Source organism: Nocardia sp. NPDC004582, assembly GCF_053602115.1.
Genome location: NZ_JBSGCY010000039.1, coordinates 1 through 47131 on the forward strand (window position 1 = coordinate 1; position 47131 = coordinate 47131).

36 protein-coding genes, 1 tRNA gene and 2 pseudogenes are annotated in these 47131 nt (G+C 70.8%); 26 read left to right on the top strand and 13 right to left on the bottom strand.

What is annotated here, in order from left to right; translation table 11 throughout:
• The first annotated feature begins 8 nt into the window (after nt 1–8).
• The 9 genes from ACWELJ_RS13910 (at nt 9) to ACWELJ_RS13950 (ending at nt 10875) form a co-directional block, all read left to right on the top strand.
• Entirely contained in the window at nt 9–1913 is a 1905-nt protein-coding gene (locus ACWELJ_RS13910) for a proton-conducting transporter transmembrane domain-containing protein (RefSeq protein ID WP_452366549.1), read from the top strand.
• A 5-nt stretch (nt 1914–1918) separates the two neighbouring features.
• Nucleotides 1919–2875: a respiratory chain complex I subunit 1 family protein gene (locus ACWELJ_RS13915; RefSeq protein ID WP_452366550.1), complete on the top strand. Its 957-nt coding sequence runs from the start codon at nt 1919–1921 to the stop codon at nt 2873–2875.
• A gap of 44 nt (nt 2876–2919) precedes the next feature.
• The gene (locus ACWELJ_RS13920) at nt 2920–3534 is read left to right on the top strand and encodes a hypothetical protein (RefSeq protein ID WP_452366551.1); all 615 of its coding nucleotides are present in this window, start codon (nt 2920–2922) and stop codon (nt 3532–3534) included.
• Nucleotides 3534–5000 carry a proton-conducting transporter transmembrane domain-containing protein gene (locus tag ACWELJ_RS13925; protein ID WP_452366524.1) on the top strand — a complete coding sequence of 489 codons (1467 nt, stop codon included), beginning with the start codon at nt 3534–3536 and terminating at the stop codon, nt 4998–5000. The genes ACWELJ_RS13920 and ACWELJ_RS13925 overlap by 1 nt, the downstream gene beginning before the upstream one ends.
• The gene (locus tag ACWELJ_RS13930) at nt 4997–6475 is read left to right on the top strand and encodes a hydrogenase large subunit (protein ID WP_452366525.1); all 1479 of its coding nucleotides are present in this window, start codon (nt 4997–4999) and stop codon (nt 6473–6475) included. Before ACWELJ_RS13925 ends, ACWELJ_RS13930 begins: the two co-directional genes overlap by 4 nt.
• A 119-nt stretch (nt 6476–6594) precedes the next feature.
• Nucleotides 6595–6924, top strand: coding sequence for an ArsR/SmtB family transcription factor (locus tag ACWELJ_RS13935; RefSeq protein WP_452366526.1), 330 nt, complete (start codon nt 6595–6597; stop codon nt 6922–6924).
• A 95-nt stretch (nt 6925–7019) separates the two neighbouring features.
• Nucleotides 7020–8852, top strand: coding sequence for a phosphoenolpyruvate carboxykinase (GTP) (locus ACWELJ_RS13940; protein WP_452366527.1), 1833 nt, complete (start codon nt 7020–7022; stop codon nt 8850–8852).
• The gene (locus ACWELJ_RS13945; RefSeq protein ID WP_452366552.1) at nt 8849–10495 is read left to right on the top strand and encodes a SulP family inorganic anion transporter; all 1647 of its coding nucleotides are present in this window, start codon (nt 8849–8851) and stop codon (nt 10493–10495) included. The genes ACWELJ_RS13940 and ACWELJ_RS13945 overlap by 4 nt, the downstream gene beginning before the upstream one ends.
• Entirely contained in the window at nt 10495–10875 is a 381-nt protein-coding gene (locus tag ACWELJ_RS13950; RefSeq protein WP_452366528.1) for a DUF5313 family protein, read from the top strand. Before ACWELJ_RS13945 ends, ACWELJ_RS13950 begins: the two co-directional genes overlap by 1 nt.
• Before the next feature lie 9 nt (nt 10876–10884).
• Here ACWELJ_RS13950 and ACWELJ_RS13955 read toward each other — a convergent pair whose 3' ends face one another.
• Nucleotides 10885–11934 (bottom strand): extracellular solute-binding protein, encoded by a 1050-nt coding sequence (locus tag ACWELJ_RS13955; RefSeq protein WP_452366529.1) that lies wholly within the window; start codon nt 11932–11934, stop codon nt 10885–10887.
• Between the two features lie 329 nt (nt 11935–12263).
• On the opposite strand from ACWELJ_RS13955, the gene ACWELJ_RS13960 reads away from it, so the two are divergent.
• The 10 genes from ACWELJ_RS13960 to ACWELJ_RS14005 all read left to right on the top strand — a co-directional run bounded on the left by ACWELJ_RS13960 (nt 12264) and on the right by ACWELJ_RS14005 (nt 25876).
• Nucleotides 12264–14507 carry a SulP family inorganic anion transporter gene (locus tag ACWELJ_RS13960; RefSeq protein ID WP_452366530.1) on the top strand — a complete coding sequence of 748 codons (2244 nt, stop codon included), beginning with the start codon at nt 12264–12266 and terminating at the stop codon, nt 14505–14507.
• Nucleotides 14508–14731: 224 nt separating this feature from the next.
• Nucleotides 14732–16939: a SulP family inorganic anion transporter gene (locus ACWELJ_RS13965; RefSeq protein ID WP_452366531.1), complete on the top strand. Its 2208-nt coding sequence runs from the start codon at nt 14732–14734 to the stop codon at nt 16937–16939.
• A 408-nt stretch (nt 16940–17347) separates the two neighbouring features.
• Nucleotides 17348–18154, top strand: coding sequence for a (2Fe-2S)-binding protein (locus ACWELJ_RS13970; protein WP_452366532.1), 807 nt, complete (start codon nt 17348–17350; stop codon nt 18152–18154).
• Between the two features lie 406 nt (nt 18155–18560).
• On the top strand, nt 18561–20618 hold the full coding sequence (gene thrS / locus ACWELJ_RS13975) for a threonine--tRNA ligase (RefSeq protein ID WP_452366533.1): 2058 nt from the start codon (nt 18561–18563) through the stop codon (nt 20616–20618).
• Nucleotides 20615–21214 (top strand): HIT family protein, encoded by a 600-nt coding sequence (locus ACWELJ_RS13980; RefSeq protein WP_452366534.1) that lies wholly within the window; start codon nt 20615–20617, stop codon nt 21212–21214. Before thrS ends, ACWELJ_RS13980 begins: the two co-directional genes overlap by 4 nt.
• Nucleotides 21215–21239: 25 nt before the next feature.
• The gene (pgsA, locus tag ACWELJ_RS13985) at nt 21240–21911 is read left to right on the top strand and encodes a phosphatidylinositol phosphate synthase (RefSeq protein WP_452366535.1); all 672 of its coding nucleotides are present in this window, start codon (nt 21240–21242) and stop codon (nt 21909–21911) included.
• 20 nt (nt 21912–21931) lie between these two features.
• A complete protein-coding gene (locus ACWELJ_RS13990; RefSeq protein ID WP_452366553.1) occupies nt 21932–22936 on the top strand; it encodes a phosphatidylinositol mannoside acyltransferase in 1005 nt (334 codons plus the stop codon).
• Nucleotides 22933–24057, top strand: coding sequence for a glycosyltransferase family 4 protein (locus ACWELJ_RS13995; RefSeq protein ID WP_452366536.1), 1125 nt, complete (start codon nt 22933–22935; stop codon nt 24055–24057). The genes ACWELJ_RS13990 and ACWELJ_RS13995 overlap by 4 nt, the downstream gene beginning before the upstream one ends.
• Nucleotides 24057–25097, top strand: a complete 1041-nt coding sequence (locus ACWELJ_RS14000; protein ID WP_452366554.1) for an NUDIX hydrolase — start codon at nt 24057–24059, stop codon at nt 25095–25097. Before ACWELJ_RS13995 ends, ACWELJ_RS14000 begins: the two co-directional genes overlap by 1 nt.
• A 110-nt stretch (nt 25098–25207) precedes the next feature.
• A complete protein-coding gene (locus ACWELJ_RS14005) occupies nt 25208–25876 on the top strand; it encodes a hypothetical protein (protein WP_452366537.1) in 669 nt (222 codons plus the stop codon).
• A gap of 69 nt (nt 25877–25945) precedes the next feature.
• Here ACWELJ_RS14005 and ACWELJ_RS14010 read toward each other — a convergent pair whose 3' ends face one another.
• Nucleotides 25946–27223, bottom strand: a complete 1278-nt coding sequence (locus ACWELJ_RS14010) for a hypothetical protein (RefSeq protein WP_452366538.1) — start codon at nt 27221–27223, stop codon at nt 25946–25948.
• A 225-nt stretch (nt 27224–27448) separates the two neighbouring features.
• Here ACWELJ_RS14010 and pdxS point away from each other — a divergent pair, with 225 nt between their 5' ends.
• Both pdxS and ACWELJ_RS14020 read left to right on the top strand, forming a co-directional pair.
• The gene (gene pdxS / locus ACWELJ_RS14015) at nt 27449–28351 is read left to right on the top strand and encodes a pyridoxal 5'-phosphate synthase lyase subunit PdxS (RefSeq protein WP_452366539.1); all 903 of its coding nucleotides are present in this window, start codon (nt 27449–27451) and stop codon (nt 28349–28351) included.
• Nucleotides 28352–28690: 339 nt separating this feature from the next.
• Nucleotides 28691–29533: an MHYT domain-containing protein gene (locus ACWELJ_RS14020; protein WP_452366540.1), complete on the top strand. Its 843-nt coding sequence runs from the start codon at nt 28691–28693 to the stop codon at nt 29531–29533.
• A gap of 50 nt (nt 29534–29583) precedes the next feature.
• Here the strand turns inward: ACWELJ_RS14020 and ACWELJ_RS14025 are convergent, their stop codons facing one another.
• A complete protein-coding gene (locus ACWELJ_RS14025; RefSeq protein WP_452366555.1) occupies nt 29584–30522 on the bottom strand; it encodes a GlxA family transcriptional regulator in 939 nt (312 codons plus the stop codon).
• 117 nt (nt 30523–30639) lie between these two features.
• Here ACWELJ_RS14025 and ACWELJ_RS14030 point away from each other — a divergent pair, with 117 nt between their 5' ends.
• Complete coding sequence (locus ACWELJ_RS14030) at nt 30640–31275, top strand: HD domain-containing protein (protein ID WP_452366541.1); 636 nt, start codon at nt 30640–30642, stop codon at nt 31273–31275.
• A gap of 10 nt (nt 31276–31285) precedes the next feature.
• On the opposite strand, the gene ACWELJ_RS14035 is transcribed toward ACWELJ_RS14030, so the two are convergent.
• The 7 genes and pseudogenes from ACWELJ_RS14035 to ACWELJ_RS14065 form a co-directional block, all read right to left on the bottom strand.
• Entirely contained in the window at nt 31286–31897 is a 612-nt protein-coding gene (locus tag ACWELJ_RS14035) for a hypothetical protein (protein WP_452366542.1), read from the bottom strand.
• A 374-nt stretch (nt 31898–32271) separates the two neighbouring features.
• Nucleotides 32272–33084 (bottom strand): PaaX family transcriptional regulator C-terminal domain-containing protein, encoded by an 813-nt coding sequence (locus ACWELJ_RS14040; RefSeq protein WP_452366556.1) that lies wholly within the window; start codon nt 33082–33084, stop codon nt 32272–32274.
• A 64-nt stretch (nt 33085–33148) separates the two neighbouring features.
• Nucleotides 33149–34171 (bottom strand): annotated as a pseudogene (locus ACWELJ_RS14045) (saccharopine dehydrogenase family protein); the annotation flags it as partial.
• Nucleotides 34172–34224: 53 nt separating this feature from the next.
• Nucleotides 34225–38034, bottom strand: a pseudogene (locus ACWELJ_RS14050) (alpha-(1->3)-arabinofuranosyltransferase); the annotation flags it as partial.
• A gap of 85 nt (nt 38035–38119) precedes the next feature.
• Entirely contained in the window at nt 38120–38290 is a 171-nt protein-coding gene (locus tag ACWELJ_RS14055; protein WP_071812209.1) for a DUF2613 domain-containing protein, read from the bottom strand.
• Nucleotides 38291–38437: 147 nt separating this feature from the next.
• The gene (locus tag ACWELJ_RS14060) at nt 38438–39529 is read right to left on the bottom strand and encodes an isochorismate synthase (protein WP_452366543.1); all 1092 of its coding nucleotides are present in this window, start codon (nt 39527–39529) and stop codon (nt 38438–38440) included.
• Between the two features lie 163 nt (nt 39530–39692).
• The gene (locus tag ACWELJ_RS14065; protein ID WP_452366544.1) at nt 39693–40187 is read right to left on the bottom strand and encodes a universal stress protein; all 495 of its coding nucleotides are present in this window, start codon (nt 40185–40187) and stop codon (nt 39693–39695) included.
• Nucleotides 40188–40421: 234 nt separating this feature from the next.
• Here ACWELJ_RS14065 and ACWELJ_RS14070 point away from each other — a divergent pair, with 234 nt between their 5' ends.
• Together ACWELJ_RS14070 and ACWELJ_RS14075 are read left to right on the top strand one after the other, a co-directional pair.
• Nucleotides 40422–40862 (top strand): hypothetical protein, encoded by a 441-nt coding sequence (locus ACWELJ_RS14070; protein WP_452366545.1) that lies wholly within the window; start codon nt 40422–40424, stop codon nt 40860–40862.
• 19 nt (nt 40863–40881) lie between these two features.
• Nucleotides 40882–42048, top strand: a complete 1167-nt coding sequence (locus ACWELJ_RS14075; protein WP_452366557.1) for an ADP-ribosylglycohydrolase family protein — start codon at nt 40882–40884, stop codon at nt 42046–42048.
• Here ACWELJ_RS14075 and ACWELJ_RS14080 read toward each other — a convergent pair.
• Nucleotides 42015–42086: transfer RNA gene (locus ACWELJ_RS14080), tRNA-Arg, on the bottom strand. The two genes, ACWELJ_RS14075 and ACWELJ_RS14080, sit on opposite strands and share 34 nt — an antisense overlap.
• A 170-nt stretch (nt 42087–42256) precedes the next feature.
• A complete protein-coding gene (locus tag ACWELJ_RS14085) occupies nt 42257–43579 on the bottom strand; it encodes an acetyl-CoA C-acetyltransferase (RefSeq protein WP_452366546.1) in 1323 nt (440 codons plus the stop codon).
• Between the two features lie 93 nt (nt 43580–43672).
• On the opposite strand from ACWELJ_RS14085, the gene ACWELJ_RS14090 reads away from it, so the two are divergent.
• Both ACWELJ_RS14090 and ACWELJ_RS14095 read left to right on the top strand, forming a co-directional pair.
• The gene (locus ACWELJ_RS14090) at nt 43673–45073 is read left to right on the top strand and encodes a 3-oxoacyl-ACP reductase (RefSeq protein WP_452366547.1); all 1401 of its coding nucleotides are present in this window, start codon (nt 43673–43675) and stop codon (nt 45071–45073) included.
• Nucleotides 45073–45939 (top strand): MaoC family dehydratase, encoded by an 867-nt coding sequence (locus ACWELJ_RS14095; RefSeq protein WP_452366558.1) that lies wholly within the window; start codon nt 45073–45075, stop codon nt 45937–45939. Before ACWELJ_RS14090 ends, ACWELJ_RS14095 begins: the two co-directional genes overlap by 1 nt.
• A gap of 174 nt (nt 45940–46113) precedes the next feature.
• Here the strand turns inward: ACWELJ_RS14095 and ACWELJ_RS14100 are convergent.
• Nucleotides 46114–47131, bottom strand: a 1018-nt coding sequence (locus ACWELJ_RS14100; protein WP_452366548.1) for a DUF5685 family protein, incomplete at its 5' end; no start/stop codon positions are given.

The following is a 47131-nucleotide window of genomic DNA, read 5'->3' on the forward strand; positions in this document are numbered from 1 at the left end:
TGTCGTGGATGACCGAGAGCATCCGCCTCAACACCTCCACCCGGGTCGCGGCCGGGCTGGGCGGGGTGCTCGGGCCCGCGCGCTCGCTGACGCTGGCGTGGCTGCTGCCCTTGTCCGGGGTGTATCTGCGGGTGGACAGGTTGGGAGGCTTCTTCCTCGCCCTCACCGGGGCGGTCGCGATTCCGGTGGGCGCCTACGTGATCGGCTACGCGCGCCGCGAACATCTGGGCCCGGTGCCGTTGATCGTGCTCCCGATCTTCGCCGCCGCCCTGCTCGCGGTGCCCGCTGCCGGATCGGTGACGACCTTCCTGCTGGCCTGGGAATCGATGGCCATCGCCTCGCTGGTGCTCGTGTTCGCCGAACATCGCCGTCGCTCGGCCCGCACCGCCGGGGTGTTCTACGCGGTCATGACCCAGCTCGGTTTCGCGGCGATCCTGGCCGGGCTGCTGATCGCCGTCGCCGCGGCGGGTGGCGCGGATCGTTTCGACGCCCTGACCGCGATGCCCGAGAGCGCGCGCACGGCCGTATTCGTGCTCACCGTGGCCGGTTTCGGCTCCAAGGCCGGCCTGGTGCCGGTGCACGCCTGGCTGCCGCACGCCCACCCCGAGGCCCCCAGCCCGGTGTCGGCGTTGATGAGCGCGGCGATGGTGAACCTCGGGATCTACGGCATCGTCCGCTTCGACCTGCAACTGTTCGGGCCGGGGCCGCGCTGGTGGGGGCCCACGCTGTTGGTCGTGGGCGCGGTCACCGCCGTCTACGGTGTGCTGCAGGCGTCGGTCGCCTCGGATCTGAAACGGCTGCTGGCGTTTTCGACCACGGAGAACATGGGCCTGATCACCCTGGCCCTGGGCGCGGCGACGATGCTGGGCGATGTCGGCTCCACTGCCGCCGCCGCGGTGGCCGCCGCGGCCGCCCTGTTGCATCTGATGGCGCACGCGGCGTTCAAGAGCCTCGGATTCCTGTGCGCCGGTGCGGTGCTGGCCGAGACCGGGCTGCGCGACCTGGATCGCCTCGGCGGTCTCGCGCGCCGAATGCCGGCCACCACGACACTGTTCGGCCTCGCCGCGGTGGGCGCCTCGGGGCTGCCGCTGGGCGCGGGGTTCGTCAGCGAATGGCTGCTGGTGCAATCGCTGATTCACACCGGTGGGCAACCGGATCCGGTGGTGACGCTGGCCGCGCCCTTGGCGGTGGGTGCCGTCGCCCTGACCGCCGGGCTGGGGGTGGCGGCCATCGTGAAGGCCTTCGGTATCGGCTTCCTGGCCCGCCCGCGCTCGGCGGAGGCCGCCGGCGCGCGTGAGGTCGGGCCCTCGATGATCACGGGTATGGCGTTGTGCGCGAGCGCGTGTGCGGCGCTGGCGGTGGTTCCGACGGTGGCCGGGCCGGTCGTGCGGCGCACCGTCGCGGAGCTGCCGGTCACACGCGGGCAGGAGTTCACCGGGCTCGGCTGGACGGTCCGGCTGCCGGGGATGTCCGGGTCGGTCGCGCCGGGTGTCCTCGCGATCGTGGTGGCGGTGGCGGTGGCCGCCGTCGCGGTGGCCGTCGCCGTGCGCGCCGGGCGCAATCCCGCCCCGGCGACGCTGCCGCTGTGGGCCTGCGGCGCTGACCAGCCGAGCGACCGGATGCAGTACACCGCGACCTCCTTCGCCGAGCCCCTGCAGCGGGTGTTCGACGACGTGCTGCGCCCCGACACCGACATCGAGGTCACGCCGCTGGCCGAATCTCGGTACCTGGTCGAGAAGGTCGCCTATCGGGCGCGCCTCGCCGACACCATCGAGCTGCGCCTCTACCGGCCGGTGGTGCGCGCGGTCCGGCTGGCCGCGGTGGCGGCGGCGCGCGCCCACAACGGCAGCGTCCACCTGTATCTCGCGTACGGCGCGGTCGGTGTGCTGATCGTGCTGGTGGTGTCGCGATGACGGTCATGTCCTATCTCGCCGGCGCCACCCAGCTCGGCGGGGTGGTGGCCGGGGCGCCGCTGGTGGTGGGGGTGATGCGGCAGGTGCGCGCCCGGGCCGAGGGCCGGGCCGGTGCGGGTGTGGTCCAGCCGTGGCGGGATCTGCGCAAGCAGTTCGGCAAGCAGTCCATCACCCCGGCGGGCACCTCGGCCGTCTTCGCCACGGCCCCACTGGTTCTCGCGGGCACCACGCTGGTGATCGCCGCCATCGCGCCGCTGGTCGCGACCGGATCCCCGCTCGACGGGGCGGCCGACCTGTTCGCGGTGGTGGGCCTGCTGTTCCTCGGCACGGTCGCGCTGACGCTGGCCGGGATCGACACCGGTACGGCGTTCGGTGGCATGGGGGCCAGCCGGGAGACCGTCATCGCCGCCCTGGTCGAGCCGACCATCCTGCTGTCGGTGTTCGCGCTCTCGATACCCGGCGGATCGTCGAATCTCGGTGCGCTGGTGCGCAATACCATCGACCATCCGGGCCGGGTGGCGACCTTGAGCGCGGTGCTGGCCGCGGCCGCGCTGGTGATCGTGATCATCGCCGAGACCGGCCGGCTGCCGGTGGACAATCCGTCCACGCACCTGGAGCTGACCATGGTGCACGAGGCGATGATCCTCGAATACGCCGGTCCACGACTGGCGCTGATCGAATGGGCCGCCGCGGTCCGGTTGACCCTGCTGCTGGCCCTGCTCGCGAATCTGTTCCTGCCGTGGGGGATCGCGGGCGCCGCGCCCGGTGTCGCCGCGGTCGTCCTGGGCGTGGCCGCCATCGCGGCCAAGGTCGTCGTGCTGGCCGCGGCCCTGGCCTTCGCCGAGGTGTTCATCGCCAAGCTGCGGCTGTTCCGCGTCCCCGAACTGCTGGCCGGGTCGTTCCTGCTGGCCCTGCTCGCGGTGACCGCCGCCAATTTCTTCACCGCCCGAGGAGGAGCGTGACCGCGAACGGCTATGCGAGCCTGCTCGATTTCGCGGCCGGCGCCATGGTGCTGGCCGCGGTGTTCATCGTGTGGCGGCGGGATCTGCGCGCCATCGCCTGGCTGCTGGGCGCGCAGGGGGTGGCGCTGGCGCTGATCCCGATCGTCGAGAGTATCGAGCACCACGACCTGCCGCTGCTGGTGGTCGGCGGCATCGTGCTCGGCCTGCGGGCGGGGGTGCTGCCGCGACTGCTGGGCCGGGCGATCAGCGCCGAACGGGGCGAATACCGTGAGGCCACACCGATAGTGAACACCGCCGCCTCGCTGCTGATCGCGGCCGGGCTGACCGTCGTGGCCTTCGCGGTGACCCGGCCGCTGGTCACGCTCGAACCCGGCGCGGAGACGGCCGCCGTGCCCGCGGCCTTCGCGGTCATCCTGATCGCCCTGTTCGTCATGGCCACTCGCCGTCACGCCGTCTCCCAGGCGGCCGGATTCCTGATGCTGGACAACGGCATCGCGGCCACCGCGTTCCTGCTCACCGCCGGCGTCCCGCTGATCGTCGAGCTCGGGGCCTCGCTCGACGTGTTCTTCGCGGTGATGGTGATCGGCATCCTCACCGGCCGGTTGCGCCGCACCTTCGGCGGGGCCGACCTCGACCGACTGCGGGAGTTGCACGAGTGATGACCTCGATCGTGGTGTGCGCCATGCTCGTACCCGTTGCCGCCGCTATCGCCGGAGCGGTGGCCGGATGGCGGTGTGCCACCGCATTGTTCACCGTCGCCGGCGGGCTGGTGATCCTCGGGTGCGCGGTGGCCCTCGGCATCCGCCTGGACGGGCGCGAGCATGTCCTGGCCGGCGGGCTGCTGCGGGTGGACGCGCTGTCGGTGACCATGCTGACCGTCATCGGTATCGTCGGCACCCTCGCCACCTGGGCCGGGATCGGGTACATCGACGCGGAACTGGCCCACGGGCACACCGACGCCCGCGGTGCGCGCGCCTACGCCGGACTGGTGCCCGCGTTCCTGGCCGCCATGGTGATCGCGGTGTGCGCCAACAATATCGGCGTCACCTGGACGGCCGTGGAGGCCACCACCGTCGCGACGGCGTTCCTGGTCGGGCACCGCCGCACCCGCGCGGCGCTGGAGGCGACCTGGAAATATGTGGTGATCTGCTCGGTCGGCATCGTGGTCGCGTTCCTGGGGACGGTGCTGCTGTACTTCGCCGCCCGGCACGCGGGCGCGGTCACCGAGCACGCGCTGGATCTGGACGTATTGCTCACTCGCGCACCGCGATTGGATCCCGGCGTCACCCGGCTGGCGGCGGGGCTGCTGCTCATCGGCTACTGCGCCAAGGCCGGGCTGGTCCCGTTCCACACCTGGCTCGCCGACGCGCACAGCCAAGCCCCCGCCCCGGTGTCGGCGCTCATGAGCGGGGTGCTGCTGGCGGTGGCACTGTCGGTGGTGCTGCGGATCAAGGCGGTGGTGGATCCGGCGATCGGAACCACCTATCTGCGTACGGGATTGCTGATCCTGGGCCTGCTGACCCTGGCCGTCGCGGCCCTGCTGCTCACGGTCACCCGCGATGTCAAACGCATGCTGGCCTATTCCTCGATGGAGAACATGGGCCTGGTCGCGATCGCCGCCGCCGTCGGCACCCGGCTCGCGATCGCCGCGCTGCTGTTGCACGTGCTCGCGCACGGCGTCGGCAAAACCGTGCTGTTTTTGGCTACCGGGCCGCTGCAGGCCGCGCACGACTCCACCGCCATCGCCTCGATCACCGCCGTGGCGGCCCGATCCCGGGTGCTGGGAACGGCTTTCGCCCTCGGCATGGTGGCCCTGCTCGGTCTGCCGCCGTTCGCCGTGTTCGCCAGTGAACTGGCCATCGCCCGGTCGCTGGCCGACGCCCGGCTGGCCTGGGTGCTGGGTGTGGCCCTGCTGCTGATCGCCATCGCCTTCGCCGCGCTGGTCCGCAACAGCAGCCGAATTCTGTTGGGGCCCGTGCCCGCCCACGCGCCCGTCATCGCCGTGCCCGCGACAGTGACCGCCGCGCTGGTCGTCGGTGTCGTCGCCGCCCTCGCGCTGGGCATCACCGCCGGGCCCCTGACGGACCTGTTCACCACCGCGGCCGAGCAGGTGACCGCCCGATGAACCGCACCCGCCGCCGGGTCTCGACCGATCAGCTCACCGATGTCGCCGAGGAACTGCTCGGCGCCGGCTACCGGCTCGCGCTGGTCGCCGCTCACGACGACGGGCAGCCGCCCCTCCGGGTGGTGTACCTGTTCCTCGCCGGACGACCGGATCGGCGCGTCGAACTGGAGTGCCTACTGCCCGGACCTGATCCGGTGCTGCCGTCGCTGGCCTACGTGTCCTTCGCGGCCGGCCGGTTCGAACGCGAGATGCTCGATCTCTACGGGGTCGGGTTGCGCGGCCATCCTCGGCCGCGACGGCTGGTGCGGCACGCACACTGGCCCGACGACTGGCATCCGATGCGCGCGGACGCCCCACAGGACCTGCCCGAATTCGGGGGTTCGGGCGAACTGCGGTTCCTGACCGTCGGCGGCGAGGGCGTGTACGAGATCCCGGTCGGCCCGGTTCACGCCGGACTCATCGAACCGGGCCACTTCCGATTCTCGGTGGTGGGGGAGACGGTGGTGCGGCTCAAGGCGCGCCTCTGGTACGTCCATCGCGGCCTCGAACGGCTCTTCCATGGTCGCGCCGCCACCGGCGCCACCGAATTGGCCGAGCGGGTCAGCGGCGACAGTTCCGCCGCGCACGCGCTGGCCCACTGCCTGGCCGTCGAAGAGGCCTGTGGCGTCACCGTTTCCGAGCCCGCACGACGGTTGCGCGCCCTGGTGGTCGAGCTGGAACGGCTCTACAACCACGCCGGTGACCTGGGCGCGCTGGCCAACGACGTCGGTTTCGGGCTGGCCAGCGCGCACGCCCTGCGCCTGCGGGAACAGCTGCTCCGCCTCAATGCGGAGGTCACCGGGAACCGGTTGCTGCGCGGCGCGATTCGGCCCGGCGGCGTGGCGCTGCACCGGCTGCCCGATCCCGCGCGGCTGGCGGGTATCGCGGCGGAGGTGGCCGAGCTGACCGCGCAGACACTGGGCAATGGGGTCGTCTACGACCGGTTCGCCGGAACGGGCGTCCTGGCCGCCGACGATGCCCGCGCCCTCGGCTGCCTCGGCTACCCGGCGCGCGCGAGCGGCCTGATCACCGATGCCCGCGTGGATCATCCGACGGTGGACCTGCCGGTCGAGGAGATCCGCGCCGAGAGCGGCGACGTGCTCGCCCGCTATACGGTGCGCCGCGACGAATTCGCCGCCTCGGTCGCGCTGATCACCGACATCGTGATGAATCACCGTGGCGCCGCGCGATGCACGGCCGAGTCCGGCGGCGGGGTCAGCGTCGGCAGCGGGGTCGGCATCGTCGAGGGCTGGCGTGGCACCCTCGTGCACCGCGTGGAAGTCGATGACGCCGACCGGCTGACCCGCGCCAAGATCGTCGACCCGTCCTGGTTCAACTGGCCTGCCCTCCCGGTGGCCATGAGCGACACGATCGTTCCGGACTTTCCCCTGGTCAACAAGAGTTTCAACCTCTCGTACGCGGGGAACGATCTGTAACCCGCGGCGGTGATCACCCGGACCGCTCCGGCAACGATTGTCCTGTTTGCTAAACTCTGCAATCACCGGGTCGGGCGCTAGCCTGTCGCCTACTCGCCCTCGGAAGGAGTGGCTCGCACATGCCAGGATTGCAACGGCCGCTCTATCAGATGAAGGCGGATTTCTTCAAGACGCTCGGGCATCCCGTGCGGATCCGTGTGCTGGAACTGCTGAGCGCGCGCGAGTACGCGGTGTCGGAGATGCTCACCGAGATCGGCGTCGAGGCCGCGAATCTGTCGCAGCAACTGTCGATCCTGCGCCGCGCGGGGCTGGTCGCCGCTCGCCGCGAGGGGCTCTCGGTCACCTACGAACTCACCTCCCCGCAGGTCGCGGAATTGCTCGCGGCCGCCCGCGCCATCCTCACCGGCGTCGTCACCGGCCAGGCGGAGGCACTCGAGCACTCCGCCTAGTCGTCGCGGACCTTCCCAACCGGGGGTCCGTCCGTTCCACTGATTGCATGTTTTCTAAAATGAAAACCTAGTTGTTTCGTGAAGAGAGGTTCGCTGTGTCCGAACGTCCTACCGCCACCCTCGCCTCCACCGAGGCCCCGACCGCGCACCCGGACATCGCGGCCTGGGTCGCCGAGGTCGCGGAGCTGACCGCGCCCGAGCGGATCGTCTACTGCGACGGGTCCCGCGAGGAGTGGGACCGGCTCACCGCCGACCTGGTGGCCAAGGGCACGTTCGTCCCGCTGCCGGCCAAGCCCAACTCCTTCTGGTGCGTCTCCGATCCGGACGACGTGGCCCGCGTGGAGGACCGGACCTTCATCTGCTCGGAGCGCGAGAGCGACGCCGGGCCCACCAACAACTGGGTGGACCCGGTCGACATGCGCACGGTGCTGACCGAGCACTACCGCGGCGCGATGGCCGGGCGCACCATGTACGTGATCGCGTTCTGCATGGGCCCGCTCGACGCCGGGGAGCCGAAATACGGTGTGCAGATCACCGATTCGGCGTACGTGGCGGTGTCCATGCAGATCATGACCCGCTCCGGCGCGCAGGTCTGGGAGCAGCTCACCCCGGGCACCGAATTCGTGAAATGCCTGCACTCGGTGGGCGCGCCGCTGTCGGAGGGCCAGGCCGACGTGCCGTGGCCGTGCGACAAGACCAAGTACATCGCGCACTTCCCCGAGACCCGCACCATCTGGAGCTACGGCTCCGGCTACGGCGGCAACGCGCTGCTGGGCAAGAAGTGCTTCGCGCTGCGCATCGCCTCGGTGATCGGCCGCGACGAGGGCTGGCTGGCCGAGCACATGCTCATCCTGAAACTGACCTCGCCGCAAGGCAAGACGCACTACATCGCCGCGGCGTTCCCGTCCTCGTGCGGTAAGACCAACCTGGCCATGCTCGAACCCACTCTGCCCGGCTGGAAGGCCGAGACCGTGGGCGACGACATCGCCTGGATGCGCTTCGGCGCCGACGGCCGGCTCTACGCGGTCAACCCGGAGGCCGGATTCTTCGGCGTCGCACCGGGAACCGGCGCCAAGACCAATCCCAATGCCATCGCCACCATCGAGGCGGGCAACTCCATCTTCACCAACACCGCCCGCACCGACAGCGGCGACGCCTGGTGGGAGGGCCTGACCGAGCAGCCCCCGGCGCACCTGATCGACTGGCGCGGCAACGACTGGACCCCCGAATCGGGAACCCCGGCCGCGCACCCGAACTCGCGCTACTGCACCCCGATCGAGCAGTGCCCGTCGGTCGCCCCGGAATGGAACGACCCGCGCGGCGTGCCGATCTCGGCCATCTTCTTCGGCGGCCGCCGCGCCACCACCATCCCGCTGGTCGCCGAGTCCTTCGACTGGGCGCACGGCGTGTTCACCGCCTCGGTGCTGTCCTCGGAGACCACCGCGGCCGCCGCGGGCGCGGTCGGCGTGGTGCGCCGCGACCCCATGGCCATGCTGCCGTTCCTGGGCTATCACGTGGGCGACTACTTCGCGCACTGGCTGGCCATGGGCGCCCGTGAGGGCGCGCAGCTGCCGAAGATCTTCCAGGTCAACTGGTTCCGGCGCAGCGCCGACGGCAAATTCCTGTGGCCCGGCTTCGGCGACAATGTGCGCGTGCTGAAGTGGGCGCTCGAACGCCTCGACGGCACCGCCGAGGCCGTGCGCACCCCGATCGGCTATGTGCCCACCGCCGACGCGCTCGACCTCGAGGGCCTGGGCGCGGGCTATCGCGGACTGGCCGACGCGGCCCTGGCCGTGGACGTCGACGAGTGGGTGCGCGAGCTGGAATCCATTGACGAGTGGTACGCCGGCATCGGCGGCAACCGCCTGCCCGACGCCCTGCGCGCCGAGCTCGCCGCGCTGAAACTACGTCTGGCCGAGGCGCTCTGACCGTGGCCCAGCTGCTGCCGAACCGCGCGGACTGGCTGCCCGCCGTCCGCGCCCCGGGCGCGGACCTGCTGGCCGGGCTCGTCGTCGCACTGGTCGCGCTGCCGCTCGCGCTGGGCTTCGGCATCAGCTCCGGGCTCGGCGCGGCCGCCGGACTGGCGACCGCGGTGGTGGCGGGCGCGCTCGCCGCGGTCTTCGGCGGCTCCCGGTTCCAGGTCACCGGGCCCACCGGCGCCATGACCGTGGTGCTGGTTCCGATCTTCCATCAGCACGGAGCGAGCGGGGTGCTGGCCGTGGGGCTGCTGGCCGGGCTCGTGCTGGTGGTGCTCGCGATCGCCGGGGTCGGGCGCGCCGTGCGCTATATGCCCGCCCCGGTGATCGAGGGATTCACCGCGGGAATCGCGGTGGTCATCGCGCTACAACAGTTCCCGTCGGCGCTGGGGGTGGCGCACGCGCACGGCGACAAGGTGTGGCAGTCGGCGTGGGACGCGGTGCGGCAGTTCGTCTCCGGGCCGAGCTGGGTGTCGCCGGCCACCGCACTCATCGTCGCGGCGGTCGTGCTGATCGGCGGTCGCTACCTGCCGCGGCTGCCGTTCGCGCTGCTCACCGTGGTGCTGGCGACGGTGGCGGCCAAGCTCTTCCACCTCGACCTGACCCTGATCGGGACCATCCCCTCCGGATTGCAGGCTCCCACACTGGATTTCGTGCACCTGGATCAACTGGGCGCACTGATTGCACCCGCCATGGCGGTGGCCGCGCTGGCGGCGCTGGAATCGCTGCTGTCGGCGACCGCGGCCGACTCCATGGCAGTGGGCACCCGCCACAATCCCGACCGCGAGCTGTTCGGGCAGGGGCTGGCCAATATCGCCGCGCCCCTGTTCGGCGGAGTGCCCGCGACCGGGGCCATCGCGCGCACCGCGGTGAATGTGCGCTCGGGCGCGCGCACCCGGCTCGCCGCCCTCGTCCACGCGGTCGTGCTGGCCGCCATCGTGTTCCTCGCCTCCGGGCTCGTCGCCGTGATTCCGCTCGCGGCCCTGGCCGGGGTGCTGCTGGCCACCACTGTCCGCATGGTCGAGACCGCCTCGCTGGCCGCCATCGCCCGCGCCTCCCGCGGCGACGCGGCCATCATGGCGATCACCTTCGGCGTCACTGTCGCGATGGACCTGGTCAGCGCGGTCGCGGTGGGCGTCGCCATCGCGGTGCTGCTGGCGCTGCGCTCGGTCGCCAAAGAGGCCCGGCTGCACCAGATTCCACTCGACGACGCCGACCACCTGGCCGAGGAGCACGAGCTGCTGCACGACCACATCGTCGCCTACCGCCTCGACGGGCCGTTGTTCTTCGCCGCCGCGCACCGCTTCCTGCTGGAACTGGCCGAGGTGTCGGATGTTCGGGTGGTCATCCTGCGCATGTCCCATCTCACCGCGCTCGACACCACCGGCGCGCTCACCCTGCGCGACGCCATCGGCAAGCTCGAGCACCGCGGCATCACCGTGCTCATGTCCGGTCTGCGCGAGGACCACCGGCACACGCTCGAGGCCGTCGGCGCGCTGCCCGGGGCCGGCCCGGGCCACCTGTTCGACCAGACCCCCGACGCCATCGCGGTCGCCCGCGAACTCGTCTCCCGTCCCGCCGAAAGCAGTCACTGATGAGCACGAACGTCACCCCGAATCTCTGGCAGCGCCTGCGGTATATCGCGGGCGGCACCCTGCCCGCGTCGATGCACCCGTGGGTGATCGAGGATCTGACCGGGCCCGGCGCGGCCCGGCGCTACATGCTGCGCATCCTGATCCCGATCATTCCGCCGCTGTGCCTGTTCCTGCTGATTCCCGGGCCGCTGTGGATGGGGGCGTCGATGATGGCGCTGCTGTACCTGCCGCTCATCTACTTCACGGCCGCGCTGATGTACGTGTTCCGCCGGGCCCGCCTGGCCAAGCACGGTCTGGACCCGAATCTGGCCGATCAGCGCGAACGGGCCCGGGCGGCCGACGAGCGTGCGGCCTACGAGCGGGCGCACGGCCGCGGCTGAGGTCGATGCTCAGCGCAGGTAGCGCTGGGTGAACTCGGCGAGGATCGCCGCGCCGTTGCCCTTGATCTGATCCCACGAGAACGGCAGCTGCTTGACCTCGGCGTAGGTGCGGGTGCCCGGCGCCACGGGAACGTCGGTGCGGGCGGGAATCATCTTGTGGGCCGCGGAGATCTGCTGGGCCTCGGGAGTGAACATGTAGTCCACCAGGGCCTTCGCGGCCGCCGGGTGCTTGGTGGTGTTCAGGATGAAGACCGGGCGCGGCGTCACGATGGTGCCCGAGGCGGGTGAGATGACCCGCAGCGGAACGCCTTTGGCGGCCGCGTCGTAGGCCGCGTAGTCGACGCCGCCGAGGATGACCGCGCAGCCGGCGCCCGAGCCGACCTCGTCGAGGGCGGGACCGTTGCCGCCGCGGACCACCATGCCGTTGGCGAACAGCGCGTCGAAGACGGCCCAGGTGTCGTCCTTGCCCCACGCGCTGACCATGGCCGTCAGCAGATCGCGCGCGGTACCCGATTCGCGCGGATCGGGCATGATCACCTTGCCGCGGAACTCCGGCGCGGCCAGATCGGCCCAGTCGTTGGGCAGACGCGGAGACACCTTGGTGTTGACCACCATGGTCAGCGCGGACCCGTCCCGGCCGAGGAAGCCGTGGTCCTTGCCGATCCACCCGTCGTGCACGCGGTCCGCGCCGCGCGGGGTGTAGGGCAGGGTCCGGCCGTCGAGGTCGTATTGCGCGGCGGGCGTCCAGGACGCCAGATACACCACGTCCGCGGCCGGGTTCGGGCCCTCCTTGTCGAGCTTGGCGGTGATCTTGCCGGTCTCGGCGCTGAACACGGTGACCTTCACCCCGGACGCCTTGGTGAAGGCGGCCACCAGCTCGTCGGTGAGGTCCTGAGGATTGGCCGAGTACAGGGTCAGCTCGCCGCGCAGCCCGGGCGGCGGGGTCCACGAACTGGTCGCCGCCGGAACCGTTTTCGGCTCCGCGGGCTTGCCGCAGGCGGCGGTGGCCAGGGTCGCCAGGACGACGGCCGCGACGACGACGCGGCGGGGGTGCGACATTCCGCGGGACCCTTTCCGAAGGACCCCGTCTCAGTCCGGGTTCCACAGCAATCTCGCGCGCACAGTAGGCATCGTGGGCGAACCCGCAGGGTGTATCGGGTGAACAATCGGTGATATCGGGTTCGCGCCGGCGCGTGAGCTGTGTCACAGTTTGGTAGCGGTTCGCACCAATCGGCGCAAACGCTTTTCGTTTCCTTTGCCTTGTCTTTACGCTTACCCGCGTTCCGCCAAGCGTCGTGGTTCTCCAGCCTCGCCCGCCGCTGCCTCTCGATGCCAGTACATGTTGACCGATGAACCGGGCGGCTGCGCCGTGCCGGCGAAGGAGAGATATGTCCACCGACACCGATCAGCCTCCACGGACGTCGCTTCCCGGCCCCGCGCGCCGGGACTCGTGGGCCACGCTGGTGCGCCACGATCTTCCGGCTTCGCTCGTCGTCTTTCTCGTCTCCCTGCCGCTGTCGATCGGCATCGCGGTGGCGGCGGGCGCCCCCGTCGCCGCCGGACTCATCGCCGCGGTGGTGGGCGGGGTGGTCGCGGCGCTGTGCGGCGGCTCGGTCCTACAGGTCAGCGGGCCGACCGCCTCGCTGACCGTGGTGGTCGCCGAATCCATCAACCAGTTCGGCTGGGCCGCTACCTGTTTCATCACCATGATGGCGGGCGGACTGCAGATCCTGTTCGGGCTCAGCCGGATCGCGCGCGGCGTGCTCGCCATCGCGCCGGTGGTGGTGCACGCCATGCTCGCCGGGATCGGCATCGTCATCGCCCTGCAGCAGGTGCACGTGCTGCTGGGCGGCGACACCCTGACCTCGTCCTGGGCCGCCATCGTCGGGCTGCCGCACCAGATGGCCTCGGTGAAGGCGGGTGATCTGTGCATCGGGCTGGTGGTGATCGCCATCCTGGTCGGCTGGCGGCACGTGCCCGAACCCGTGCGCCAGGTGCCCGCGCCGCTGGTCGCGGTGCTGGTCGCCACCGTGCTGGCCCGCATGCTGCCGGTGCGCGTCGAGCACATCACCATCGACGGCTCGCTGCTGGACGAACTGCGCCTGCCGCAATTGCCGCACGGCAGCTGGGCCGCCATCGCCCTGATGGCGGTGACCATCGCGCTCATCGCCAGCGTGGAGACCCTACTATCGGCCGTCGCGGTCGACCGGATGCGTCAAAACGCCACTCGCCGAACCGATCTGGATCGCGAGCTGATCGGGCAGGGCGCGGCCAACATGGTCTCCGGCCTGATCGGCGGCCTGCCCGTGGCCGCGGTCATCGTGCGCAGCATCACCAATGTCAAAGCGGGAGCGCGCACTCGGGCCTCGACCATGCTGCACGGACTGTGGATCCTGCTGTTCTCGGTGGCGCTGGTCGGGGTGGCGCGCTCGATACCCAAGGCGGCGCTGGCCGGACTGCTCATCGTGGTCGGCATCCAGCTGATCAAGCTGGCCCACATCCGGCGCGCCCAGCGCACCGGCGACCTGGTGGTGTACGCGGCCACCGTGTTCGTGGTGGTGTTCTGGAATCTGTTGCTGGGCATGCTGGTCGGGCTCGTGCTGGCCTTCGCGCTGCTGCTGTGGCGGGTGGTGCGGGTGACCGTGACCGCCGAGGAAGTCGGGCTCGGCGGCACGGACGCCGTGCGCTGGCGGGTCGCCGTGGACGGCAGCTTCACCTTCCTGGCGTTACCCGAGCTGACCAGTGAACTCGCGAAGGTGCCCGCGCACGCCGATGTGGTGCTGGAGATGACGGTCGACTTCCTGGACCACGCCGCCTACGACGCCCTGCAGGAATGGGTGGACCACCATCGCGCGGCGGGCGGCACGGTGGAGTTCATCGAGGTCGGCGCGGTGCGCATGGCCGATGCCGCGGCCGGTCCGTCCGCGCGCGGCCATTCGCGGCACCTGCTCAACGAGGTGCTCGGGCCCTGGCGGCGCACCGCCACCGATGTGGACCCGATCGTCGCGGGCGTGGCCGCCTATCACCGCAGTCACGCGCATGTGATGCGGCCGCACCTGGGTGTGCTGCGCGACGGGCAGGAACCGGACTCGCTTTTCGTCACGTGCGCCGACTCGCGCATCGTGCCGAACGTGATCACCAACAGCGGTCCGGGGGACCTGTTCACGGTGCGCAACGTGGGCAACCTGATTCCGCGCGACGCCCAGGACTCGTCCATGGAGGCGGCGCTGATCTACGCCCTCGACAAGCTGGATGTGCGTTCGGTGGTGGTGTGCGGGCACTCCGGCTGCGGCGCGATGGGGGCGCTGCACAGTGAACTGGTCACCGGGTCCCAGCTCGACGACTGGCTCGCGCACGCCCGGCCCAGCCTGGACCGGTTCCGGCTCGGGCATCCGGTCGGAATGGCCGCCGCCGCAGCCGGATTCGGTCCGGTCGACCAGCTCGGCATGGTGAATGTGGCGGTGCAGCTGGAGACGCTGTACGCGCATCCGGTGGTGCGGCGCGGGGTCGAGGAGCGCGGGGTGGTGCTGTCGGGGCTGTTCTTCGATATCGCCACCGCGCGGGTGGTGGAGGTCACCGTCGACGGGATCGCGGAGATCGACGGCGTGGGCCGGGTGGCCCAGCCCGCGTGAGGTGATCGATCGCCCGCGTGCGATATGGGGTGTTCGCGAGGATTTTCGGGCAAGAAGGGCGTGAATCCGGCAGGATTCACGCCCTTGTTACGTTGGGCGGCATATTTCTCAGACTTTGCTAAGACTTTACCTTTAGCCTGGCCTTTGCTCGTCCGGTGAGTGCGCGGCCAATGCCGTCCGCGGTCTTTATTCGATGCCCCTGTACATGCTCGCTGAGGAGCGATATGTCTCGCGACACCGATTCACCGCCAGGTAGATCCGAACGCCGGCTCGACAGCCTGCTGCGACACGATCTGCCTGCATCCCTTGTTGTCTTTCTCGTCGCCTTGCCGCTTTCGCTCGGCATCGCGGTCGCCTCCGGTGCGCCCATCGCGGCCGGACTCATCGCCGCCGTGGTCGGCGGTATCGCGGTCGGCCTGCTCGGCGGTTCTCCGATGCAGGTCAGCGGCCCCGCGGCCGGTCTGACGGTCGTCGTCGCCGAAACCATCAACCAATTCGGTTGGAAGACGGCCTGTTTCATCACAGTCCTGGCCGGTCTGCTCCAGATTCTGTTCGGGCTCAGCCGAATCGCCCGCGCCGCCCTGGCCATCGCACCCGTCGTGGTGCACGCCATGCTGGCGGGAATCGGCATCACCATCGCGCTACAGCAGCTGCATGTGCTGCTCGGCGGCGCGTCCCATAGTTCGGCCTGGCAGAACGTGATTCAGCTGCCCGGCGAGCTGTCCAGCATCCACGGCGACGACTTCCTGATCGGCGCGGTCGTGATGGCCATCATGTTCGGCTGGAAGTACGTGCCCGGCAAGGTGAAGGTGCTGCCCGGCCCGCTGGTCGCGGTCGTGGTCGGCACCGTGCTGTCGCTGGTGCTGCCCGGCGATCCGGAGCGAATCGTGTTGAGCGGCTCGCTCTTCGACGCCATCGGCCTGCCCGGCCTGCCGTCCGGCGACTGGGGCGCGGTGGCGCTCGCCGCCCTGACCATCGCCCTGATCGCCAGCGTGGAGAGCCTGCTGTCGGCGGTCGCGGTGGACAAGATGCACACCGGCCCGCGCACCAACTTCGACCGCGAACTGATCGGTCAGGGCGCGGCCAACATGATCTCCGGCACCCTGGGCGGCCTGCCCGTCACCGGCGTGATCGTGCGCAGCGCCACCAATGTGCAGGCCGGGGCCCGCACCCGCGCCTCGGCGCTGCTGCACGGCGTGTGGGTGCTGGTGTTCTCGGTCGCGCTGGTCGGGCTGGTGCAGCAGATTCCGAAATCGGCGCTGGCCGGTCTGCTCATCGTGGTCGGCGTGCAGTTGGTGAAGCTCGCGCACATCAAGCTGGCCCAGCGCACCGGCGACCTGCTGGTGTACCTGGTGACCGTGCTCGGCGTGGTGTTCCTGAACCTGCTCGAGGGCGTCATCATCGGCCTGGCCCTGGCCTTCGCGCTGCTGCTGTGGCGAGTCGTGCGCGTGTCGGTGACCGCGGGCGAGGTCGCCGGCACCGATCGCTGGCTGGTCAGCATCGACGGCACCTGCACCTTCCTGGCGCTGCCGAAACTGTCCGCGGAACTGGGCAAGGTGCCCGCCGGCGCCGACGTGCTGGTCGAGCTGACCGTCGACTTCCTCGACCACGCCGCCTACGAGGCCATCCACGACTGGGCGAGTCAGCACGAGAACACCGGTGGCACAGTCGAATACGTGGAACTCGGCACCGCGCGCATGGAGCATGCCCTGGCCGGCCCGCCGGTCCGCGGCCGCGCCCGCACCCTGCTCGACGACGTGCTGCGCCCCTGGCGCGAGGACGACGGCAACCCGATCACCCACGGGGTGGCCGCCTTCCACCGCCGCAACGCCCACCTGGTGCGCCCGCACCTCGACGAGCTGCGCGATGTCCAGAACCCGCACTCGCTCTTCCTGACCTGTGCGGATTCCCGGATCGTGCCCAACGTGATCACCAATACCGGACCCGGTGACCTGTTCACCATCCGCAATGTCGGCAACTTCGTGGTCCCCGGCGGCCGCGACACCTCGATCGAGGCGGCGCTGTCGTTCGCCGTCGAGGAACTGCGCGTCGACAATGTCGTGGTGTGCGGCCACTCCGCCTGCGGTGCGATGAAAGCCCTGGTCGCGGGTGGGCCCACCGGGCCGGGCCTGGGCAACTGGCTGGTCCACGGCCGCGCCAGCCTGGACCGCTTCCAACCCGGCGACCCGGTCGCCGCCGCGGCCGCCCGCGCCGGATACGGCGTGGACGATCAGCTCTCCATCGTGAACGTCGCCGTCCAGCTGGACACCCTCCGGGCCCACCCCGTGGTCCGGCGCGCCATGCTCGAACACGGCCTGCAGATCAAGGGCCTGTTCTTCGACATCGGCACCGCCCGCGTGCTGGAGGTGACCTCGGCGGGCATCCGGGAGATCGACGCCCCCGAGCTATCGGCCTTGGCGCACACCCACTGATCGACCCACACAGATCGTGCGGGCGCGAGCTTCCCACCGGGAATGCCGCGCCCGCACGGCTTTCCGGGCGGTTCCCGCTGTCGTGTGCACGGCGGCCCGGGTGCGGGCGTCGCACTCGGTCGCGTGGCTGCTGAAGTTGGTGGCCCGCATTGGCTGGGTTGGGGCCGAGCACGATGAGGTCAGGGCCGCCGATCTCGGCGGTGGCGGGCGGGACGGTCCGCCGCTGATCGCGGCTGGGCGCGTCGTCCGGGCGCGGGTGTACTCGCGCCGTACGCTGAGCGCGCCTCGCGGTGATCGCGAGGTGATCGGATGCGCCGGAGGTCGTGGGGGAGGCGTCCACTTCGGCGCGCGAACGTGACATCGTGGGTAGTAATCACCGTGGATCGGCCGGATCGGAGTCGAATGGAAATGGTTGCGCAGCCCCCCGTTTCACAGTCCCTCGCGCCGGGCACCGAGCTGCTACGCCCGGAGTGGCTGGCCGAACGGATCGCCGACATGGGAATCTCGTGGGGGACTGCCGACTCGCGGGTCTCGGGCACCCTGTGGTGGTGCATGGCCGCGTCGTCCCTGGTGGACCCGATCGTCGCGGCGATCGCCGGCGACGCGCCCGTCTTCGACCCCGCGCTCGAACACATCCTCCTCGAGATGCGGCCGGACGGCGGCGTCGAGCGGGTGCTGGGCGAACCGCACGGCTACCGGATCGCCGCCCACCTGCTCGCGCTCGGATCGGACACGGCGACCCAGCCGGCGGCGGCCACCGCGTCGATCGTGGATCCGGTGACGCCCGCGCCGCCCGGTGTCGCCGAGTCCGAAGTCCGCGAGAGCGACGTCGAAGGCGGCGCCGCGGACCCCGGAAGCGGTTGTGCCACAGCATTTGTCGGGCACGCGCTGCGCCACACCCTGTCCCGGGTGATCCCCGTGGTCGCGGAGGTGTCCGGTGCGGGCGTGGCCTCGCTGTGGGCGATCGTGGCCGACGCCATCGGCAACCGCGCCCTCGACATCGGGGCCGAGGAAGCCGGGGCGCGGCTGGCCCGGGACGTGGCCGGGCGCCTGCCGGTCCCGCGATTCCAGGACGTCGGCGGCCGCACCTTCGTCCGCCGCATCTCCTGCTGCCTGGTGTTCGAGGTCCCCGGTTGCACCATGTGCACCAGCTGCCCCAAACGCCCCGCCGCCGAACGTGAGGTACTACTGGCCGAGGTCGCCGCGCGAGGCTGAGGACCGCGACCGTGGGCTGAACTCCCTGTCGCGCAGCCGAACAGCCGACGCACCCGCGCCGCCGCGGCGAATTCGGTTGCCATGGCGGGCCGGTCGCTCGGAGAATCGTCCGGGCGACCTGCGGAGGTGTGCGCTGTCCCGCGGCCCGGGCCGATCTCGGTCCGCCAGCCGAATGAGCGGGCTGACCGAGTGTTTCACCTGGTCACCGTCGTGCGGTCCGACCGGGCCCCGAATTCCCGGGTGCGGGGCGGCGCGGCGGGGCTGGTCCATCGGCGCGCGGTGACAACGGTGCCGATAGAGTGGTGGCCGCCGGGGCTCTGCCCTACACCAGGGGGGTGCCCGGTCGCCATGTCCAACCTGTACGGCGGATGGATCGCCGCCGTGAAACGCCTAGGAGTGTCCAGCCGTGACCACCTCACCCCAGCAGACCCCAGCCGCCCGCGTCCGGGTCACGGCTGGGACTACCGCCGGGGCCGCGGTGCGGGAGGCGGACCTGCCGAGCAAGGGCCCGGGCGCGGTGCTCGTGGTGCGCGACGCGGACGGCGCGTTGAAGGATCTGACCTGGGTGCCGGAGCTGGACACCGAGGTGGAGGTCGTCACCGCCGATTCGCCGGACGGCCGCAATGTGATCCGGCATTCGGCCGCGCACGTGCTGGCCCAGGCCGTACAGCAGGAGTTCCCCGAGGCCAAGCTCGGCATCGGCCCCTACATCAAGGACGGCTTCTACTACGACTTCCAGGTCGACCGTCCCTTCACCCCCGAGGATCTGGCCAAGCTGGAGTCCCGGATGAAGAAGATCATCAAAGGCGCGCAGCGGTTTTCGCGCCGGGTGGTCGAGATCGACGAGGCCCGGGTCGAACTGGCCAAGGAGCCGTTCAAGCTCGAGCTCATCTCCGATAAGTCGGGCATCGACGATCCGGAGGTCATGGAGGTCGGCGGCAAAGAGCTGACCATCTACGACAACCTGGACCCGCGCAGCGGCGAGAAGATCTGGGGCGACCTGTGCCGCGGCCCGCACCTGCCGACCACCAAGTACATTCCGGCGTTCAAGCTGACGCGCTCCTCGGCCGCCTACTGGCGCGGTGACCAGTCCCGCGAGGACCTGCAGCGCATCTACGGCACCGCCTGGGAATCGACCGAGGCCCAGGACGAGCACCTGCGCCTGCTGGAAGAGGCCGAGAAGCGTGACCACCGCAAGCTCGGCCTGGAACTGGACCTGTTCTCCTTCCCCGACGAGCTGGGCTCGGGCCTGCCGGTGTTCCACCCCAAGGGCGGCATCATCCGCAAGGAGCTCGAGGACTACTCGCGCCGCCGCCACACCGCCGCCGGCTACGAGTTCGTCAACACCCCGCACATCACCAAGGGCCACCTGTTCGAGGTCTCCGGCCACCTGGACTGGTACCGCGAGGGCATGTTCCCGGCCATGCACCTGGACGCCGAACTCAATGAGGACGGCACCGTGCGCAAGCCCGGTCAGGACTACTACGTCAAGCCGATGAACTGCCCGATGCACAACCTGATCTTCCGGTCGCGCGGGCGCTCCTACCGGGAACTGCCGCTGCGCATGTTCGAGTTCGGCTCGGTCTACCGCTACGAGAAGTCCGGCGTCGTGCACGGCCTGACCCGGGTGCGCGGCATGACGCAGGACGACGCGCACATCTACTGCACCAAGGAGCAGATGCACGCGGAGCTCACCTCCACGCTGCAGTTCGTGCTCTCGCTGCTGCGCGACTACGGCCTCGACGACTTCTACCTGGAGCTCTCGACCAAGGACCCGAAGAAGTTCGTGGGTTCGGACGAGCTGTGGGAGGAGGCCACCGAGACCCTGCGCAAGGTGGCCACCGACTCCGGTCTGGAGCTGGTCCCGGATCCGGGCGGCGCCGCGTTCTACGGCCCGAAGATCTCCGTGCAGGCCAAGGACGCCCTGGGCCGCACCTGGCAGATGTCGACCATCCAGCTCGACTTCAACCTGCCCGAGCGCTTCGAGCTCGAGTACACCGGCTCCGACGGCGCCAAGCACCGCCCGGTCATGATCCACCGGGCGCTGTTCGGTTCCATCGAGCGCTTCTTCGGCGTGCTCACCGAGCACTACGCGGGCGCGTTCCCGGCCTGGCTGTCGCCGGTGCAGGTGGTCGGCATCCCGGTCGCCGAGGCCTTCGCCGAGCACCTGGACAGCGTCATCGAGCGGTTGCAGGACAACGGGATTCGCGCCGAGGTCGACCGCAGCGACGACCGCATGCAGAAGAAGATCTTCAATCAGACCGCGCAGAAGGTGCCGTTCATGCTGCTGGCCGGCGCACGCGACGTGGAGGGTGACGCGGTCAGCTTCCGCTTCCGCGACGGCACCCAGGTCAACGGCGTGCCGGTGGCCGACGCCATCGCCACCATCGTGGACTGGGTGCAGCGGCGTGAGAACACCTCGCCCACCGCGGAGGGCTTCGAGATCCGCAAGGCGGATCGATGAGCGAACCCACCGCGCCCGTCCAGATCGTGGACACCGGCGCGGGGGACCCCGACCGCCTGCAGCGGCTGTGGACCCCCTACCGGATGTCCTACATCACCGGTGAGGCCGAGGAACGCGATGCCGAATCGTCGGCGGAGCCGAAGGTCGACGCGCCCAAGAAGACCGGGCACCCCTTCACCGACATCCCCGAGATGTCGGACGAGGACGGCCTGATCGTCGCGCGCGGTGAGAGCGTGTACGCGGTGCTGAACCTGTACCCGTACAACCCCGGCCACATGATGATCGTGCCCTACCGCCGCGTCGCCAACCTGGAGGACCTGACGCCCGCGGAGAGCGCCGAGCTGATGGCGTTCACCCAGCAGGCGATCCGGGTGATGAAGCAGGTGTCGCGGCCCGAGGGCTTCAATGTCGGGCTGAATCTCGGTGGCGTCGCCGGGGGTTCACTCGCCGATCATCTGCATCAACATATCGTGCCGCGCTGGAGTGGGGACGCGAACTTCATTACCGTCGTCGGCGGAGTGAAGGTGATGCCGCAGCTGCTCCGGGAGACCCGGGCGCTGCTGGCGCAGGCGTGGAAGGAAGCGGACCAGGGATGACCAGCTGTGGCCGGGAGTTTGTAGCGTGCTGAGCTTCTTCGGTCGCGAGACGTTCGCCAAAGCGACCGCGCCGCTGGGCAAAGCGCTGGTGCGCACCGGGCTGACCCCCGACGCGATGACGCTCATCGGCACCACCGCCTCGATCGCCGCGGCGGTGACGCTGTTCCCGACCGATCACCTGTTCTGGGGAACCATGGTGATCTGGCTGTTCGTCATGTTCGACATGCTCGACGGCGCCATGGCCCGCGCCCGCGGCGGCGGCACGAAATACGGTGCGGTGCTGGACGCCACCTGTGACCGGGTGGCCGACGGCGCCATCTTCGCGGCGCTGGCCTGGTGGTCGGTGTACCACGAGAACTCCAAGCACCTGTTCGTGGCGACGCTGGTGGTGCTGGTGACCTCGCAGGTCATCTCCTACGCCAAGGCGCGCGCCGAGGCCAGCGGGCTGTCGGCCGACGGTGGCCTGATCGAGCGGCCCGACCGGCTGGTCATCGTGCTGGTCGGTGCCGGATTCACCGGTATCGGCGGCTATTTCGGCATCGAGTGGCTGTCGTACGCGGTCTATGTCGCCATGTACGTCCTCGCCGTGCTCAGCATCATCACCGTCTTCCAGCGGGTGCTGGCGGTGCGCAACTCGCCCGGCGCCCGCGACATCATCGCCCCCGCGGCGCCGGCTCCGGAGGAACCGCAGCGGTGACAACCGATTTCACCTCCGCGATGACCGACAAGGCATACGCGGCCGGCTGGCGACTGGTCCGCGCCCTGCCCGAGCGCACCGCGCGCCGCCTGTTCGACCGGGGCGCCGACCTCGCCGCCCGCCGGGCGAACAAGGCCGCGCGCCGGGGCAAGCCGAACCAGTTGCGCAAGAATCTGGCGCGGGTGCTGGGCACCACGCCGGACCTGGTGCCCGACAGCCTGATCCGCGACAGCATGCGCTCCTACGCCCGCTACTGGCGGGAGGCGTTCCGGCTGCCGTCGATGGACCACGCCGCGTTGGGCGAACTGCGCGTGGACGGCATCGAGCACCTCGACGCGGCGCTGGCCCGCGGCAAGGGCGTGCTGCTGGTGCTGCCGCATTCGGGCAACTGGGATATGGCGGGGGTGTGGCTGGTCCAGAACCACGGCCAGTTCTCCACGGTCGCCGAGCGTTTGAAGCCGGAGTCGCTGTTCGAGCGGTTCGTCGAATACCGGGAGAGCCTGGGCTTCGAGGTGTTCCCGCTGACCGGTGGGGAGCAGCCGCCGTTCCCGCAGCTGGCGGATCGGTTGCGGGACAACAAGATCGTGTGCCTGATGGGCGAGCGCGACCTCACCGGTAAGGGCGTCCCGGTCACCTTCCTCGGCGAGGACAGCTGGCTGCCCGCGGGCGCGGCCAGACTCGCCCGCGACACCGGCGCGGCGCTGCTGCCGGTGCACTGCTGGTTCACCGCCGACGCCGACGGGCGCGAGGGCTGGGGCATGCGGGTGTTCGAGGCGCTGGATCTCTCCGGCGGTATCGCGCCGGCCACCCAGGCGCTGACCGACGTGTTCGCGGCCAATATCGCCGCGCATCCCGCGGACTGGCACATGCTGCAGCCATTGTGGAAGAGTGATCTGTCACAGGCCAGGCTGGATCGCATCGCGGCCGCGCAGCGGGCGCTGGGGTATTCGCGGGATGTGCAGGGTAATCGGGAACCGGTGGCCGACACCGGCACCGAGGGGTCACCGGGAGCAGGGGCACTATGAGGATCGGCATGGTCTGCCCGTACTCGTTCGACGTTCCGGGCGGGGTGCAGGCGCATGTCGTGGAGCTGGCGCAGGTGCTCATCGAGCGCGGCCACAAGGTGAGCGTGCTCGCGCCCGCCGCCGACGACACGCCGCTGCCCGACTTCGTGGTCTCCGCGGGTAAAGCGGTCGCGATCCCGTACAACGGGTCGGTCGCGCGACTGTCCTTCGGGCCCACCGCCTACACCCGCATCCGCCGCTGGATCGCCGACAGCGACTTCGACGTCCTGCACATCCACGAACCCAACGCGCCCAGTCTGTCCATGCTGGCGTTGAAGATCGCGGAGGGGCCGATCGTGGCCACCTTCCACACCTCGACCACGAAATCGCTGGTGCTCAGTACTTTTCAGGGCGTGCTGCGGCCGTACCACGAGAAGATCAGCGGCCGGATCGCGGTGAGCGAGCTGGCCCGGCGCTGGCAGGTGGAGGCGCTGGGCGGCGACGCGGTCGAGATCCCCAACGGGGTCGACGTGCCCGCGTTCGCGCACGCGCCGCTGCTGGACGGCTATCCGCGACCCGGCAAGTCGGTGCTGTTCCTGGGCCGGTTCGACGAACCGCGCAAGGGCATGGAGGTGCTGCTGGGGGCGCTCCCCGAACTGGTCCGCAAGCATCCCGAGGTCGAGATCCTGATCGTCGGGCGCGGTGACGAGGACCGGTTGCGCCGCGAGGCCGGGGAGCACGCGGGACACCTGCGGTTCCTGGGTCAGGTCACCGACGCGGAGAAGGCTTCCGCGATGCGCAGCGCCGACGTCTATGTCGCGCCCAACCTGGGCGGGGAGAGCTTCGGCATCGTGCTCGTGGAGGCCATGGCCGCCGGGACCGCCGTGGTCGCCAGTGATCTGGACGCCTTCCGCCGGGTGCTGCGCGACGGCACCGCGGGTGCGCTGGTGCCGGTCGGCGACTCCGGGCGGCTGGCGGCGGCGATCAGCGCCATGCTCACCGACGACGACCGGCGCGAGGAGTACATCCGCACCGCCAATCAGGTTGTCGGCGAATACGATTGGCCGGTCGTGGCCGAGCAGATCCTGCGGGTGTACGAAACCGTGACGGTCGGCGACGTGCGCGTCAGGACCGCCGGATGATCACTTTCTCCGCGACGACCATCCTGGTCCTCGCGCTCGTCGCGGCCGCCGTCATCGCCGCCGCGGTCTGGGCCTACACCACGGCCAACCGCCTCGACCGCCTGCACGTGCGCACCGACCAGGCCCGGCACGCGCTGGACGCGGCGCTGGCCCGTCGCGCGGTCGTCGCGCGGTCGGTGGCGACCACGCTGGCCGGTCTCTACGATCCGGCGCTGGTCGAGCAGGCACGCCGGCTGACCGCGCTGGCCGACCGCGCCGAACGGTCCAACTGGCGCGACCGCGAGACCGTCGAGAACCAGCTCGCCGCGGCCCTGTCCGGCGTGGATATCGCGCTGCTGCCGCCGCAGCTGGTGGCCGAGCTGGCCGACGCGGAGGCCCGGGTTCTCATCGCGCGCCGCTTCCACAACGACGCCGTCCGCGACACCCTGGCGCTGCGCACCCGCCGTCTGGTCCGGTGGGTGCACCTCGCCGGTACCGCGCCGCTGCCGGTGTACTTCGAGATCGCCGAGCGCGTCACCGCGGCCGCCTCGACCGGCCTCGAGGTCGACACCGTCCGCACCTCGGCCCGCGTGGTGCTGATCGATGAGAACGATCGCGTCCTGCTGCTGCAGGGCGTCGACCCGAAGGTTCCGGACGTGCCGTTCTGGTTCACCATCGGCGGCGGCGTCGACCCGGGGGAGACCCTGCGCGAGGCCGCGATTCGCGAACTCTACGAGGAGACCGGTCACGCGGCCGACTCGTCGGCGTTGCGCGGTCCGCTGTGGCGGCGGGTCGCGGTGTTCCCGTTCAACGGTGAGCTGATCCGCTCCGAGGAACTCTTCTTCGCCCTGCGCGCCAAGAGTTTCGACCCGGTCCCCACCAACCTGAACTTCGTCGAACGCCGCTCCATCACCGGCAACAAGTGGTGCACCCCCACCGATATCGCCCACCTCGACCACTCGGGCGAGACCGTGTACCCGTACCACCTCGATCACCTGCTCGCCGAGGCGATCGCCGCCGCCGACTCCGACATCGACCCCGAAGTCCGCTCCATCCGCTGACACCCGCGCGCGTCCGCTGGATGGGACCGCGGGCGCGAACCCCCTCCGCCGGGGCCGCCGCGCGGTTACGGTGGGCCGATCAATGGTGATCTGTGGCAAGGACTTACGGCATGAAGTTGATGTACGCGTTGTGGGGTGCGGAGCTGGGGGAGCGGCTGCGGGGCGAGCAGTTGCGCAAAGAGCTGTCCGGGCTGGGGGTCAGCGCCCTGCAGGTGAACGTCCGGGACGCCGACGTGGAGGCCGCGCAGGTCCGGCACACCACCTATGACGCGCCGATCGACGCCATCGTCAGCGTGTGGACCGAGGGCGAGCACGAGGCCGTGACCGCCGCGCTGCGGGCGGTGGCCGACGAGGTCAACGGGTGGGTCGTGCACGAGCGCCGCCCGATCGAACCGCCCGAGGTCGCCAACGGCGAACGCACCGACGCGCTGGCCAATATCGCCATCCTGCGCATCCCCGAGCACCTCACCCGCGAGGAGTGGCTGCACAACTGGCACGTCCTGCACACCCCGGTGGCCATCGAGACCCAGGACACCTTCGGCTACGTGCAGAACACCGTCGCGCAGGCCGTCACCGAGGGCAAGCGGGTCGACGCGCTGGTCGAGGAGCTGTTCCCGATGGCCGCCATGACCAGCGCGCACGCCTTCTACGGCAGCGGCGGCGACGACGCCGAACTGCAGCGCCGGGTCGCGGCGATGATGGAGAGCGTGGTCCGGTTCGGGGCGCACCTGAACCTGGACCTCGTCCCCACCAGCCGCTACTTCTATCAGCTGGGCTGAGGGCTTGACCAGCTGAGCTGAGGGCCGTCCGCCGGCTGCGCCGTGGGCTGTGCCGGCGGAGCCGAGCGTTCAGCCGAAGAACGAGCTGCGCACCGGGCCCGGTGAATTCACCGGGGTCCGGGCGCCCAGCAGCCAGGTGTCCCGGGTCGCGGCGACGAACTCGGCCACGACCTGGTCGGGGTCGGGCGGGGTGCGGTCGTCGCCCGGGTCCGGGGTGCCGTCGGCGCGCACGATATCGCGGGCGATCTCGGACTCCGGGCGGGAATCGGCGGGCACCGGCTCGGGGCCGTCGTCGCCGAGGCGGGTGCGCGGTCCCCACGGTTCGACCGCCATCTGGCACAGCAGGCCGCTGATGTCGGCGGCCACGGCCGAGGGCCGAACCCAGTGGGTGGCGTGCTCGAACAGGATCTGCCCGGATGCCCGGGTGGTGAGCGCGCGGCTCAGGTCAGGGTCCAGGTCGGCGAGGGAGTAGGCCACGACGAGGGTGTCCGCCCGGTCCGGCGTGAACTCGACCACGGGCAGGCCGAGCAGTTCCGCCGCGGCCAGGCCGATGATCCGGTCGGACCGTCCCGGCAGCAGCGACACCGAGGACGGCGTGAGCCCGGCCGAACGCAGGATCGCGGCGAGCCGGTCGAGGGTGTGGCGGCACAGGTCGAACCGGTCGCCCAGGTACGCCCAGCGGCCCGTCATCCCGGCGTCGAAGCCGTACGGCGACAGGGTGGCCAGGTAGGCGCCGGTGAGCGTGTAGTGCCAGCCGCGCAGGTCGGTGCCGTCCAGCGGGCTGACCCGGGCGGTCCGGTCCGCCCGGAGCAGCATCCGCTGCACGCGGTCGCGGGCGGGCTGCCAGTCCTGGTTCTCGGGTGCGGGCAGCCGCGCGAACTCGGCGCGGGCGCGCTCCAGATCGCCCGCCAGGATCGAGTCGTAGGTCAGCAGATACCGCTCGGGATAGGGGCGCAGGATCGATTCGTGGTCGAGCAGCGCCTGCACCGCCTCGGCGTGGCGGTGCTCGTCCTCGAACGCGTAGACCAGTTCGGAGAGGGCCAGATTGGGCTTGCTGGTGCCGGTGCGCAAGGCCTCCCGCAGGGCGGGGATCGCCGCGAACGGCACGCCGTATTCGATGCATTCGTAGCCGAAGACGGTCCAGGCGTCGGCGTTGTCCGGCGCGCCCGCCGCCGCCCGTGCCGCCCGTGCGAGCTTGTCCAGTTCGGCTCGGTCCGCCAATTCGGCTGTGATGGAGGCCATTTCATGGACCGGGAGGGTGTCGGCGATCGAGCGCAGTGTACGGGCCGCGCCGCTCACATCGTCCGCGGCGAGCAGGCCGCGGACCTCGTTCAATTCACTTGTCATCGCCCACGATCCTGGCGGGCGGGCCGCGTTCGGGCAAACGAGTATTAGCGAGCCGGTAGCCCCCGGGATTGTGACGCCGGTCATTCCGGTGCAGGTAGGCAGTCCAGTCGTGTCGGACTGGCTATGAAGTGGCCTGAACCCGCAGCCTAGAATCGTGGTGTTCGATTCCGAGCCGGTGTTCGAATTCAAACGATCCGATTGGCCCACATGACCCAGGAGTTTGCCGTGACTACGCCCGACACCACGCCCACCATCGGTACCGCCCGCGTCAAGCGCGGCATGGCCGAGATGCTGAAGGGCGGTGTGATCATGGATGTCGTCACGCCGGAGCAGGCCAAGATTGCCGAGGACGCCGGCGCGGTGGCCGTGATGGCGCTCGAGCGGGTCCCGGCCGACATCCGCGCCCAGGGTGGCGTGTCCCGCATGTCGGATCCGGACATGATCGACGGCATCATCAACGCCGTCTCCATCCCCGTCATGGCCAAGGCCCGCATCGGCCACTTCGTCGAGGCGCAGATCCTGCAGTCGCTGGGTGTCGACTACATCGACGAGTCCGAGGTGCTGACCCCCGCGGACTACGCCAACCACATCGACAAGTTCGACTTCACCGTCCCGTTCGTGTGTGGCGCGACCAACCTGGGTGAGGCGCTGCGCCGGATCACCGAGGGCGCGGCCATGATCCGCTCCAAGGGTGAGGCCGGTACCGGCGACGTCTCCAACGCCACCACCCACATGCGCACCATCCGCGCCGAGATCCGCCGCCTGACCTCGCTGTCCAAGGACGAGCTGTACGTGGCCGCCAAGGAACTGCAGGCCCCCTACGACCTGGTCGTCGAGGTCGCCGAGACCGGCAAGCTCCCCGTCGTGATGTTCACCGCCGGCGGCATCGCCACCCCCGCCGACGCCGCCATGATGATGCAGCTCGGCGCCGAGGGCGTCTTCGTCGGCTCCGGAATCTTCAAGTCCGGCAACCCCGAACAGCGCGCCGCCGCCATCGTCAAGGCCACCACCTTCTACGACGACCCCGACGTCCTGGCCAAGGTCTCCCGCGGCCTGGGCGAGGCCATGGTCGGCATCAACGTCGAGGAGATCCCCCAGCCCCACCGCCTCGCCGAGCGCGGCTGGTAGGCCTCCGCGACGCGCGGCCGGTAATCGGCTCGGCCGCAGCCTGATTCACACCGCCGGGTGGTCCTCGTGGCCACCCGGCGGTTTTTCATTGTGCGCGAGGGACTTTCGGCCCTATTGGGTTTGCGGGGTGGGTGCTAGCTGTCAAGGGCGGCATACGCGGGGCGGGGCGGGCGCCGGAATCGCCCATACCGGTGGCTACCTGCGTGCATACCGGTCAGCAAACATGATCACTTTTGTCGCAACGAGGTTCGGCAAATTTACTACCTGGTGTTATGTGGCTATGGTTCGGCTGAGTCACCGGTGAGCAGTCAAATATCGTGTTTCTGGCAAGGAGCCCGCATGCTGGCGATCGACCATTTCACCTATGGCTGGCTGACACCTGTTCTGGCCTATGTCATGTCCGTCACCGGCTCGTTGCTGGCACTGCGGTGCATGGTGCGGGCGCGGAATCAGCAGGGCCACGGCGGCTGGATCATCACCGGGGCGATCGCGCTCGGCGGGACCGGGATCTGGGTCATGCATTTCATCGCGATGCTGGGATTCTCGGTGCAGGACAGCATCATTCGGTACAACGTGCCGATCACGCTGCTCAGCGCCGCCATCGCGATGGGGGTGGTGTGGCTGGGGCTGTACATCGTGGTGCATCAGCACGGGGAGGCGTTCGCGCTCATCACCGGCGGCACGGTGACCGGTCTCGGGGTCGGGGCCATGCACTACTCGGGCATGTACGCCATGAAGACCGATGCCGCGGTCCAGTACGACCCGTGGGTGGTGTTGCTGTCCATCGTGATCGCGGTGGTCGCGGCCACCGCGGCGCTGTGGTTCACGCTGCACGTGAGCGGCATCCTCTCCACCATCGCCGCCGCGCTCATCATGGGAATCGCGGTGTGCGGGATGCACTACACGGGCATGTTCTCCATGCACGCCCACATGGCCACGCACATGCACTCGCCGTCGGGGGCGCAGCCGGCGCAGCTGCTCACCCCGTTGATCATCGCCGTCAGCATGGCGACCATGATCCTGCTGTTCCAGGTCGGCATCACCGAGATCGACGAACCGGACCTGAGCCGCATCCGCGGCCAGTACGCCAGCCGGTTCTGGCCCGCCCGCCGCGCCGGCAGCGCCCCGGCGACCGACGACTACCCGACCGACACCTTCGAGGCCCGGCATCGGCGGTGGTGACCGGACACGCCGGACCCCTGCGCCCCACGGTCACCTACACCTTCGCCCCGTCAGGCCCGCTGGGATGTCCGGAACTGGGCCCGATACGCGGACGGGGTGACGCCGAAGCGCCGGAAGAAGATGCGGCGCAACGATTCCTCGCTGCCCAACCCGGAGCCGTGCGCGGCGGCGGTGACCGAGGCCCCGCCCGCGAGCATCGCCTGTGCCGCTTCGACCCGCGCCGATTCCACGAATACCGCCGGCGTGGTGTCGAACTCGTCGCGGAACAGCCGGGTGAGCTGGCGGGTGCTGACCCGGGCGCGGGCCGCCATGGAGGTCAGGGAATGGTCGCCCGCCGGGTCCGCGAACACGGTGTCGACGACCGCCCGCACGTCATCGCGGCGCGGCACCGCCAGGCGTGACGCCGCCGAGAACTGCGATTGGCCGCCCGGCCGGCGGAGGAAGACCACCAGCTCCCGGGCCACGTCCCGGGCCCGGTCGGCGCCCTCGTCCTCCTCGACCAGAGCCAAGGTCAGGTCGAGCCCGGCGCTGACACCGGCCGAGGTCAGGTATTTGCCGTCGCGGACATAGATGGCATCGGGCTCGACCGTGACCGCCGGGTAGGCGCGGGCCAGCCGGGCGGCGTGCCGCCAGTGCGTGGTGGCCCGGCGGCCATCGAGAAAACCGGCCTGCGCCAAGACGAAAGCACCCGTGCAGACCGACGCCGTCCGGCGTGTGGACCGCGACAGGGCGCGGACGGCGTCGAGCACCGCGCCGTCGACGGGGGAGTGCGGAAACCGGTCGTCTCCGGGCACGATCAGCGTGTGCGCGCGGCCCACGTCGGCGGCGGCCGCGTCGACCAGCAGCCGTGTTCCCGCCGCGGTGGTGACCGGACCGCCGTCGGGGGAGCACAACGTGACCTCGTAGCGCGCGCCCATCCCGACGGCGGTGCTCAGCACCTCCAGCGCGCCGGTGACGTCGAGCAGCCGGACGCCGTCGAAGGCCATCATCGCGATCCGTTTCCTGCCCACCCGCACGAACCTAGCACGCGGGCCTGTCCGAATCTGTGGGATTACTGTCCGGAAGGACACGGCGCCGCACCCGCCGATTCGGCGAATGTGATTGCCATGGAACGCATCGCCGATATCACCATCCCCGACAGCACGCTCGCCCGCGAGGCCACCGACCTGGTCCGCGACACCGCCGGAGAACTGCTCTACGACCACTCCCGCCGCGTCTACCTGTTCGGCGCGTTGCAGGGCGCGCGCCGCGGTCTCGCCTACGACCCCGAACTGCTGTACGTGGCAGCCCTGTTCCACGATCTGGGTCTCACCGCACGGCACCGCGATTCCCGGCAGCGCTTCGAGATCGACGGCGCGGACGACGCGCGGGAATTCCTGCGCGCGCACGGCATCGCGCCGGATCGCGCCGACATCGCCTGGACCGCGATCGCCCTGCACACCACCCCGGAGATCCCCGCCCGCATGGCACCCGAGATCGCCTTGGTCACCGCCGGCGTCGAGCTCGACGTCCTCGGCATCGGCTACGACGACATCACCGACGAGCAGCGCGCCGCCGTGGTCCGCGCCCATCCGCGCCCCGACTTCAAGCACCGCATCCTGGCCGCCTTCACCGAGGGTATCGCCCCACGCCCGGCCACCACCTTCGGCAATGTGAAAGCCGATGTCCTGGAACACTTCTCGCCGGGCTTCCGCCGCGCCGACTTCGTCGAGGTCATCCTCGGTTCACCGTGGCGCGACTGATCCGGCAGGCTCAGCCGACGCGGATCGCCGGTCTGCCGGGATGGTCCCACGCGACGTCGATGTCGGGGTTCTCGGCGTGTTCGCGCTGGAATTCGAGCAGCCCGTCGACGGTGAATCCCTGTGCGGGATCGGTCCGTCGCCGCAGTGCGCCCTCCGACATGCGCAGGGCGACAGTGAGATCGAAGTCCAGACCCCGGCCCAGCAGCATGGGTCCCGCCAGGAACAGCACCGTGCCGGCGGCGGCGGTGCGAATGCGTGCGCGGGCGGAGCGATCGGTCCGCTCGTTCCACAGCGCGGGCAGGTAGCGGCCGCTGTCCCGAAGTGGTTTCAGGACTTCGCGGTTCACCGCGGCATAGTCGAACCAGGCGGTGCGGTAGGTGAACTCGCTGTCGCGGTCGTACTCCAGCCGGACCGACGCGGGCCGCACGAAATCGTGTAGGGACACCACCTCCGCGGGACGGCCCCGCGTGCGCAGGAGCTCGGCGATGCCGTCCGCCACGGTCGACGGGCCGGCCGCGTCCGCGCCGTCCACGGCGACGACGGCGTACCCCGGCAGCGCCCCGGCCCGCCCGGCGATCAGCTCGAGCAGCGCGTCCGGGGTGAGGGCGGTGAAGTCTGGCACGTCACCATCTTGCTGCAGGCCGCACGTCCCTTCCCGCATGGTCCGGCTCCAGTGTTGGTGCGTGGTCGGACTCGACGGTGCCCGGCACTTCTCGTGTCGACGGGGCAGTCGGTGGTCGACACGTGGTCGGGCTGGGCGGTACCCGGCACTTCTCGTGTCAACGGGGCAGTCGGTGGTCGACACGTGGTCGGGCTGGGCGGTACCCGGCACTTCTCGTGTCAACGGAGCAGGCGGTGGCCGACACGTGGTCGGGCTGGACGGTGCCGGCACCTCTCGTGTCGACGGGACAGGAGGTATCGAGACCGCCGCGCCGCCGGTGACCGTGTGCGGCCGCGCGCGGGGCTCGCCGAACGCTGTTCACTTGAGTTGTCGGTCTACGCGGGGGTGCCGGTGATCTCGGTGACCACGTCGGCGTACCAGCGGAACAGCCGGATCGGCGGTAGGGGCGCGGCGTCCAGGGCTGCCCAGCATTCGGCGACCACCGCGCGTGCGTGCGCGCCGATCCACGGCTGGGGGAGCAGTTCTGGTGGTAGCAGCGGATCCGGTTGATGGGCGCGGTCGAACTCGGCGACCAGGGTGATGGCGAGGGTGACGCGTTCGGTCTCCCGCGCGGTCGGGAGGGCCGAGCGCACGTGCTCGGCGATGCCGAGGAGCCGTTCGTGGCCGGCCGCGAGCCGGTCGAGCGGCCACAGGCGGGCTGCCAGCTCACGCGCCGCGGTGGCTTCGCCGACGGCCAGGTCGCGGGTGGCGAAGGTGGTGAGGGACCCGGTGATGCCGAGTTCGCCTGCCGTCGAACGGATTCGCTCCTCCCACGGGTGCGCCGACACGTACAGTCCGCCCTGGATCGGCGCGCCGCCGAGTTCGACGATGGTGTTGCGCATGGCATCGCGTGCCGTCCGGTCGGTCTCGGGCACCGCGAACGCCGCCACATGCCAGACGCCGTCCCAGCCGGCCTGCCCGCGATCCTGCGCGTACATCAGCCGCAGGTAGTCGAGCTCGGGCACGAGCACCGCGCGGGTGTCCTCGGTGGCCCGCAGCAGCGCCTTGCGGCCGCGGCCCTCATGCGTGAACAGCCCTTCGGCGACAACCCGCTTGATGCACAACCGAACCTGCTGATCGGTCATGCCGAGCGCGGCCGCGACATCGTAGAGTTCGCCGGCGTCGATGGTGGCGTCCTCGCGGATCATGCTCTCCACCAGCGTCCGGGTGGGAATCTCGGTGGCCGGAATCAGCTCGTCCACTGCGTACTCCTCACGGTCCGACCGGTTCCCGCTCGATGACCACCGGTGACCCGCCGCCGAATTCACGGCCCAGGTCGGCGAAGAAGCGCGGCGCGTCGATGACGGCCTCCGGCGGGTGCACGCCCGGGCGGCGGGCGCGGCCGTCGATGACCTGGGACATGCCCAGTGCCAAGGGGATTCCGGTCGCGCGCGCCATGTCGGCGAACAGCTTATCGAGGCCGCCGGCCAGGCTCGGGGCCAGGTGCGCCAGCACCCGGTGCTCGCGACCGGCGCGCCGGCCCGAGACGGTGGCGAAGAACGGCGGCAGGGTGCCCGGTCCCCGGGTGCGCAGCGCGGTGGGTACCGAGCGGGCGATCCGGCCCAGCGACGGTCGCGCGAGTTCCCGTGCGGCCGCTTCGTTGGTGAGCCGCCCGGCGTCGATGTCGCGGCGCAGTATGTCCAGGTAGGCCAGCGTCGTGGGCGTCACGACCATGAGGTTGGCGGCGTCGCCGACCGGTTTCAGGCTGCGCTGCAAGGTGATCGGCTCGGGGTGGCCGACGGTGTAGGCGGTGCCGCGCCGCCCGCCGGGCAGGCTGAGTTCGACCGGGCGCAGCGGGCGCTGGGAGACCAGCCGGCCCGCGGTGACCGCCGAAATCGTGCCGCTGCTCTGCCGCATCCAGTGCACGGCCGCCGCCGTCGGCTGATCGTCGGCGAGCAGCGATTCGTCCGCGCCCGCGCCCGGAACATCCACCGGCCACGCGGTATACGCGTCCTGCACGGTGTCGAGCTCGGCCGCGGCCAGCGCCGCGAGCAGGTTGCTGACCCCGGGGCTGGCCCCCATACCGACGATCGCGCACACCCCGGCCTCGCGCGCCGCGTCGTCGAGCCCGAGCATGTCGAGCGTCGGTTCCCAGTCGTCGCAGATATCGAGGTAGTGCGTGCCGGTGTCGATGGCAGCGCTCAGCACGATGCGCCCGAAGCGGTAGTAGGGGCCGACGGTGTTGAGCACCAGGTCCGCGCGCGACAGCGCGTCGCGCAGAGTGGCCGCGGCGGTCCGTCCGCGCGAACCGGTGACCGCGCGCCCCGGAAGGCCAGCGCCAGCAACGGAATCAGCAGGACCAGGCCGCCGAAGATGGCCAGCCGGTACCAGCGGTCGGTGGGGAAGGACACGGTGATCGGGCCGTGCGTGCCCGCCGGTACCAGCCACGCCTGCTGCCAGCCGTTGATCACCACGGGTTTCAGCGCGGTGCCGTCGGCCGTCGTCGCCCGCCAGCCGACATTCGTCGACAGCGGCAGTACCAGCACCTGCGTGCCGGTCGCGTCCGCCGCCGCCGGGGCGGGCAGGGGAGTGGTGTGGTCGAGGCGCAGCTCGTCGACGGTGAACAGGTCGGTGGGCGCGACGGCGACATCCACGCGCCCGGCGGGGAATTCGAAGGAGTGCTCGTCCGAGGCGCCGCCGCCGTTGTCGTCCACCGCGCACACGGTGGCGGGTAGCGGTGCGCCGGACCGCAATTCGGCCGCCGTCCCGGTGACCGTGGTGTGCAGGGTGCGGCCCGCCGCCACGATGGTGGGCCCGTGCGCGCAGTCGATGGTGATGGGCCGGTCCGGATCGGCGGGGGCCGGATAGTCGGGGCCCACGACGGTCACCTCGGCCAGGCCGGGCGGCTGCTCCTGCGCGAAACCCAGCGCGGTGCGGTCCAGGACGCCGTCCCAGCTCTGCAGCGAGATCTCGATGCGGCTGGTGACGGTCGGGTACAGCTCCAGGCGGGTGGTGGTGCCGGAGTCCGGGTTCACCTCCCGCACCTGGGGGCCGTCGCCCAGGTTCACGGTGACGGCGGTCGGGTGCGCGGGCAGATCGCCGCGCGAGGGTGTCACGGTCAGCCCGGTCACCAGGGTGGGGGCCGGGAGTTCGATGGTGAGGGTGGGTTTGGGCCCGGCCGGATTGCGCACGGTGGTCTCGGGCGCGGTCCAGCTGGTGCTCGGGTCGCCGTCGGTGGCGGCGAGCGCGGAGCCGCGCGGGTCCGCGACATCGGCCCGGCCGCGGGCGATGGGCCGCTCGGGGTCGGTGAGCAGCGCCTCCAGTGCGGGGCCGGGCCGGGTGTGCACGGTCAGGTCCGGTGTCACGGTGACGGGCCGCGGCACCTGCAGCGTGCGTTCGAACAGGCTCGGTTCCTCGGCGGCCAGCGCCAGGCCCTTGCCGCACCGGATCCGGTCGGGGGAGTCGAAACAGGCGCTGCGGCCGGGGAATTCCTGTCCCAGGTCCCAGCCCGCGACGGTGGCCCCGGCGGGCGGGGGCGGGAGCACGGTGCGATGCCGGATGTCGACGGTGACCGGGTTCTCGCGGTCGGCGTAGTCGTCCAGGCTCAGTTCCGCGATCCCGAACTGCCCACCGGCGCTGCCGTCCTCGGTGTGCACCGCGGTGATCTTGATCCAGTCGGTGCGCCCCGGCGGCAGCGAGATGGACACGGGCGCACCGGGTTCGGTGATGCGGCCCGCGACGGTGCCCTTGGCGGTCTCGACCTCGACCCATTTGATCGGGCTGCCGATGGCGGCCGCGCTGGTGGTCAGCCGCAGCACCGCCGAGCTCACCGGCTTGTCCAGGTCGAGCCGAAGCCATTGGCCGACCGCGTGTTCGGCGCCGTTGCTGATCCACGCGGTGGCCGGGTCGCCGTCCACCACGGCCGCGGTGGAGCTGCCGGGCGCGGCCCCGCCCAGCTGGGTGGCGTCGCCCGCGGCGCTGGATGCGGTGACGGTCGCGCCGGACCATTCGCCCTCCACCAGCGCCGCGCCGGGCACCGCGTAGTCGGGCACCAGATTGTGGGTGCGGCGGGCGTCGCCGGGTGCGCGCAGCGCCGAGTTGTGGTTGTCGACCCGCCCGAAGTCGGCTTCGCGGTCCATCGGGGTGTCGGTGATGGTGACGCCGTTCTGCGGCAGCCCGGCGGCGTTCGCGTCGGCGGACAGCAGGACCGGTCCGGCGGGTAGGGCCGGATCGCGCCGCAGCCGTTCCACGACTTCGGGTCCGCCCTGCACGACCGGGAGATTCGCCAGCGGAACCGTGAACGCGCCCGGGAACGAATCCGGTGCGCCCACCCCGCCGCGCACGCTGGTGGGCGTGCCGGGCGCGGGAGCCTCGACGCGGTAGATCTCGACCGCCGGGTAGCCGGGCCGCAGATCGCCGTCGGAGACCAGGCCCTCCACCTTGCCGGTCTCGATGGGATCCCCGAATTCGGTCACCTTCCGGATCCCCGGCGACCCTTCGATGGCGCGGTGCGCCAGCATCGGCCGGGTCGAGCGGGAGGTCTCCGGGTCGAGGTCGTTGCGCAACACCAGGACTCCGATGCCCTGTCCGGCCAGCGTGGCCGCCAGCCCCGCCGACGGCCGTCCGTCGGCGATCAGCCGCTGCACCGAATCCATGGCGCGAATCGCGCCGGGCGGGTTGAGCGGCACCGCGTCGCGCACCGCCCACGGGGTGCTCGCCAGCGCCTGCATCGGCTCGTCGCGGGTCAGGCCCCATACCTGGGAGGCGAACGGCGCGCCGGGCACGATCAGGGCGCGGGTGTCGGAGGCGTTGTGCGCCAGCCAGTCCGCCGTCTGCCGCCAGTACGCCGGGACCTCGTCGTAGCTGCCGCGCGGCGCGAGCTTGCCGGTCCAGGCCAGCGAGGTGGACAGGGCCAGCGCGGTCAGGATGAGCGCGCCCACCGCCACCAGCCGATCGCGTTCGGGATGCGCGAACGCCCTGCGCCACACCGGCATCGGCACCGAGGCGGGCAGCGGCACCCGGGCCAGCAGGTGGGCCAGCCCGAGCGCCAGGGGTAGTCGGATCAGCGGTTCCAGCTTGTGCACATTGCGCAGGGGCGCGCCGCCGGAATCCAGGAACAGCCGCACCTGTTCGGCGAACGGCCCGCCCAGCGCGCCCGCGTAGCCGGCGCAGATGCCGGTGAGGCCGACGATCAGGATCAGGACCAGCCGACCGCGATTCGGCATGGCCCGCATGGCCAGCCCCGCCATGCCCGCCGCCGCCAGCAGACCCGTGGCCAGGACCGCCGCGGGCTGGGTGACCAGCACCGCGCCCGCGATGCGCTCCGGCGACACGAACGGCGTCCAGCTGTCGGTGCCGCGCAGCACCTCGCCCAGCGAGGCCCACTGCGTGGTCACACCCGAGGACTCGATGTAGTCCAGGAACGGCGGACTCACCTTGCCCAGCAACAACAGTGGCACGACCCACCAGAAGGTGCCCAGCGCCAGCAGCGGGATCCAGGCGCGGGTGAACCGCCACCAGGTCCGATTCGGCTTATAGGACAACCACCACAAGGCCGCGGGCAGGAACGCCGCCGCCGTGGCCACCGCGTTGACCGAACCCATCAGGGCGAGCGCGAGGGCGCTGCCCGCGGGCGTCGCCATCCCGCGCCGCGGCGGCTCGGAGTCCGGGTCCCGTCGCAGGGCCACGCCCAGGGCGGCGGGGGCCAGCAGCACCCACGGGGCCAGCATCATCGGCAGCGTCTCCGAGGAGATCGAGCCGAGGGTGGTGAGCACGCGCGGCGACAGCGCGAACGCGACCGCGGCGATCACCCGCGAACCGCGGCTGCCGATGCCGAGCGTCTCGCAGAGCCGGACGATGCCCCAGAATCCGGCGAGCAGCAGCAGCGCCCACCAGATGCGCTGGGTCACCCAGCCGGGCAGGCCGAGCACGTGCCCGAGCGAGAAGAACGCCCCGTGCGGGAAGAAGTAGCCGTACGCCTGGTTCTGCACCTGACCCATCGGGGCCTGGCTACTCCACAGATGCGAGGCGCGGGAAAGGAAGCCGAGCGGATTCTGCGCCAGGTCGTACTTGGTGTCGGCGACGGTTTGCCCGGGGGCCTGCAGAAAGGTCAGCAGGAATGCTGCGATGACGCTGCCGAGCTGCCAGCGGCGGCCCAGCGGCGCGGTAGTCGGCGACCGATCCTCGTCCGGACCGGTCGCGGACTGTGAGTCTTCGGTGTGGTCTGGTTCGGAGGTCGTCCGGTCAGCGCGAGCCGTACTCAACGTTGTTCAGCAGCGACGAGGAAGCGTCGCCGCTGCGGTCGATATCGGGCCGCTTGTCCTGCGAGGCCGCCATTGTGATGACCAGGACCGCCGCCAGCCCGACCAGGGCCCCACCGACAGCACTCGCTGCACCAGGAACGGCAAACTTCATCGCGGTACTCCCAACATCGGACGCATGCGTAACCCGGCCAACCTAGCAGGTTTCGACGTGGCGGCTGCCCGCCCCCACACCGCCGGTCGAAAAGAATCCCGGGGCCGCGCCCCCGAACGCCCGCGACAGGTGGCGTCGGCACCGCCGCTAGTCGGGCAGCGCACACCGCAATCCGCCCAGGAAGGTACGGAGTTTGGCGGTGGTCTCGTGGAGTTCGGCGACCGGGTCGGAGGCCGCGACGATGCCCCCGCCGGCGGAAGCGCGCAGGGTGCGGGCGTCGGCCGCGAGTTCGGCGCAGCGGATCGCCACGAACCAGTCGCCGTCGCCGTCGGCGTCGCACCAGCCGACCGCGCCGCCGTAGAAGCCGCGGTCGCCCTCGAGCGCGGTGATGGCGTCCAGGGCCAGATCGGTCGGGGTGCCGCAGACCGCGGGGGTGGGGTGCAGCAGGACGGCCAGGTCCAGGGCGGTGGTGGCCGGGTCGCGCAGCACGCCGCGGATGGGGGTGGCCAGGTGCCAGACCTCGGGGGTGGAGAGCAGTTCGGGGGCGTCGGGGATGGACAGCTCGGTGCAGACGGGAGTCAGCAGCTCGCGGATCCAGTCGATCACATAGGCGTGCTCGTCGCGATTCTTGGTGCTGGCCAGCAAATCCCGGGCTTGCTCGGCGTCGGCCGTCGGATCGGCGAGCCGGGGCAGGGTGCCCGCCAGCGGGCGCAGGGTCACGGCGCGGCCGTGCCGCGACACCAGGGTCTCCGGTGTGGCGCCGAGCAGGGTGTCGCCCGGCCGGCCGGCGGCGGTCAGGTCGACGGCGTAGACGGCGGCGCGCGGATGCCGGGTGACCAGGTGGGCCGCGATCACCTCGGGTTCCAGCGGGGCCTGCGCCGCCACCCGCAGCGCGCGGGCGGCCACCACCTTGCGCAGCGGCTGCGCGGGATCGCCCAGCCGCTCGACCAGTTCGGTGACCCGCGCGACATGGTCTGCGGCACTCGGTATTTCGGCGACGACTCGCACTTCGGGCAGGTCCGGCAGGGCGGCGGGCCGCCACGGACCGGCGGTGTGGAGGGCCTGCCAGGGGGCGGTCAGCGCGGCCCGCCCGCGCGGATCGAAGGGCAGCGCGCCCACGATCAGCTCGGCCGCGCCGGACCGCAGCGCCGTGCTCGCGGCCGCCGCCGAATCGAACGCGGCCCGGGTGCCGGAGGTACGCAGCACACCGTCCGGGGTCGCGAGCAGAAATCCGTCCATGATGGTTCGACGATAGCCCCGCGTCCGCGCGCCCAACCCGGGGGAGCGACGCATCTCTCACCCGGTCGACCGGGTGGTGAGACGGATCACCCTGCGGCCCAGCATCTTTCCGGCAAGCGGTGTGATCCGGTCGGTGAGGGGTGTGCGAACCGGCGTCGGGACCTCACCGACCGGCGGGTTTCGGTTCGGGTTCGCGGCCGGGCGGCACCATGAGCACCGGCCGGTGGCAATGCTTGAGCACGGCGTCGGCGACGCTGGAGTGCATGAGGGCGCGGATGCCGGTGGCCCCGCGGGTGCCCGCCACGATGATGTCCACGTCCAGCTCGTCGGCGATCTCGACGATGGCGGTCCAGATGGTGGTGGTGCACTCCACGGTGCGCGCCTCAGCGTTGAGACCGGCCAGTTTGGCCAGCCGCACCCCTTCGGCATTGATATTCCGGGCGTCCACGAGCGCGACGTCCGCTATTTCGTCGTCGGTCATCCACTCCGGCTGCATCACCCCGGACAACCCCGACAGCCGCGCGGCCTGCCGCACCATCGGCTCCCACGCCGTCAGCACCACGGCCCGGTTCGCGGCCAGGAACCGTCCCGCGTATTCGACGGCCCGCCGGGCGTTCTCGGAGCCGTCGTAGGCGATCAGCATCAAATCGCAGGGCATGACGAACCTCCTGGTAGGAACGCCTCTCTGTCCTCTCGAGGCTACCCCTCGAGCCCGCTGTCCAGTGGACTTGGCAAGACCCGGCACGTCGCAAGTTCTCCACAGTTTGCGAACGATTCACCCAAAGCGGTGGTGCGATGGGGGGTACGGGTTTTCACTGAAAATGTCGGCCGTCGCCGGCAGTCGACATCGCCGTCGTTGGAGCAGGGCCCGAACGAGGGGTGGATTGTGCGGTTGGACGAGCTGACGACCCCGCAGGAGTGGGCACGGGTATACCGCTCCCTGTTCGGTCTCCCCTACGTGCACGTGACGACCCCGGGATTCGTGGTGCTACCGCTCAACGACACCATCGCGGTATTGAACACCCCGGAAGCGTTGGGAGCCTTGATCCTTCACGAGATGCTGGAGCGCGGCACGCCCGGCCCGGTGCTGGTGCGCGACAAGCCGCCGCGCCGCACCTTCCTCGCGGTCTTCGACGGCTACCCCGCCGACGACCTGCTGGAGCTGCTGGAGCGCAACAGCGTCGACATCGGCCCGCATCGCAGTAATGTCATCCTGCCCACCGGATTCGGCCGCCACACCCACGAGGGCCGCTGGTGGGCGCGCGAGCCCCGGCGCGACGAATCGCTGCCGCTGCTGTCCGAGGTGGTCGCGGCCACCCGCGTGGTGCTCTGAGCCCTGCGGTATCGAGGTGATGATCGAGGCGGCCACGTTCGGCCATCATGAGGCCGATCCCCGTGCCCTGCTGTATTACGAGTGGTGCCAGCGCGGCGAATCCGGTCACGCCGTCGGCGACTTCGAGGAGGAAGTGCACGAGCTGGCGAACACCAACCGGCCGGTTCCCGCCGCCTGCTGGCGACTACTGGAGAAGATCGAACACGCACCCCGGCTACCGGATTGGCCGTACACCGAGTGGGCGGACCCGCCCCAACCCGGCAATCCCGCTGTGCACGATCAGGATTCGGTCGCGGCGCTGCCGGAACCCGAACTGCTGGACCGTGTCCACGGCGGCTGGCTGGGCCGCCACACCGCCCGCGCCCGCACGGCGGCCGGGGTCGACTACGCCGTACTCGGCCTGCACCTCCTGGAACGCCGCGGCCTCGATTTCGATCCCGGCGATGTGGCCGCCGAATGGCTGGAACGCCTGCCCTTCCTGCGGACCTACACCGCCGAACGGGTCGCCTACCGCAATCTCATCGACGGTTTCGCCCCACCGGACACCGCCACCTACCGAAACCCCTACCGCGAGTGGATAGGCGCGCTCGTCCGCGCCGACATCCACGGCTACACCCACCCCGGCGACCCGCGCCGCGCCGCCGCCGCGGCCGCCCGCGACGCCTCGATCTCCCACACGGGCAACGGTTCCTGGGCCGCCATGTGGGCGGCCGCGCTCATCGCGACGGCCTTCACCGACCCCGAACCCGCCTCGGCCCTGATCACGGCCGCCTCGGTGATCCCGCCGCGGTCCCGCTTGGCCGTGGCCCTGGCCGAAGTCCTCGCCGACCATGCCCGCGGCGACTCCTGGGAACAGGCGACCGCCGCCGTCCGCGTTCGCCACACCCACTACAACCGGATCCACGCCATCGGCAACGCCTGTCTCATCGCCGCCGGATTGCTCTGGGGCGACGCGGATTTCACCCGGACCGTCGAACTGACCGCCCAAGGCGGCTGGGACACCGAGGCCAACACCGCGACCGCCGCCTCGGTGGCGGGTGTCCGCGCCGGGTTCGCCGCGCTCTCCGCCGGCCGAACCACTCCGCGCCCCGGCGCCGACGGCGGCCGGATCCCCGATTTGGCGCAGCGCACCGTGCGGCTCATCGGCCAGAGCCGCGAAGGCGGGAATCGAACCCGCACCTCCTGAACCGCTATCAGGTGATCTACCCCTTGATCCACTTCGCGACCGCCGCGCAGCGTATCGGATGAATCAGCGAACGCGCACAGGGTTTTTCCGCGTCGGGTACTACGAGCGTCGCGTCCTACGAACAAGGCGGCGCCCCGGCCCAGCATCTGGACCGGGGCACCGCCCTGTGTGAATTTCAGCGCCTACGCGGCGTGAAATCCATTGTCACTCAGCGCTCGACGATGGCGACGACGCCCTGGCCGCCCGCGGCGCAGATGGAGATCAGCGCCCGGCCGCCGCCGTTCTCCGCCAGCTGCTTGGCGGTCTGGGCGATGATGCGGCCGCCGGTGGCGGCGAACGGGTGGCCCGCGGCGAGCGAGGAGCCGTTCACGTTCAGCTTGGAGCGGTCGATCTTGCCGAGCGCGCCGTCCAGGCCCAGACGCTCCTTGCAGTACTGGTCCGACTCCCACGCCTGCAGGGTGGCGAGCACCACGGAGGCGAAGGCCTCGTGGATCTCGTAGTAGTCGAAGTCCTGCAGGGTCAGGCCGTTGCGGGCCAGCATCCGCGGCACCGCGTAGGTGGGGGCCATGAGCAGGCCGTCGGGGCCGTGGACGTAGTCCACCGCGGCGACCTCGGAGTCCACCAGGTAGGCCAGCGGGGAGAGGTTGCGCGAGGCCGCCCACTCCTCGGAGCCCAGCAGCACCGCGGACGCGCCGTCGGTGAGCGGGGTGGAGTTGCCGGCGGTCATGGTGGCGTCGCCCAGCTTGGTGCCGAAGACCGGCTTGAGGGTGGCGAGCTTCTCCAGGGTGGAGCCCGGACGCAGGTTGTCGTCGCGGGTCAGGCCCAGGAACGGGGTGATCAGGTCGTCCATGAAGCCGCGGTCGTAGGCGGCGGCCATGTTCTTGTGCGACAGGTAGGCCAGCTCGTCCTGCGCCTCGCGGGAGATGCCGAACTCCTTGGCGGTGATGGCGGCGTGGTCACCCATGGACAGGCCGGTGCGCGGCTCGGCGTTGCGCGGGATCTCGATGCCGACCATGGACGGGCGCAGGCGGCCGACCAGCTTCACGTAGTCGGAGTTCTTCTTGGCGCGGTTGGCGTCGAGCATCCACTCGCGCATGCCCTCGCTGACGCCGATCGGCGCGTCGGAGGTGGTGTCGGTGCCGCCGCCGATACCGTTCTCGATACGGCCCAGGGCGATGCCGTCGGCCACGGTGACGATGGACTGCAGGCCGGTGCCGCAGGCCAGCTGCAGGTCGTGGGCCGAGGTGTAGGGCGACAGGGTCGAGCCGAGCACGCTCTCGCGGATCATGCCGTGCTCGCCGACGCGCTTGAGCACCGCGCCGCCGACGACCATGCCCAGCCGCTCGCCCTGCAGGCCGAAGCGGGAGACCAGGCCGTTCAGGGTGGCGGTGAACATGTCCTGGTTGGAGGCGTGGGCGTACTTGCCGTCGGAACGAGCGAACGGGATGCGGTTACCGCCGAGGATGGCGACCGGGCGGGCCTGCTTGGTGTTCTTGGCCGCGGCCTTCGCCGAACGGGCTTTGGTGGTCACACGAGTCTCCTGAGGGGTGACGTCAGTCGGTTTACATTAAACTTACTCTGGAGTAAGTTCATTTGTCGACACCGTACCCCGCAGATGTGCGCAATGCCGCTTCCCGCGGACCTAGACAAGGAGAAGGTAGGAATCGTGGCTGCCAGCAAGAGCAAGGGCGCTCCCAACCTCTACGGATCTTTCGTTCACTCCGCCCCCGGCGCCTTCCTGGCCTCGAAGCTGGGCCTGCCGCAGCCGGAGACGCTGCGCCGCTACCGCGCGGGCGAAGCCGCCCTCCCCGGCCCGGTGCTGCTCGGCGGCAAGGGCCGCGCCGCGGACGCCGTGCGAAACCTGCTGGGCGACTACACCTTCGTCGACGCCGTCACCCCGGGCGTGAAGTTCGGCGCGCTCGTGTTCGACGCCACCGGCATCAAGACCATCGAAGAGCTGCAGCAGCTGTTCGAGTTCTTCCAGCCCGCCATGCGCAGCATCGCCCCCTCGGGCCGCGTGCTGGTCATCGGCACCACCCCGGAGCTGGCCGGTTCGGTCGACGGCCAGATCGCGCAGCGCGCGCTCGAGGGCTTCACCCGCTCGGTCGGCAAGGAGCTGCTGCGCGGCGCCACCGCCAACCTGGTGTACCTGCACCCCGAAGCCGCCACCGCCGCAACGGGTCTGGAGTCCACCCTGCGCTTCGTGCTGTCGGGCAAGTCGGCGTTCGTCGACGGCCAGGTCTTCCGGGTCGGCTCCGACGACGCCGTCGCCCCCGCCTCCTGGGACAAGCCGCTCGAGGGCAAGGTGGCCGTGGTCACCGGCGCCGCCCGCGGTATCGGCGCCACCATCGCCGAGGTCTTCGCGCGCGACGGCGCGACCGTGATCGTCGCCGATATCCCGGCCGCCGGTGAGGCGCTGTCCGAGACCGCCAACAAGGTCGGCGCCACCGCCCTCGCGCTGGACGTCACCGCCACCGACGCCGCCGAGAAGCTGGCCGCCTTCGCCACCGAGCGCTTCGGCGGCATCGACATCGTCGTCCACAACGCCGGCATCACCCGCGACAAGCTGCTCGCCAATATGGACGAGGGCCGCTGGAGCTCGGTCATCAACGTGAACCTGGCCGCGCCGCACCGCATCACCGAGGGCCTGGTCGCCGCGGGCGCGCTGCGCGCCGGCGGCCGCGTCATCGACGTGTCCTCCATCGCCGGCATCGCGGGCAACCGCGGCCAGACCAACTACGGCGCCTCCAAGGCCGGTGTCATCGGCATGGTGAACGCCGAGGCCCCGAAGCTGGCCGAGAAGGGCATCACCATCAACGCGGTGGCCCCCGGCTTCATCGAGACCGCGATGACCGCCGCCATCCCGCTGGCCACCCGTGAGGGCGGCCGCCTGCTGTCCTCCCTGCTGCAGGGCGGTCAGACCGTGGACGTCGCCGAGACCATCGCCTACTTCGCGTCCCCGGCCTCGAACGCGGTGAACGGCAACATCGTTCGCGTCTGCGGCCAGGCCATGATCGGAGCATGATGTCGCAGACCATCACCCTGTCCGAGGTGCCGAAGAACGGCGGCCTGTTCGTCAAGGCCGCCCTCGGCGCGCTGCCGGTGCCCGGGCTCTCGGCCCGCAAGCCGACCCTGCCCGACCGCAGCGTCCGGCTGGAGGGCTTCCGGGTGAATCCGGACCACCTGGCCGCCTACTGCCGGGCCACGGGGCTGCGCTTCAGCGACTCGCTGCCGCTGACCTACCCGTTCGTGCTCAGCTTCCCGCTGGCCATGCAGCTCGTCGTCGCCCGGGACTTCCCGTTCGTGGCGGTCGGCGCGGTGCACGCGGAGAACGTCATCGAGCGCACCCGCGCCATCTCGGTCGCCGAGCCGCTGGACTTCGACACCCACATCGAGAACCTGCGCGAGCACCCGAAGGGCCTGCTCGTGGACGCTGTCACCGAGGTGAGCGTCGGCCGTGAGCTGGTGTGGCGGCAGGTCACCACCTTCCTGCACCAGCAGCGCACCTCGCTGTCGGGCGGCCCCAAGCCGGAGCCGAAGCCGGAGGAGGTGCCGCCGCCGCCGATGCGCACCCTGCGCGTCGATCAGAAGATGATCAACCGCTACGCCGCCGCCTCGGGCGATCACAACCCGATCCACACCTCGGGTCTGGGCGCCAAGGCCTTCGGCTTCCCGAAGCCGATCGCGCACGGCATGTGGTCGGCGGCCGCCATTCTCGGCGCCATCGAGGGCCGGATCCCGGACCGGACCACGTACTCGGTCAAGTTCGGCAAGCCGATCCTGCTGCCGTCCACCGTGAACGTGTACGCCGACCAGGTGTCCGGTGGGTGGGACTTGTCCTTGAAGCACCCGAAGAAGGGCTATCCGCACCTGACGGCTACGCTGCGCTGAGCAAGAGCCTGACACCCGAGGACTCGGGCCGGGCCGCGATCGTGCGGTCCGCCCGTCGGGGGTGAAGAGCCGCACGCTGTCTCGAATATCGGATGTCGCCACGCAGGGGTTTCTACATCCGATGCGAAACAGCGTGCGGCTCTTGTGCTTTCGGAGGCCGATGCCGGTCCGGCGTCAGCAGCCGCAATCGCAACCGCAGTCGCAGCAATCACAGTCGCAGTCGCAGCAGTCTCCGCAGCCGTCGCAACCGTCACAGCCGCAGCCGTCGCAACCATCACAGCAGTCCATCCACGGCTCTTTGCGGCGGCCGCTGCACGGGCCGGTGTGCTCCGCGCAGCAGGCGTAACCGGTGCAGTACTGGGTGCAGATGATGCCCAGGCCCTCGAGCAGGCTCGGCCGCTGGTCGGGGGCCAGTCGCGGCTCGAGGTTCAGCCGCGGTGCGGACGCGATGGGCCCGCCGCCTTCGAACACACCCGGCCGGACCTCGGTCAGCGCGACGGTGCCCGCCGCCGCGGCCAGGGCGGAGTTCGCGCCGCAGGCTCGGGTGCTGCACGCGTGGGCGATGCCCGCCGCGCGGCCCAGGCGGCGGACGACCCCGCCCAGCGGATCCAGCAGGATCCAGCGGACCGTCGCGGCGCGGTCCAGAGCGACCCGGGTGAGGGCGGCGCGCAGCAGCGAATTCGATTCGCGCACCAGGGCGTGCGCCTGCGCCGGGGTGGTACCGGTGGCGAGCAGCGGGTTGAAGTGACCGGCGGCGCGGTCGGCGTCGAGGTCCTCGAGGGCGTCCGCGAGATGGGCGATGTGGCCGAAATGCCATCCGGCTTCGCGCAGCGCGTCGGCGTTCTCGGGGCGATCGGCCAGGATGGCGGTGTGCGCGAAAAGTTCCGCGGCGCACACCTGGGTCGGTGCGGTCAGTTCCGCCAGCGAGCTGCCGGGCGAGTTCTCCAGGCGCAGCTGGGATTCGATGGCGGCGAGCAGCGGCTCGACATCCAAGCCGAGGGGTTCCGCCGCCGCGCGGGCGTTGGCGTGCCAACGGGTGGAGACGCGCGCCAAGGGGCGGCGGGCCAGGCGGTGGGCGTCGCCGTCGTCCACGTGATCGCGAATCTTGGCCGCGCCCAGCAGGAGTGAGGCGGTGGCGGCCAGCCGGACGCCGGGCGCGTCGGCGGCGACCACCTCGGCCCGGCGCAGGCCG

Excerpts from the sequence above, each read along its gene's own strand:
- ACWELJ_RS13910 (WP_452366549.1), top strand. The coding sequence starts at position 9 with ATGACCGAGAGCATCCGCCTCAACACCTCCACCCGGGTCGCGGCCGGG.
- ACWELJ_RS13915 (WP_452366550.1), top strand. The coding sequence starts at position 1,919 with ATGTCCTATCTCGCCGGCGCCACCCAGCTCGGCGGGGTGGTGGCCGGG.
- ACWELJ_RS13920 (WP_452366551.1), top strand. The coding sequence starts at position 2,920 with ATGGTGCTGGCCGCGGTGTTCATCGTGTGGCGGCGGGATCTGCGCGCC.
- ACWELJ_RS13925 (WP_452366524.1), top strand. The coding sequence starts at position 3,534 with ATGACCTCGATCGTGGTGTGCGCCATGCTCGTACCCGTTGCCGCCGCT.
- ACWELJ_RS13930 (WP_452366525.1), top strand. The coding sequence starts at position 4,997 with ATGAACCGCACCCGCCGCCGGGTCTCGACCGATCAGCTCACCGATGTC.
- ACWELJ_RS13935 (WP_452366526.1), top strand. The coding sequence starts at position 6,595 with ATGCCAGGATTGCAACGGCCGCTCTATCAGATGAAGGCGGATTTCTTC.
- ACWELJ_RS13950 (WP_452366528.1), top strand. The coding sequence starts at position 10,495 with ATGAGCACGAACGTCACCCCGAATCTCTGGCAGCGCCTGCGGTATATC.
- ACWELJ_RS13955 (WP_452366529.1), bottom strand. The coding sequence starts at position 11,934 with ATGTCGCACCCCCGCCGCGTCGTCGTCGCGGCCGTCGTCCTGGCGACC.
- ACWELJ_RS13960 (WP_452366530.1), top strand. The coding sequence starts at position 12,264 with ATGTCCACCGACACCGATCAGCCTCCACGGACGTCGCTTCCCGGCCCC.
- ACWELJ_RS13965 (WP_452366531.1), top strand. The coding sequence starts at position 14,732 with ATGTCTCGCGACACCGATTCACCGCCAGGTAGATCCGAACGCCGGCTC.
- ACWELJ_RS13970 (WP_452366532.1), top strand. The coding sequence starts at position 17,348 with ATGGTTGCGCAGCCCCCCGTTTCACAGTCCCTCGCGCCGGGCACCGAG.
- ACWELJ_RS13980 (WP_452366534.1), top strand. The coding sequence starts at position 20,615 with ATGAGCGAACCCACCGCGCCCGTCCAGATCGTGGACACCGGCGCGGGG.
- ACWELJ_RS13990 (WP_452366553.1), top strand. The coding sequence starts at position 21,932 with ATGACCGACAAGGCATACGCGGCCGGCTGGCGACTGGTCCGCGCCCTG.
- ACWELJ_RS13995 (WP_452366536.1), top strand. The coding sequence starts at position 22,933 with ATGAGGATCGGCATGGTCTGCCCGTACTCGTTCGACGTTCCGGGCGGG.
- ACWELJ_RS14005 (WP_452366537.1), top strand. The coding sequence starts at position 25,208 with ATGAAGTTGATGTACGCGTTGTGGGGTGCGGAGCTGGGGGAGCGGCTG.
- ACWELJ_RS14010 (WP_452366538.1), bottom strand. The coding sequence starts at position 27,223 with ATGACAAGTGAATTGAACGAGGTCCGCGGCCTGCTCGCCGCGGACGAT.
- ACWELJ_RS14020 (WP_452366540.1), top strand. The coding sequence starts at position 28,691 with ATGCTGGCGATCGACCATTTCACCTATGGCTGGCTGACACCTGTTCTG.
- ACWELJ_RS14025 (WP_452366555.1), bottom strand. The coding sequence starts at position 30,522 with ATGATGGCCTTCGACGGCGTCCGGCTGCTCGACGTCACCGGCGCGCTG.
- ACWELJ_RS14030 (WP_452366541.1), top strand. The coding sequence starts at position 30,640 with ATGGAACGCATCGCCGATATCACCATCCCCGACAGCACGCTCGCCCGC.
- ACWELJ_RS14040 (WP_452366556.1), bottom strand. The coding sequence starts at position 33,084 with ATGATCCGCGAGGACGCCACCATCGACGCCGGCGAACTCTACGATGTC.
- ACWELJ_RS14055 (WP_071812209.1), bottom strand. The coding sequence starts at position 38,290 with ATGAAGTTTGCCGTTCCTGGTGCAGCGAGTGCTGTCGGTGGGGCCCTG.
- ACWELJ_RS14060 (WP_452366543.1), bottom strand. The coding sequence starts at position 39,529 with ATGGACGGATTTCTGCTCGCGACCCCGGACGGTGTGCTGCGTACCTCC.
- ACWELJ_RS14065 (WP_452366544.1), bottom strand. The coding sequence starts at position 40,187 with ATGCCCTGCGATTTGATGCTGATCGCCTACGACGGCTCCGAGAACGCC.
- ACWELJ_RS14075 (WP_452366557.1), top strand. The coding sequence starts at position 40,882 with ATGATCGAGGCGGCCACGTTCGGCCATCATGAGGCCGATCCCCGTGCC.
- ACWELJ_RS14090 (WP_452366547.1), top strand. The coding sequence starts at position 43,673 with ATGCCGCTTCCCGCGGACCTAGACAAGGAGAAGGTAGGAATCGTGGCT.
- ACWELJ_RS14095 (WP_452366558.1), top strand. The coding sequence starts at position 45,073 with ATGTCGCAGACCATCACCCTGTCCGAGGTGCCGAAGAACGGCGGCCTG.